The organism is Pseudomonas sp. L5B5 (assembly GCF_020520285.1).
In the GTDB taxonomy this organism is placed as follows: domain Bacteria; phylum Pseudomonadota; class Gammaproteobacteria; order Pseudomonadales; family Pseudomonadaceae; genus Aquipseudomonas.
Genome location: NZ_CP084742.1, coordinates 5,877,164 through 5,932,560, shown reverse-complemented (window position 1 = coordinate 5,932,560; position 55,397 = coordinate 5,877,164). Strand labels below are relative to the sequence as shown.

Genomic DNA, 55,397 nt, shown 5'->3' with positions numbered 1-55,397 from the left:
TTGAACGTAGACCATGTTGGTCTGCACCGGCTCGACGCTGTAGCCCTCCTGGCGCAGGCCATCGGCCAGCAACCGGGCATTGGCGTGATCGTCCGCCAGGCGCTGTACCTGGTGGTCCAGGGCATACAAGCCAGCCGCCGCCAAGCCACCGGCCTGGCGCATGCCGCCACCGACCATCTTGCGCAGGCGCCGGGCCTTGCCGATCAGTTCCTCGGAACCACACAACACCGAGCCCACCGGCGCCCCCAACCCCTTGGACAGGCACACCGACACCGAGTCGAAGTGTTCGGTGATCACCCGAGCCTCCACCCCTAGCTGCACGGCGGCGTTGTACAACCGCGCGCCATCCAGGTGCAGGGCCAGGCCCTGCGCATGACTGAAGGAGCGTGCCTGGGCCAGGTAGGAAAGCGGCAGGACCTTGCCCTGCATGGTGTTTTCCAGGGCCAGCAGGCGGGTGCGGGCGAAGTGGAAATCATCGGGTTTGATCGCTGCCGCCACCTGGGCCAGGTCCAGCGATCCATCGGCCTGGACTTCTAGCGGCTGGGGCTGGATCGAACCCAGTACTGCCGCCCCGCCCCCTTCATATTTGTAGGTGTGGGCTTGCTGCCCGACGATGTACTCATCACCTCGGCCACAATGAGCCATCAGTGCCAAGAGGTTGCTCATGGTGCCGGAAGGGACGAACAATGCCGCGGCGAACCCCAGGCGCTGCGCCATCTCGGCCTCCAGCTGATTGACCGTCGGATCTTCGCCGTACACATCGTCCCCGGTGCGGGCGTTGGCCATGGCATCGAGCATGCCCGGGGTCGGCTGGGTCACGGTGTCACTACGAAGATCGATCACGCTCATCACATCAGGCCTCGGCTGCTGGGCCCTTTCGGGCCCGGTTAAGACAGTAAATTCCTTTTCGGACGTGAATTACTGCCGCCTCGCCCCGGAATAATCAAGCAACAACTTTAGAAAAAACTGACCCCGAGCAGGAAAAATCCTTCAAGAACCAAAAGGTGCGATGTTTTCCTGAGCGGACTGTGTTAAAAATTCACCGCCCGCGGTGAACCCACGGGCAAACGTTCTCAGGGCGGGGTGCAATTCCCCACCGGCGGTAATTGCGCGCAATGCGCATAGCCCGCGAGCGCTTGACGCCATCTGCAGCCTGCCTGCCGGTGATGCCAAGGTCAGCAGACCCGGTGTGATCCCGGGGCCGACGGTCATAGTCCGGATGAAGAGAGAACGGGATTAGCGCCGAAGGGCCGCTGTCGGGCCGTCGTGGGAGAACCACGCGGGTCCTGCGCGCACCCTTGAATCCCATTCGATTCATGCATGCCCTGTTTTTCATACAAACAGGAGTCAGAACAGATGCAACTCTCTGCTATCGATAGCAAAAGCAAACACCATCCCAACGAGCGTGTCGCCTTTATCCAGGCCTGCTGGCACAAGGAAATCGTCGACCAGAGCCGCCTGGGCTTCATCACCGAAATGCTTGCCCAGGGTTACCAGGAAAGCGATATCGACTTCTTCGAAGTCGGCGGTGCGTTCGAGATCCCACTGCAAGCCAAACTGCTGGCAAAATCCGGCCGCTACACCGGAATCGTCGCTGCCGGCCTGGTGGTGGATGGCGGTATCTACCGCCACGACTTCGTCGGCCAATCGGTGATCAGCGGTTTGATGCAAGTGCAGCTGGAAACCGAAGTACCGGTGTTTTCAGTGGTGCTGACCCCGCACCACTTCCATGCGGGCGAGGAACACCAGAAGTTCTTCTTCGAACACTTCGTGCTCAAGGGTCGAGAAGCCGCGATCACCTGTGCCGATACCCTGAACAAGACCCGCGCTCTGCGTCGTAACGAACAACGCGCAGTCGCGGTCTAGGCCGTGAAACAGGGTTCCCTGCCAAGGCAGGGAACCCTGTCGGGTCGCAATATCAGCTCAGGCCGTCGGCCGTGGCCGGCACGATCAGGATCCCGGCACGCAGGCCATTCTTGACCTTGGGGTTGGGGAAAATGATCCGCGCACCCTTCTCCTCGATGATCCAACGGGTCTGGGCGATATCCTCGGCCAGCAGGTACCCCACCTCCAGTTCGGAAAAGTTCTCCACGTCGGCCGGCAAGTGCAGCAGAAAGCTGTCGCTGTGCTTGATGACTTCCCGCGCAACGCTGAACAGTTTCAACCCATCGAGGCTGTCCTGCTCCGCAGGCGGCTCGCTGCCTTCGATCAGTTGCTTGAGACGGGTTTCCAGGCGCTCGACATTGACCCCCTGGTTCTGCCCGAACGGCCGGGCCTTGCCCAGTTCCAGGGTGAAAGCCTCAGCCCCCAGTTGATCGTAGGTGTAGGCGCTGAAGACGATGGAAGACTTGTTCTGCAACAGCACCGCCTCCATGCCACAGGCCCGCAGGCGGCCCAGTTCACGGCGCGAATGGGCGCGCCCGTCCTTCCACGGATACAGGGCGAACTGCTCGATCTTCGAACCACGGATGGCCGTGTGCAGGTCGTAGTGCAAGCGCTCGCGCCCCGGCAGGCTGAAGAAGCTCGCCGCCAGGCGCTCCAGCTCACAGGCACGCAGGGCCTCGCTACCGCTGCTCAGTTCATGCCGGCCATTGAACAGGCGGTTGACGTCCTGCTCGACGAAGCGCTCGCCACGGCGCATGGCCTCGGGGTTGCCGAACAGGAACAGAATGCGCGCCCGGGGTTTCAGGTCGCCCCGGGCAATGTCATGCAACAGACGGTCGAGCAGCTCGATGGGAGCAGTCTCGTTGCCGTGGATGCCCGCCGACAGCAACAGGTCCAGCCCATTGTCACGAGCCTCGGGCGGGCGCACTTCCAGCGCCCCCTCGCTCAACCAGCGCATGCGCACGCCGTCGACAGTCAGTTGAGTCTTCTCTGCCGGTTCACGGCCGGCGAGGGTCAGTTCAAGCAGTTTGCCGAGGGCGAGCATAGCGCTGGCTTCCTTAATGAGCGTGGCCGCAGTCAGGGCCGTGCACGTGATCATCGTCACCGGCGTCGGCCGGTTCCATTTCCAGTTGCAGGCTGACCAGGTTGGTCGCCAATGGACGCAGCAGCAGGCTGGCGTATTCCGCGTCGTCTTCTTCCACATCCACGCCGATCAGCAACTGGCCACGGCCGTCCTGTTGAATCCACACTTCCTTGCCTTGCCACAGCACGGCGAAGCGGGTGCAGGAGGTTTCCAGTTGGGTGCCGTCGGTGTCTTCAAGGATCAGCTGCAGGGTATCGCTCATGGTTCAGTTCTCGTTGGGTGTGAAGCTCGCGCCCGGGATTGCCGGGCGCACGCGTTCAATTGATCTGGAAGGGATAAACCGCGCCCAGTTTAAGGATTTGCGTCAGTTCATCCAGTGCCGTCCGGCATTCGACCAGCAGTTGCGGGTCTGCCAGGTCGCTTTCGCCGAGACGGTCGCGGTAATGCTTGCCGACCCATTGGGTCAGGGTCTCGTACAGCGGCGCGGTCATGATGACCCCAGGGTTGACCGCCGCCAGCTCGGTTTCATTGAGCGCGACGCGCAAGCGCAGGCACGCCGGACCGCCACCATTCTGCATGCTCTGCTTGAGATCGAAGACCTTCACCTCGCGAATCAGCCCACCGGAGCTGGTGAGGCTTTGCAGGTACTGCCAGACCCGTTCGTTGCCACGGCACTCATCTGGCACGATCAGCAGCATGGAACCGTCGGCGCGAGACAGCAGCTGGCTGTTGAACAGGTAGGAACGCACCGCATCCTCGACCGTCACCTGCGAACGCGGCACACAGATCGACTGGAAGTGGCCGCCACGCTTGCCCAGCTTGGCCTGCAGCTCGGCGAGCATTTTCTCGGTCTCGAGGAAGGCGTCCTCGTGATAGAACAGCACCTCGCCATTGCCCACGGCGATCACATCGTTGTGGAACACGCCCTGATCGATCACCGAGGGGTTCTGCTGGGCATAGACCACGCCCTCCTCGCTCAGGCCATGCAACCGGGCCACGGCCTGGGACGCTTCCAGGGTCTGGCGCGCCGGGTACTTCTGCGGCGCCGGATAACGATTGTCGAAGGCGCTGCGACCGAAGACGAAAAACTCGACACCGGCCTGGCCGTAGTCATGACAGAAACGCGTGTGGTTGGCCGCACCTTCGTCACCGAACTGTGCGACTGCAGGCAGCGCGGCGTGGTGGGCGAAGTGTTTCGGGTCGGCGAACATCGCCCCCAGTACGCGGCTGGTGGTCGGATGCTCGATGCTGCGGTGGTACTTGCAGTTGAGGTTGGCGGCAGTGAAATGCACGCGGCCGTCGGCAGTGTCGGCGCTCGGGCTGACCGTGGCGGCGTTGGCCACCCACATGCTCGATGCCGAGCAACTGGCCACCAGCAATGGCATGGCCTGCCTGGCGGCCTGAGCAATGACTTGTGCGTCGCTACCGGCAAAACCCAGGCTGCGCAGCGCGGCCACGTCCGGGCGTTCTTGCGGGGCGAGCACGCCTTGCTGAAAGCCCATTTCCATCAGCGCTTTCATTTTCGCCAGGCCTTGCAGCGCCGCTTCCCTGGGGTTGGAGCCCTGCTGGCTGTTGCTCTGGGAGGCAACGTTGCCGTAGGACAGTCCGCCGTAGTTATGGGTCGGCCCCACTAGACCGTCAAAATTGACTTCATAGGATTTCATCAGCGAGGCTCCACGAATCTGTTTGTTATAGGCATCGGTATCTACACATGGCGAACGCAGTGCGCTCGTCCGCCGGCCAGCCGTCACCTACACGGTTCCATAGGTGCCGGTTTGCCGGCGAAGAGACCATGAAGGCCTCTCGAATCAGGACAACCGCACGCCCGGCGTCAGCGCGCTCGGCAGCACCAGGCTCGGGGTTTCCAGGGAAGCCACCGGGTACGCGCAATAATCCGCGGCGTAATAGGCACTGGCCCGATGGTTGCCCGAGGCGCCCACGCCACCGAATGGCGCGCTGCTGGCAGCGCCGGTCAACTGCTTGTTCCAGTTGACGATCCCGGCCCGGCTTTGCAGCCAGAACTGCTGGTAGCGCTCGGCGGAGTCCGACAGCAGACCGGCCGCCAGGCCATACTGGGTATTGTTGGCCTCGGCGATCGCGCCATCGAAATCAGCGTAGCGGATCACTTGCAACAGAGGCCCGAACAGCTCCTCGTCGGGACGCTCGGCCACCGCCGTGACATCCAGGATGCCCGGGGTCAGCAAGGCGGCCTGGGCCTGGGGCTGGGTCATTTCCAGCAGCGCCACGGCGCCGCTGGCCATCAACTGGTGCTGGGCCTCCAGCAGTGCCTGGGCGGCGCCCAGGGAAATCACCGACCCCATGAACGGCGCCGGTTGCTGATCGAAAGCCCCCACCTCGATGGTCGAGCTGACCTCAACCAGCCGCGCCAGCAGCGAATCACCCCAGGCGCCAGCCGGTACCAGCAGGCGACGGGCACAGGTGCAGCGCTGGCCGGCCGAGATGAAGGCCGACTGGATGATGGTGTACACCGCTGCGTCCAGGTCGGCGACCTGCTCCACCACTAGCGGGTTGTTGCCGCCCATCTCCAGGGCCAGGATCTTGTCCGGGCGTCCCGCGAACTGCTGGTGCAGATGGTTGCCGGTACGGCTGGAACCGGTGAAGAACAAGCCATCGAGCCCCGGATTGGCGGCCAGGGCGATACCGGTTTCCCGGGCGCCCTGCAGCAGGTTCAGCACACCTGCGGGCAGGCCGGCCTCGATCCAGCACTGCACCGTCAACTCGGCGACCTTGGGCGTCAGCTCGCTGGGCTTGAACAGCACACTGTTGCCAGCCAGCAGCGCCGGCACTATGTGGCCATTGGGCAGGTGGCCGGGGAAATTGTAGGGGCCGAACACCGCCACCACACCATGGGGCTTGTGCCTCAGCACAGCCGTGGCGTCGCCCAGCGGGCCACTCTTCTCGCCAGTGCGCTCACGATAGCTCTGCACAGAAATGGCGATCTTGTTGACCATGCTGGTCACTTCCGTGGTCGCTTCCCACAACGGCTTGCCGGTTTCCTCGCCAATGCACCGGGACAATTCGTCAGTACGGGCCTTGAGGCTGGCAGCGAAGGCTTCCAGCACGCGGATACGCTCTTCAAGGGAGCGCGTGGCCCAGGCCGGGAAAGCCTGGCGGGCGGCTTGCACCGCGCTGTCCACTTGCGCCGCAGTGGCGCCGTTGCCAGACCAGATGACCTGCTGGGTCACCGGATTGACCGAGGTGAAGGCTTCGCCCTGGCCAGCCAGCCATTGGCCGTCGATGTACAGCGTGCTCATTGTTTCGACTCCCGAGAAGCAGACAGCGGAACCGCGCGGACCTGGTCGCCGGCGTTGAGTTGCAGGCGCTTGGCGGTCAGCGGATCGACCACCAGGGTGCCTGAAGCGAAGCGCGCCGGCGCCGCGGTGATACGGCAGTCCTCGCGCTTGCGGTTGTGAATCAGGAATGGCGTGGCATCGTCGCCCGGGGTGCCGATGGCCAATACCAGCGCCTGGCTGTCGCGCACCGCACGGATCTTGCTGGTCTCGCATTCAACCGCCGGGCCGGCATCGAAGATGTCGACATAACCCTGGTAGCTGAAACCTTCGCTCTTGAGCATGGCCAGGGCCGGCTCGGTGTCGGTGTGGACCTTGGCGATGACGTTGCGGGCATCTTCGGAAAGGAAGCAGGTGTAGAGCGGAAACTTGGGCATCAGCTCGGCGATGAAGGCCTTGTTGCCGACGCCGGTCAGGTAGTCGGCCTGGCTGAATTCCATCTTGAAGAAGTGCCGGCCCAAGCTTTCCCAGAACGGCGAGCGGCCATTCTCGTCGGACATGCCGCGCATCTCGGCAATGATCTTGTTGCCGAACAGCTGCGGGAACTCGGCAATGAACAGCATCCGCGCCTTGGCCAGCATGCGGCCATTGAGGCCGTTGCGATAGTCGGCGTGCAGGAACAACGAACACAGCTCGGAGTTGCCAGTCAGGTCGTTGGCCAGGAACAGCGTGGGGATCTCACGGTAGATGTTCAGTTCCTGGGAGGCGCTGACCGTCAGGCCGACCCGAAAGTTGTACCAGGGCTCACGCAGGCCGACGGCCCCGGCGATGGCGGAAATCCCCACCACCCGGCCGTTGTCGTCTTCCAGCACGAAGAGGTAGTCAGCGTCGCCACGCTCGGCTTCACCGCGAAAGGTCTTCTCTGCCCAGCCGACCCGATGGGTCAGGCGCTCTTCGTTGGCCGGCAAGGTGGTGAGGCCGGTGCCGGTACTGCGGGCCAGGTCGATCAGCGCGGGTAAATCGCTGCTGCGTACGGGACGAACGATCATGCTATCTCCTCAGACGGGCGCCTTTGACGGCGCCCGCAAAACTCGCTGCTTTGCAGACAGGCCTTCCAGATGGTGGAAGCCGCCGTTAAACCGCCACCAGGCGCACGCTGGCACCCTCTCCGACGCCCAGGGCCTCGGCTGCTTGCAGGTCCAGGGTCACGGGCTTGCCCGGGGCGTAGTCCAGCTCCAGCAGCACCGCACGGTAGTCCTGCAACTGACCATTGGAGACCAGGTACTGGCGAACGCCCCCCTTGACCACCTCGCCGATCTTCACCGGCACCACGCGACTCTGGGCGATCGAACGGATCCCCGAGACTCGCGCATGCAGGGTCGGGCCACCGTCGAAAATATCGATGTAGTGATCGGTTTCGAAACCTTCGCGCATCAGGATGTCGAAGGTGATCTGCGCGCGGGGATGCACCTGGCCCATGGCTTCCTGGGCAGCATCGGGCAGCAGCGGCACGTAGATCGGGTAATGCGGCATCAACTCGGCCAGGAAGGTCCGGCTCTTGAGCCCGCACAGGCGTTCGGCCTCGGCATAGTTGAGGTCGAAGAAATTGCGCCCAATGGCATCCCAGAACGGCGAGTCGCCGTTTTCGTCGCTGTAGCCAACGATCTCGGTGACCACCGAGTCGGCAAAACGCTCCGGGTGGCCGGCCACGAACAGCAGGCGCCCACGTGAGTTGAGCTCGGCCCAGGGCGTACCCACCAGGTCCCGGACCACATAGAAACTGGTCAGCAGGCTGTTGCCCGTGAGGTCGTGGCACTGGGACAGGACGTGGATCTTGTTGTGGATCTTCAGCTCGCGGGAAGCATGGACAAAGGTTTCGTTGCGAAAGCTGTAGAACGGCTCGGAGTAGCCCGCCGAAGCGACGATGGCCGAACAGCCCACCAGCTTGCCGCTCTGGGTGTCCTCGAGCACAAAGAAATAGCTCTCTTCGCCGTTGAAACTCACCTCTGCGGCGAACGAAGTCTCGCTCGCGGCGATCTTGTCGCGCAGGCGATCCACATCATCCGGCAAGGAGGTGACACCAATCGGGCTGTCTGCAGCCAGACGCTGTACCTCGCCCAGATCGGCCATTTGCGCGGGGCGCATCACCAGCATGGTGTCACTCCTTACTCTAAAACAGGTCGGAAACCGTCCGACTCAGGGAAAAAAATGCCGGGATAACCCGGCACAGGAATGAGTGCTCGACGCCAGCGACAAGGGCCGGCGCCGAGGAATATCGCCGCCTGGATCAGGCTTGGGTCAGTTTCGCCACAGCGCGCTCGAAGCGGTCCAGGCCCTGGTCGATGTCAGCGTCCTCGACCACCAGGCTCGGCGCGAAACGCACCACGTCCGGACCGGCCTGCAGGATCATCAGGCCTTCTTTCTCGGCCGCGTTGAACACGTCCTTGGCCTTGCCTTTCCAGGCATCGCTGAGCACGCAGCCGAGCAGCAGGCCCAGGCCACGGATTTCCGTGAACAGGCCGTACTTGGCGCCGATCTGCGACAGGCGAGTCTTGAAGCGATCGTGCTTGGCCTTGACGCCATTGAGCACTTCGGGGGTGTTGATCACGTCCATGACCGCCCCGGCCACCGCACAAGCCAGCGGGTTGCCGCCGTAAGTGGTGCCGTGGGTACCGACCACCAGGTGCTTGGCCAGCTCTTCGGTGGTCAGCATCGCTGCGATCGGGAAGCCGCCGCCCAGGCTCTTGGCGCTGGTAAGGATGTCAGGGGTCACACCGTAGTACTGGTAGGCGAACAGCTCGCCACAACGGCCCATGCCGGTCTGCACTTCGTCGAACACCAGCAGTGCGTTGTGCTGGTCGCACAGCTCGCGAGCACCTTGCAGGTAGCTCAGCTCCGCCGGCATCACACCGCCCTCACCCTGGATCGGTTCCAGCACCACGGCGCAGGTCTTGTCGGAGATTGCGGCCTTCAACGCAGCCAGGTCGTTGTACGGCACATGGGTGATACCGGTGATCTTCGGACCGAAGCCATCGGAATACTTGGATTGGCCACCGACGTTCACGGTGAACAGGGTACGGCCATGGAAACTGTTGAGCGCAGCGATGATCTCGTACTTCTCGGCACCGAAACGATCGTGGGCCACGCGCCGGGCCAGCTTGAAGGCGGCTTCGTTGGCTTCTGCACCGGAGTTGCAGAAGAACGCGCGCTCGGCAAAGGTGGCGTCGATCAGCTTGTGGGCCAGGCGCAGGGCCGGTTCGTTGGTGAATACGTTGGAGACATGCCAGAGCTTGCCCGCCTGCTCGGTCAGGGCTTGCACCAGTGCCGGATGGGCATGGCCCAGTACGTTGACCGCGATGCCGCCGGCGAAATCGATCAGCTCCCGTCCCGACTGATCCCAGACTCGAGACCCCGCGCCGCGCACAGGAATGAAAGCCGCAGGCGCATAGTTGGGAACCATCACCTGGTCGAAATCGGCGCGTTGCACCGGAGCTTGCTCAACGGACATCGGAGTCTCCTGAAGAGGAACGCCCGCCTGGAACTGGCGAGCGATGGAGGGATTGTAAGGACAGTTTTGGGCCCGGCCTTGTCGCCAAGCGACAACTTCTTATAGCGCCAACCCCGGTTTTACGCGGGTTTATGGCAATGCGACAAATTGCGTCGCAAAGGCGCAGTTTAAACTGCGCAGCGCCCGAGCGGCAGGTTTGCCCGGCTAATTATCCGACTGGCCAGCAACGCCGCTGGCGCCTCCCAAAGAGAGCCTGCGGCAACGGCTACAAGGCACCGAGCTTGTGGACAGGGCTTGATCAGCCGCGCTCGGCAGGCACGGAGGAGAGTTCGAAGGGGCTGCTGCTGCGCCGCTGATTGCGATCTTCGCGCGGAGTGGCGCCAAAGAAATTGCGATACGCACTGGAGAAATGCGGACCTGAGGAGAAGCCGCAGGAAAGACCGATCTGGATGATCGACTTGCTGGTCTGCATCAGCATCTGTCGCGCCTTGTTCAGACGCAACTCCAGGTAATACTGGCTCGGCACCCGATTCAGGTACTGCTTGAAGATTCGCTCCAGCTGGCGCCGCGAGACACAGACATGCTGGGCGATCTCGTCGGTGGTCAACGGCTCCTCGATATTGGCCTCCATCAGCAACACCGCCTGGGTCAGCTTCGGATGACTGGAACCCAGGCGATTCTGCAGCGGAATGCGCTGGCGCTCGCCACCTTCGCGAATGCGCTCGACCACCAGCTCCTCGGATACCGCACCCGCCAGCTCCGCCCCGTGATCCCGGGCCAGCACCGCCAGCAACAGGTCCAGCACCGCCATGCCGCCACAAGCGGTCAGGCGATCACGATCCCAGTCGAACAAATGACTGGTGGCGATGACCTTGGGAAAACGCTCGGCGAAATCGTCCTGCCAGCGCCAGTGCACCGCGGCCCTGTAGCCATCCAGCAACCCCAGCTGGGCCAGCGGGTAGACCCCGGCCGACAACCCGCCCACCACACAGCCGGCACGCACCAGTTGCTTGAGCGCCGTACCCAGCGCCGAACCCACCGGTGCCGGAGGCTCATCAGCCAGCAGGAAGAGCTTCTGGCAACCTTCCAGCTTGCCCGCCCACGGCTCGCCCGGCAGTTGCCAGGTTCCTTGCGCCGCAGGCTCGGCCTGGAGAAAGGCCAACTCGTAGACCACTTCCGGATGAACCCGCTGGGCGACACGCAAGGCCTCCTCGGCCAGCGCCAGCGTCAAGGCCTTAGTGCTGGGCCAAATCAGGAAACCAATTCGATGGGCAGTCATGGCGGGCAATCCGAAACGAAAACAGTATGAGAAACCGAGGACGGCAGCACCAAGTTAGACCATCTGGCGCAGGGCGCTCAGCATGACCTAATTTGGTGCATAACAGCAGCTATTACTTGAGGCTGCCGGAGAGGAATTGTTGCAAACGTTCCGATTGCGGATTCACCAGCACTTCACGCGGGTTGCCGGTTTCTTCCACCAGGCCCTTGTGCAGGAACACCAACTGGTTGGAAACCTCGCGAGCAAAGCCCATTTCGTGGGTCACCACCACCATGGTCCGGCCTTCCTGGGCCAGGGACTGCATGACCTTCAGCACGTCACCCACCAGTTCCGGGTCAAGGGCCGAAGTCGGCTCATCGAACAGCATGACCTCAGGCTCCATGGCCAGGGCCCGGGCGATCGCCACGCGCTGCTGTTCGCCACCGGACATGTGCCCCGGATAGGCGTCCTTGCGATGCGCCACGCCCACCTTGGCCAGGTAGTGCTCGGCCTTCTCGCGAGCCTCGGACTTGGATACGCCCAGTACATGCACCGGCGCTTCCATGATGTTTTCCATGGCCGTCATGTGCGACCAGAGATTGAAGTGCTGGAACACCATCGACAGGCGCGAGCGCATGCGCTGCAACTGCTTGGGATCGGCGGCCTTGAGAGCACCGTCCTTGCTGGCCACCAGCTTCAGCTCTTCGTTGTTCAGCAGGATCTTCCCGGCATGGGGTTGCTCCAGCAGGTTGATACAGCGCAAGAAGGTACTCTTGCCCGAGCCACTGGAGCCGATGATGCTGATCACATCGCCAGCTGCGGCCTTCAGGGACACGCCCTTGAGCACTTCGTGACTGCCATAGCGCTTATGCAGGTCTTGGACTTCAAGTTTGTACATGCGGTCGGTTCTCACAAAAACAGTCAGTCGTTGAGCAAGCGCCCGTGACGCAGCGCTTCGCGCCCCGCCACCTTGGCCAGCCAGAAACCGGGTTGGGCATAACGTAGCCGCTCAACGGCGAACAGTACGCCGCTGGTGCCAGCACACACGGTGCTGACCCGATCGGATAAAGGATCAATCACTTCAAAAAGCGGCTCACCCACCTCCACCCAGCTACCGGCCGGACGCAGGAAGCTCACCACGCCGGGGTGCGGCGCATACAGCAATTGGGTGCCTTCGAAGGGCATGCCCTCACAGGCTTCACGCCCAGGCTCCGGCCACTGCCCGGCAATCAGTCCCTGCTCGGCAAGGAATGCCAGGATTCCCTCGGCATACGCCTCGGCCTGGGGCCGCCCAGTGTCGGCCTGACCACCCAACTCGAGAGTGGTCGCCAGGCAAGCCAGAGGAATCTGCGCCTCGGGAAACTGGCGCGACAAGCGCAACCAGGGCAGCGAGCAGGCCTCGTCGAACGAACTGCCGCCGGAGTCTTCCGCCAACAGGCCGACCCGCACATCCAGTCGGGCCGCCAGGGAGCGCCATTGCGGCCAGTGCTGCGGCAAGGCGTACATGTGCAGCGCAGCCTCGGCATCACAATGCAGGTCCAGCACCACGTCGGCCGTGCAGGCATGGGCCAGGAGCACCCGCTGCATCCCTTGCAACTGGCTGGCGGCCGGAGGCAGCTCGGCCAGTACGTCGCTCATGGCCTGGCGAATCAGTTGCACGTTGGCATGGGCATCGTCACCCAGCCGCCCTTCCAGGCGTTGGGCCACGGGTGCACTGAGTTCGACGAAATCGCGATTGAAGTTCTTGCCACTACCCGCCTCGAACCGCCCCTGGTGGTTGCCTTGCAGCAACTGTCCCAGACCCAGCGGGTTGGCCACCGGCACCAGCTCGATGACACCCTTGAGGGCGCCCTGGGCTTCCAGCTCGGCCAGGCGCTTTTTCAGTTCCCAGGCCGTACGCATGCCAGGCAACTCGTCGGCATGCAGGCTGGCCTGGATATAGGCCTTGCGCTCGCCGCTACCGAAACGGAACACCGAGATCTTGCGCTCGCTACCCAGGTGGTTCCATGGCAATACGTGATCGATGCGTTCCATATCAGTGCTTCCGCGGGGCCAGGTAGCTCAACCAGCGACGCTCAGCCATCTTGAACAGGCGCACTAGAATGAAGGTCAGGCACAGGTAGAACAGGCCAGCGGTGATATAGGCCTCGAACGGCAGGTAGTACTGCGCGTTGACAGTACGGGCCGCGCCAGTGATATCGATCAGGGTCACGATGGATGCCAGGCTGGTGGTCTGCAGCATCATGATCACTTCGTTGCTGTACTGCGGCAGCGCCCGGCGCAGGGCCGAGGGCAAGAGGATGCGGCCGTACATCTTGTAGCGCGACATGCCCATCGCCTTGGCCGCCTCGATCTCGCCATTGGGTGTGGCCTTGAGGCTGCCGGCGATGATTTCCGCGGTGTAGGCGCTGGTGTTGAGGGCAAAGGCCAGGCAGGCGCAGAAGGTCGCACTGGACAACCAGGGCCAGAGGAAGCTCTCGCGCACCGCCTCGAACTGGGCCAGGCCGTAGTAGATCAGGAACAGCTGCACCAGCATCGGGGTGCCACGGATCACGTAGGTGTACAGCCAGGCCGTCATGTTCACCAGCGGCTGCTTGGATACGCGCATCAACCCCAGGGGCAGCGCCACCAGCAAACCGAAGAACAGCGACAGCGCCAGTAGCTTCAGGGTGGTCAGCAGGCCGCTGAAATACAGCGGCAAGGCATCATAGATGACGTTGTAGTCGAAGATCATAGATCAGCCGCCCTTACGCCTACCGAGTAGCGCTTCTCAAGGTGACGCAATGCCAGCAACGAGACACTGGTGATCACCAGGTACATGGCCGCCACTGCGAGGAAGAAGGTGAAAGGCTCACGGGTGGCATCCGCCGCCTGCTTGGCCTTGAACATCATGTCTTGCAGCCCCACCACGGAAATCAGCGCGGTCGCCTTGGTCAGGACTAGCCAATTGTTGGTGAAGCCGGGAATCGCCAGGCGAATCATTTGCGGCACCATCACCCGGAAGAACACCTGCGTGCTGCTCATGCCATAGGCCATGCCGGCCTCCGCCTGCCCCTTGGGGATCGCCATGAAGGCGCCACGGAAGGTTTCCGACAGATAGGCACCAAAGATGAAACCCAGGGTGCCGATGCCGGCAGCCAGCGGATTGAGGTCGATGTAATCGTCGTAGCCCAGCAGCGGCGCCACGCGATTGAGCAGGTCCTGGCCCCCGTAGAAGATCAGCAGGATCAGCACCAGGTCGGGAATGCCACGGATCACGGTGGAGTACAGGTCGCCCAGCCAGGCCAGCCAACGTACCGGCGACAGGCGCAGCGCAACCCCGATCAGACCTAGAACAATGGCCAGGGCCATGGACGACAAGGCGAGCTGAAGCGTCAGCCAAGCGCCATCGAGGATGACAGCCCCGTAGCCTTTCAACATGATTCAGGTCCTCGAAAATTGGGATGAAAAAATGGCGCAAACTTCAGAGATTCTGCTGCTTGCGCCATCTCGGACTGACAGGTTCGACGACTTACTTGCCGTAGATGTCGAAGTCGAAGTACTTGTCCTGGATTTGCTTGTACTTGCCGTTCTCACGAATGGCAGCGATGGCGGCGTTGATCTTGTCCAGATTGGCCTTGTCGCCCTTGCGCACGGCAATCCCTACGCCGTCGCCGAAGTACTTGACGTCAGTGAAGGCCGGCCCGACGAAGGCGAAGCCCTTGCCGGCATCGGTCTTCAGGAAACCGTCATTGAGCAGGGTAGCGTCCGCCACGGTGCCGTCGAGGCGACCGGCCGCGACATCCAGGTAGATTTCGTTCTGCGAACCGTAAGGCTTGATCTGGGTACCGAGGGGCGCCAGGACTTCACGGGCGAAACGCTCATGGATCGAGCCGCGCTGCACGCCGATGTTCTTGTCCTTGAGCTCGGCCATGCCGTCGCTGACCTGGGTCCCGGCCTTCATCACCAGGCGCGCAGGGGTGTTGTAGTACTTGCCAGTGAAGTCCACGGACTTGCGACGATCATCGGTGATCGACATCGAAGACAGAATCGCGTCGATCTTGCGCACCTTCAACGCCGGGATCAGGCCGTCGAACTCCTGCTCGACCCAGACGCACTTGACCTTCATCTGTTCGCACAGAGCATTGCCGATATCGTAGTCGAAACCGACGATGCTGCCGTCCGGAGCCTTGGAGGCAAATGGAGGGTAAGCCGCTTCGATACCAATTTTCAGGGGTTTTTCATCGGCAATGGTCGGCAGGGAGAGCACGGACAGTGCCAGGGCGCCAAGAAGCACGAGTTTCTTCATTCTTAGAACTCCATCGGTAAAGGGCGAAAACGGCAGAGTGAGCAACAGCCCAATATGCGAATGGGTGAACCCTCAAAAGCGGCGCTGCGTCCTGAAAACCTCGAAAGGGGGCTTACACACAGGTAACGACGAGCGAGTGACCGGCATTCTAACGACAGGTCGGAAGCCGATATTTCCTCAATGCGACAACAAATTACACAAGCATCGAGAATGCCGGGCCGGCATATTGACAGCTCTTCAGGATTATGCAAGAGCAAAAGACAGGGAACCGATCTATGCTGCAAATTGCGGGCCTATTATTGGCAAAGCCTTCTATTCCGGCAAGCTCAGCGTGATGACTTATTTTTAATACGGATATAAAACCCCCTGAAGCAGAGCACGACGTTTCCCATCGCCCCGAAATCGAGCACAAGGTTACACCTGCAGCCGTCTCGGTAACATTCAGATACGCCTGTAGGGCAAATCGATATTTATTCAACGTTACTGCCGAGCGCCGCACCCTGCCAGCATGGCCTCGGCAGCCCGTCACGACCCATGAAAAAGCCCCGCCCGGCAAGGCCGGGCGGGGCTCGACGACTCACGTCTCGCTTCAGGCGACGTTCATGGTCTTGTGGGTGTCGATCAAGTGCTGCACTACGCTCGGGTCGGCCAGCGTGGAGATATCACCCAAGCCCTCGTACTCAGCGGTCGCGATCTTGCGCAAGATTCGCCGCATGATCTTCCCGGAGCGCGTCTTCGGCAGCCCTGGCGCCCACTGGATGACATCCGGCGAGGCGATCGGCCCGATCTCCTTGCGCACCCAGTTCTTCAACTCGGCCCTCAGGGCTTCGCTCGGCTCTTCATTGCCATTGAGGGTCACGTAGACATAGATGCCCTGCCCCTTGATGTCATGAGGCACACCCACCACTGCCGCCTCGGCGACCTTCGGATGGGCAACCATCGCGCTCTCGATCTCGGCGGTCCCCATGCGGTGGCCGGACACGTTGAGCACGTCGTCCACGCGACCGGTGATCCAGTAGTAACCATCCTCGTCGCGTCGTGCGCCGTCGCCCGTGAAGTACATGCCACGGAAGGTCTTGAAGTAGGTATCGACGAACCGATCATGGTCGCGGTACAGGGTTCGCGCCTGGCCCGGCCAGGAGTCGAGGATCACCAGGTTGCCCTCGGCAGCGCCCTCGATGATGTTGCCCAGATTGTCCACCAGGGCAGGCACCACACCGAAGAATGGCCGCGCCGCAGAGCCCGGCTTCAGCGCATGGGCGCCAGGCAGCGGGCTCATCAGGGTGGCACCGGTCTCGGTCTGCCACCAGGTGTCGACGATCGGGCAGCGAGATTGGCCGACGTTCTTGTAATACCAGTCCCAAGCCTCCGGATTGATCGGCTCGCCCACCGAACCCAGCAGGCGCAGGCTGCTGCCATCGGCGCCTTCGCAGGCCGCAGTACCCGAAGCCATCATGGCGCGAATGGCGGTCGGCGCGGTATAGAGGATGTTGACCTTGTGCTTGTCGACGATCTTCGCCACCCGGGTCACGTCCGGATAGTTGGGCACACCTTCGAACAACAGGGTGGTGGCGCCATTGGCCAACGGACCATAGACGATGTAGGTATGGCCGGTGACCCAGCCCACGTCGGCGGTGCACCAGTAGACCTCGCCCGGACGATAATCGAACACTCGCTCATGGGTCAGCGATGCATACAGCAGGTAACCGCCGGTAGTGTGCTGCACCCCCTTGGGCTTGCCGGTGGAGCCAGAGGTATAGAGGATGAACAGCGCCTCTTCGGCGCCCATTTCCTTCGGCGCGCAGACACTGCCGGCGACCTTCATCAGGTCTTCGTACCAGATGTCGCGATGCTGGTTCCACTTGATGTCGCCACCGGTGCGCTTGCACACGATGACTTTCTGGATGCTGCTGGTTTCCGGGTTGGTCAGGGCGTCGTCGACATTGGCCTTGAGCGAGATCTTCTTGCCGGCACGAATGCCTTCGTCGGCGGTGATCACCACCTTCGAACGGCAATCGATGATGCGCCCGGCCAGGGCTTCCGGCGAGAAGCCGCCAAATACCACCGAGTGGATCGCGCCAATACGGGTACAGGCCAGCATGGCCACCACCGCCTCGGGAATCATCGGCATATAGATAGTCACCACGTCGCCGCGGTGCACGTCCTGGCCACGCAGGGCGTTGGCGAACTTGCAGACTTGTTCATGCAGTTCGCGGTAGGTGATGTTGCGGCTTTCGGAAGGGTCATCGCCTTCCCAGATGATCGCGACCTGATCACCGCGCTCGGCAAGGTGGCGGTCCAGGCAATTGTAGGAGACGTTCAGGGTGCCATCGGCGAACCACTTGATATCGACATGATGGTCGTCGAAAGAGGTCTGCTTCACCGTGGTAAAAGGCTTGATCCAGTCGAGACGCTTACCCTGCTCACGCCAGAAACCGTCCGGGTTCACGACCGACTGCTGGTACATGGCCTTGTAGGTCGCCTCGTCAGTCAGCGTCTTGGCCAGAACCTCGGGACGAACGGGATACACAGAAGCCGCACTCATCTTTCTTACCTCGGTGACATAGTTGTTTTTGTATGACCCCGTTGTAGCCGGGGGAGGCCTATAGAACCATTCGACGATGGTAGTAACAACCCCCTGCCAAATACCCCGGGATTTACCAAGCCCCTTCAGGAACAGGCCCTGCAGCCAGATCTGCCCAATCAAAAAATGTTAACGAGGGCCTTTGGAGAGCGGTTTTTCGGCGATTGTTACAAAAACTGTCAAAGGTGTTTATCAAAAGTACGCCTATATGGCGGCACACCCCGCGCCTAAAATCTGCATCGCCCAACAGGCAAACTGATTAACCAAGTTGCAGCCCCCACGAAGGCAGTTAATCAAACTTCTACTCAAGTTCCACACGCAGCCCCAAAAAGGCTGCGTGACCCCACACGACCTTAGAAAGGTAAAACGCAAATGAAAGCTTTATTAGTTCTGGCCCTCAGCAGTCTGTGCGCTACAGCAATGGCTGATGAGATCCCGACTGATGTCGCAAACCAGCAAGTAGCAGTAGAGGAATACAGTTACTCCAGTGACCTGGATATCGCCAAGGTCATCTCCATGAGCGAAGTTCCAGAAGTATGCGAAGTTGTACCCGCACGCATGGAATACGAAGACTCCAAGGGACAGCGGCATATTCTTCAATACCGTGTGATGGGCAACGGTTGCTCCAACGGTTGATAACCGGACTCATGTCCAGGCTCCAATGACTGCCGGCCGCAGGAAATCCCTCTTGCGGCAACGATGCCCGCCTCCCCCTCCCCGGGAGCATCCAGAAGCATCGCCCCACGCCGTGCGATCGCGGCAATCGCACGCATCTTTTCCCGGGTTTCAGATGACCGCCCACAGCGTCGCTGAGCCCTGCTCGAAAGTCGCTGCCAATGACCAGGATTGATGGCGACTTGCCCTTGACTTGGAGATCCGCCAGGTGTTTCGAGACAGGGAAACGGCAGGTTTTGAGTTGTGTCAAAAACCTGGAAAAGGCCCTTTAAAACACAACATCTAGTAAATTTGGTTATTTTTTGAGCGATTCGAGGATTTTTTTACCAGGCTGAAAAAAAATCTTCTCCAGCCAAAGCCCTGTAAATCCGCGCTCTGCCTCAACTCCCCCACCTTCTCGAGCTCGCCTGCGCCCATCGGTCGCCCCACGCCCCTGAAAATATCCTTATAATGCGTCCTCAAAACGGGCCTGCAACATTCCCTTACCGGATGAAAACGACCTGCTGGATTGCGCACCGGAGCCGACACCCTCAGCCCTGCCCGACAGCAGCTTCGAGCACCCGCACACGAATTTCTGTTTATTGCCTGCGTCACTGCTGCAACAAACGATTTCTTTTGATTTAACGCGGCCAGTAGCGCCGTGTGAAAAGCCAAACTTTTTGTTTTCACACGGGCATCTGGCCCTCGAGCAGGAGACGACACGTCATGCTGAGCTGGGACGAATTCGATAAAGAAGAAAGCGAAACCACGGCCAAGGGCACCAACGCCGGCCAGGCTTCCGATGCCACCATGGACCGCCTCGACAGCGCCGGTGGCGCCGCCGCCCTCGAAGCCCGCGCCGTCACCTCCACCGACTCGGCTGCGGTAATCCGCGCCAAGGCCGCCCTCGACAAGCTGGATATCGCTGAAGGCCTGGCTGAACTGGAAGGTTCCGCTGCCCGTGTTGCGGTTGATGAAAAGCGCATGATCAACTGCCGCGCCGACCTCAACCAGCTGGTTCCTTTCAAATATGACTGGGCCTGGCAGAAGTACCTGGATGGCTGCGCCAACCACTGGATGCCGCAAGAGGTCAACATGACCGCGGACATCGCCCTGTGGAAGAGCCCGGAAGGCCTGACCGACGACGAGCGCCGCATCGTCATGCGCAACCTGGGTTTCTTCTCCACCGCCGACTCCCTGGTGGCCAACAACCTGGCCCTGGCCGTGTACCGCCTGATCACCAACCCCGAGTGCCGCCAGTACATCCTGCGCCAGGCCTTCGAGGAGGCGATCCACACCCACGCCTACCAGTACTGCATCGAATCGCTGGGCATGGATGAAGGCGAGATCTTCAACATGTACCACGAGATCCCGTCGGTGGCGAAAAAAGCCGCCTGGGGCCTGAGCTACACCCGCGCGATCTCCGACCCGGAATTCAACACCGGCACCGTCGAAACCGACAAGGAACTGCTGCGCAACCTGATCGCCTACTACTGCGTGCTGGAAGGCATCTTCTTCTACTGCGGCTTCACCCAGATCCTGTCCATGGGCCGGCGCAACAAGATGACCGGCGTCGCCGAGCAGTTCCAGTACATCCTGCGCGATGAATCCATGCACCTGAACTTCGGTATCGACGTGATCAACCAGATCAAGATCGAAAACCCGCACCTGTGGGATGCCGAAATGAAGGAAGAAGCCACCCAGATGATCCTCCAGGGCACCCAACTGGAGATCGAATACGCTCGCGACACCATGCCTCGCGGCGTGCTGGGCATGAACGCGGCCATGATGGAGGACTACCTCAAGTTCATCGCCAACCGTCGCCTGTCGCAGATCGGCCTGAAGGAAGAATACCCAGGCACCACCAACCCGTTCCCATGGATGAGCGAGATCATGGACTTGAAGAAAGAGAAGAACTTCTTCGAGACCCGCGTGATCGAGTACCAGACCGGCGGCGCACTGAGCTGGGATTGATACCCCGCTCGCTGCACCGGTGAATCGAAAAGCCCTGACCTGGTCAGGGCTTTTTTATGGGTCGCTTCCTTTATATGCCTCGACCTACCCCCTCAAGCCGTACCCCCTGCATCACCCAGCTGCCAACACGGTCTGAATCGCCCACCCAGCCCCTTTCAAGCGTTGCTACTCCCATAACCGCCACGGCTGCTGATGGCAGGGTCATGTAGAACAAGATTCACCCGCGCCATCTTCAGTACTGGGCCTATGCCTACTGCTATCTATCATCGAGTTGCCCACGACGACTTGACAGTCACATCCCAACTAACGAGTTCCGAATTAAACATCAGTTACGTCAAGCCAAGTTGAACCGTGATGATTCCATCACAAAATTGCATACAACTTTACCGACTTTTGAAACACCTCCGTCATTTACAACAAGGCACCTCTTTGGTGCATCGACTGCACCAATAACAAACATCCGAAGGCAAATTTAATACTCACTTAACAACTTGGCCGTATGTTTAGATATTCTTACATGAACACATTCATTACCTTAATAATAGACAAAACACTTTAGAAAAAATTTATTCTTTGGCTTTTTTTTCACTAGACATCGACTCTTTGGCTCGCCTATATTCGGTCTGCCCTACAGCCAAGGAAGTGCTTTAGATGAATGTTCGGCAATTGCATTCCTCCAACTCGAAGTGGGAAGCTGCATTCGGCTTCTCCCGCGCAATAGAAGTTGGCGATACATTATATGTATCAAAAACCGGCCCCCTGGATGCCAATGGAGAAATAACAGCCACAGGGGTTGCCGAACAGACGCGCATCGTTCTTGAAAACATCTCGCGAGTGCTCGAACAAGCCAACTTCAAACTTGAAGATGTTATCCAGAGTCGACTCTATCTGACCCAGATCGATAGCTGGCAAGAAGCCGCCACTGTGCATGGACAGTATTTTCATGACATCCGGCCGGCCTTCACGCTACTTCACGTGCTGCCATTCCCCGAGCGGAAGATGATCGTTGCCATGGAAGTCGTGGCACGCCGCCAACAGCCAGCCGAAGTTCCGGAGCCCACATGAACGCCCGTCTTTCACCCTTCTTCACGGTCTTTGCCACCGTTGCTGCGGGAACGGCCATGGCCAGCAACTATCTGTTGCAACCGGTGCTGCCGGCCGTGGCCACGACCCTGGGGATCGACCTCGCCAGCGCGGGCCTGATCGCCGCCAGCACCCAGATCGGCTACATGCTCGGCATATTGCTGATCGTGCCCCTGGGGGACGTGCTCGATAAACGCACGCAGATCACCTGGCAGTTCCTGATACTGGCTGCAGCGATCTGGTTCTGCGCGCTCTCTACCTCTCCCATACCGTTTTTCCTGGCCTGCATCGTGGTCGGCAGCATGGCCACCAATGCCATCCAGCTCAATGCACTGGGTTTCCAACTGAGCGAAAAAGGCAGCACGGTAGGCACCATAACGATGGGAATCAGTGCAGGCATCCTGCTGGCGAGGTTCGTCGGAGGAGCGATTGCCCAGGCCTGGGGCTGGCAACAGATGCTGATGAGCATCGCCGCCCTGATGCTCGTGCTGGCCCTGGCGGGACGTCGAGTGATACCCGCCTGCGCGCCTTCGAACCGTGCCTCCTACCGACAGGTGCTCGGCCGCTTGCCCGGTCTGCTGGGGCGCTACCCGCTCTTGAGAGAGTCGGTCATGGTGGGCGGGGCATGGTTTTTTGTCTTCAGCATGTTATGGGTCGCGCTGATGCTCCATCTGCAGGCTGCACCGCTCAACCTTGACCCCACCGCCACTGGCCTGTTCGGGCTGGCCGGACTGGCCGGGTTGCTGATGGCCCGCTATGCCGGCGCCCTCGCGGACCAGATCGGCAGTCGCACCGTCATTGCCCTGGGCCTGTCATTGGTACTGGGTGGCGTCGCGGTCCTGTACCTGTTCCCCCACTCGATCACCGGGCTGGTGATTGGCGTCGTACTGTTCGACCTGGGCTGCTTTTCCGCACAGGTCGCCAACCAGACTCGCGCGCTTCGCCTTGAACCCACTTTGCGCAGCAGCCTGTTCGCCGTCTACATGTTCTGTTACTACGGCGCGGGCGCCCTGGGCTCCCTGTCCGCCGGCTATATCTACCAACAATCAGGTTGGCGCGGCATATGTATAAGTGCATTCATCGTGACCGCCATTGGACTTGCAATAACCTGGATCAACAACAAGAACACCACCCTCGATATACAAGCCGCCAAATAGAGCCGGTGTAACAACGCAACAACTTTCTCTTATTTAGAACAACTTGGCTTACCCGACGGGAAGTTAGGCGTCTGGTCGTGCCCGCGTATTTGCACTAATGGAGATGACGGTTATGTTCACCATTCAACTATTGGCGATTCTTCTCCTCAGCCAGTTGCTAGGCAGCCTGGCGCAACGCATAGGCCAATGCCGAGTGGTCGGGGAAATCACCGCGGGCATCTTGCTTGGCCCCACGCTGCTGCAACCGTTGCAACGGTCCCTGGGCCTGGAGTCCTCGCTGTTTGCCCCCGAGCACATCGGCTGGATCAGTACCCTGGCCGAACTGGCCCTGGTCCTGTTGATGTTCGAAGTGGGCATGCACCTCGCCCCGGGCAATGGCCAGCACAAGCCCCAGGAAAACAAGTCGGCACTCAGAATCGCCATCGCCGGCCTCGTGCTGCCGTTCATCACGGGGATCGTCGTCGCCTGGTATGCGCATCCCGTACTGGCCCCCGGTTTCGACCCGCTGTCCTTCATCGTGTTCTGCGGCATTGCCCTGGCGGTGTCCGCGCTGCCGGTGATGATCCGCATCGTCGAGGACCTGGGCATCGGCGACCTGCCGGCAGTCGCCGTGACACTGCGGGCCGCGGTGCTGACCGACATTGCAGGCTGGCTGGCCCTGGGCGCGGTGATCGTGTTCTCTGCCTTTCACCACGACCTGAAGCTGGTAGCCCTGTTCGGCTTCTGCCTGCTGCTGGGGGGCGCCAGCTACGTGGCCCTGTCACTGCAGTGGATCGAACGGGTCCTGGCCAGGGCCGATGCCACCGAGTACCCGCGCCACCTGCCCTGGGTGCTGTGCTACCTGCTGGGCAGTGCCTGGGTCACCATGCACTTGCAACTGCATGCCGGAATCGGCGCCCTGCTGGCCGGCGCCATGATCAGCCGCGCCCCGGGGTTCGCCCGTTACTGGAACCAGCAGATCGGCGGCTTCCTGAGAGTTTTCCTGTTGCCGGTGTTCTTCGCCAGCGCCGGGCTCAAGACCTCGCTGACCACGGCCGGCAATGCCATGGAGCTCAAATGGCTGCTGATCTTCCTGGTCGCGGCTTTTGTCAGCAAGTTCCTCGGTGCCTACCTCGGCGCCCGCCGCAGCGGTTTCTCCTACCAGGACTCGACCCTGACGGGCGCACTGATGAATACCCGCGGCCTGATGGAACTGGTCGTGCTGTCCATCGGACTGGAACTGCAGCTGATATCCCCCACCGTCTACAGCCTGCTGGTGACCGTGGCACTGATTGTCACCGCCACCACTACGCCCCTGGTTCGTCGAGTGACGCAACGCGGCACTCGAGCATTCGCCCGACCCGCCATCGCGGAAAAAAACTTCAACTGATGCAATGACCCTTGTGGAGCTAAACATGACTCAGCTTAATGCCACTCTTGTAGCCAATAAGATCAAGGAAATCATTTCCGAGCGCCTGGACCTGGATATCCCGATGTCCGGAATCAACGAGACCGCGGGCCTGGCCTCGGAAGTGGGGGTCGATTCCATCGGCTTCATCGAGCTCAAGTTCCAGTGCGAAGAGGAGTTCAAGATCCAGATCGCCGAAGAAGAGTTCGTGCCTGAGCACTTCTTCAGCGTGCACACGCTGTCCAGCCTGGTCATCGAAAAGTCCGGGGCATTGCAACAATGAACAGCCTCGCCAAATTCGGGCAAAGGGAACACTACATTTTCCCCGGCCAACTGCAGAACATCTCCACCACCGCCAGCGTGGGCGAGCGTGCCGATGTATCCAGTCTCTACGAGGATTACCTGGCCTACTGGCAAGACCAGCCATTGCCGGCCGGACAGGTGGTACTGATCGCGCTCCCCAATAGCCCCGACCTGCTGGCCATGTTTGCCGCCGTGCTGAACAGCGGTTACGTCCCGGCACTGATCGCCCCCACCACCCCCGGGGAACGGGTCGCGCAGATGATCGTGGATTTTGCCGCTGGCGCACTGATCCGTTCCGCTGCCCAGCACACCACCTGGACAGGCTACGGGGTATCCCAGGCCGCGGAACTCGGCCGCTGGCAGGTCGGCCACGTGGCGAATGCACCGCTGCCGCTCACCCAGGCGGGCCAGGTCGTGATCGCCACCTCAGGCACTTCGCGAGCCTTCAGCAGCGGTTGCGTCCACTGGTTCAGCTCCCTGCAGACCAATGCGTTGCGCCATGCCCGCAGCATCGGCCTGACGCGCGCCGACCGCATCCTGGTCAACCTGCCGATGTACTACTCCACGGCGCTGGTCGCCCAGACCATCGCGGCCCTGGAACTGGGCGCACACCTGGTCATCAGCGGCCCGCCGTTCCTGGTACCGACCTACCTGGAAGACCTGCGCGAGCACCACATCACCGCCAGCTCGGTGACACCGGTGCTGTTGCGCCAGCTCAATGCCCACCCGCAACCCTTCGCGCCCTGCCTGCGCCTGCTCACCGTCGGTGGCGACCAGGCAGCGCCAGCGGAGGTAAGCCAGTGCCTGGCAAGCCATCCCGGCCTGGAGCTGTACCTGACCTATGGCATCAGCGAAGCCGGGCCGCGGGTCTCGACCTGCGCGGCGCACCGAGTGTCCCCCCAGCGCCTGGGCTCGGTAGGGCTGCCCCTGGACGGCACCCAGGTGATGCTCCTGCGGCCCGGCGAAGACAGCCTCGAAGGGGAGTTGCTGGTGAGTTCGGACACCTTGCTGACCCGGAAAATCGGCCAGGACAGCCACACCCCGATCATCGAACTGCAGGGCAAGCGCTGGCTCAAGACCGGCGACATCTTCAGCCAGGACCACGAAGGCTACCTGTACTTCAAGGGTCGCAACTCGGACTTCATCGTCATCCGCGATGAAAAGGTCAACCTGGGTGCGATCAAGCAGCTGTGCAAGCGCGTGCCCGGCGTCCTGGCGTGCCGGACCGAGGTGGTCAGGGAGGCCTCGACGCTGGCGGGTTTCCAACTGGAACTGACCGTCGACCGGGATGTGGTGCGCGAACACCAGGGCGACCATTTCAAGACCCGCCTGCTCAAGCAGCTCAAGCATTACGAGCGGCCCCTGGCGATAGCGCTGCTGCACCGCGATGCCCAGAGCATGACGAACCACAAGTAAGGAGCCCCCATGAACAGCCATACCCAATCACTGGCCCGGCAGGTCATTGCGCTGCACGGCTTGCGCTCGATCGAAGACATCATGGCCAAGGTGCCCCTGACCCTGTGCCATGTCCTGCAAGAGTCGGACGTGTTCCAGACCTACGCGCCGGAAATCGTGCGCCTCAAGTACCCGCAGGAGCAGTGGGCACAGCACATCCAGCGCTACCAACATTACCGGGACACGGTGATCGCCGCGCTGGGCGTCGACGATTATCTGCACGCCATGCTCGAGCCCGACACTCGCCTGCCCTGCTTCTGCTCGCAGATGGCGGATGTCGCCGGGACCCTGCTGCATGTCATGACCGGCGAGCGCGTCTATGCCGTGCGCAACATCTTCGTCAACTACCTGTACCTGCCCCAGCGCTGGCACTGCATCAATGCCGTGATCCAGGACAAGCGCATCCGCTACTTCGATGTTTCGGCCTACGCCCAGGTCCTGGACAAACCCAAGCGCAAGCTGGTCCACCCGGACGAGCTGGACGGATTCAACGCTGCCGACATCCACCCGCACTTCATCCATAGCGAGCGCTGGCTGCAGAAAGATCCGTTCATTCGCCAGATCCAGCTCAAGGGCAATCACATCGAAGACAACTTCTATCCATCGCCCGTGAGCGGCAAGCCGCTCGACGAATTTCAACGAACCTTCAATTGATAGCGGTTGCCCGGCCACCGGGCCGGCAACCCTTCACTCCTGTGCACTATGTATGAGGTGACGATCATGGACGTCAGATCAAATGTCGTCGTTGTTACAGGTCTGGGATGGAACACCGCACTGGGCGACGACGTGAATGCCGTCACGGCGCGCCTGCTCGACGGCCAGTCAGGCGTGCGGCCCCTGCCCAGTGAATTGCGGCTCAAGAATGACCGTGCCGCGTACCTCGAGGACATCGACAACCCCGACCACAAGGCGCGGCTGATCGAGCTCACCGCGAAGGCCGTCGAGTCGGCGTTGCGCGATGCCAGGGTCGATGGACAGGCGCCCAACCCCCACGCGCTGCTGATCATCGGCACGAGCCTGGGTTACCGGCTCGACAGCGAGCCGTTTCACCAAGATCCGCTGCACCACTGGACGGATGAAGTGGGCGCCAGGGTCGGGTTGTCCGCGCTGGCCCTGTCGACCGCCTGTTCGTCGGGTTCCGACGCCATCCTGCTGGGCGCCCACCTGATTCGCTCGGGACAGGCCGACCTGTGCGTTTGCGGCGGAGCCGACGTGCTGGGGGACGCCAAGCGGCTGGCCCACACAGCGCTGGGCACGCTCTCGGCGACCACCTTGAAATCCTTCGACCAGGGCCACGACGGCACCCTGCTGGGCGAGGGTGCGGGGTTTGTCGTGCTGCAACGCGAAGGGCTGGAGAAACACAAGCCCTATGCCTATCTGCTGGGTTGTGGCGCCGCCAACGATGCCGCCGGCTTGACCGCGCCGGATGAAACCGGAGCAGGCATCCGCCTGGCGCTGGATCGCGCACTGGCGCAGGCCGACCTGAGCCGCAACCAGGTCGGCCTGATCAATGCCCACGGCTCGGGCACCTACACCAACGACCGGGTCGAGAGCACTGCCTACAACGAGTACTTCGGCGACTACCACCCTCTGGTCTTCGCCACCAAGGGTGCCTTCGGACACACCCTTGGGGCCACCGGCGCCATCGAGGCCATTGCGCTGATCAAGGCCCTGCAGACCCAGGTCGTGCCAGCGGTGTTCGGCCTGCAGCAACCGCTGCCGAACCTGGAGTTCGACCTGCCGGTCGGGCAGCCGGCCAGCACCCGCAGCAAGGTAGGCCTGAGCCTGACCATAGGTTTCGGCGGTTTCAACACGGCCCTGGTGTTCCAGCGCTTCGACCAATAAGGCCGCCCGAGGATCTGAGATGAAAACACTCGATATCAGCAACGCCCATTCGCTGACCTATTCGGATCTCGACGAAAACCTGCGTCGGGGCCTCAAGAGTTCGGACCCGCTGGTCTTCAGCGTGCTGGAAAGCGTCAGTGCCTTGCATCAACAGCATGTCGGAGCGCTGGAGGAGCACCGTGCCAATGTCGGCATGATCCAGTACGGAAGTGCGTTCCCCAGCCAGCTGACCGGCAAGATCGTGAGCGACCTCCAGGCGCGCGGCCGCGTGTCGCCGGTCGACTTCATCAACGCCAATGCCGGCGCTCCGCTCTCCATCTGCTGCACCCGTTATGGCTTCCAGGGGCCGACCCTGGTGTTGACGATGCCCGAGGCCACGTCCCGGCCCATCGCCGACAGCCTGGCGCAACACTGGCTGCAAAGCGGCCAGGCCGAATACCTGTTCCTGTGCCGCGCCGACTTCGAGCCCGATCGTGGGATCGAGGTCCAGACGCGGCTCGTTTGCTTGTGACTGCCCCCTTCGCCCTCCACATTGAGAAATCGAAAAATGCACAACCAGACTTTTGATGTAGCAATCATCGGTAGCGGTATCGCAGGCACCATGCTGGGAGCGATTCTGGCCAGCCAAGGCGTCAAGACCGTCATCATCGATGCAGGCAGCCATCCACGCTTTGCCGTTGGCGAATCGATGGTGCCGGAAAGCGCCGTGCTGCTGAAAATCCTTGCCAAGCGCTACGGCATTGCGGAACTGGCGTACCCCGGCGAACTCAACTCGCTGATCAAGCATGTCGGCTCCTCCAGCGCCGGCATCAAGCTGGCCTTCAGCTTTGCCTGGAACGGCAAGAACTGCGAGCACAACCCGCTGGATGTCGTGTCCACCCCGGTCATCGCGCCAGAAGCCCACCTGTTTCGCCAGGACGTCGATGCCTACTACCTGGCACTGGCAGCCCGCCTGGGCGCCACGGTCCGCCAGCAAGTGCGCATTCAGGACATCGAAGAGACGCCAGACGGCATGCTGCTGAACCTGGGCAATGAACAGATCAAGGCCAGCTACGTGGTCGACGCCGCCGGTTATCGCTCGCCGATCGCCGACAAGTTCGAGCTGCGCAAAGGCGCACGCGAGATGCAGGCACGCACGCGCTCGCTCTTCACCCACATGACCGGAGTGAAGTTGTACGAAGAGGCAGTGGCCGGCACCGACGTCACGGGCTCGCCGACAGCCTTGGCACAAAGCACTCTGCACCACATGTTCGAAGGCGGTTGGCTGTGGATCATTCCGTTCGACAACCACCCGCATTCGACCAACACCCTGTGCAGCATCGGCCTGCAAGTGGACATCGACAAACACGGGCCTGCGGTCGATCCAGAACAAGAGTTCCAGCGCTTTCTCGATGAACACCCCACGGTGGCCCGTCACTTCGAAGGCGCCGCCCGCGTGCGCGAATGGACCGTGGCCCCACGGCTGAACTACACCAGCCGCGAAAGCGTGGGCGATCGCTACTGCCTGCTGGGACACGCGGTGGGGTTTGTCGATCCGCTGTTTTCCCGCGGCCTGGTCAACACCTTCGAGTCGATCGCTCGCGTGGCGCCCGCGCTCATCGACGCGGTCAGGACCAACACCTGGGACAAGACCGACTTCCTCGCCTACCAGGACTACAGCCTGGAGGTGGTCAGGATCAACGACCGCCTGGTGGCCAATTCCTTTACCGCCTTCGACAGCTTCACGCTGTGGAATGCCTGGTTCCGGGTGTGGATCAGCGGCAGCTATATCGGCGTGTTGCGCCTGCGCAAGATCTACGCGGACTACCTGGCCGACGGCGATGACGCAAAGCTGCGCCAGGCCTTTGAAAACGCAAGCTACGCCGGCCACCTGTCCATCGAAAGCCCTGCCTTCGAGGCGCTGTTCGAACACGCCTGCACGGCGATGGAGAGCTACGCAGCGGGTAGCCAGAGCGAAGCGCAGACCATCGAAGTACTGCAGCGCCTGTTCGAGGAAAACCGCGAGCATCTGCCGATCGATTTCGCTGACTTCTCCAACCGCTTCCTGTCCCGAGCCAGCCAGCCCTTCGCCGACTCACTGCTGTTGTGGGCCCACAATCCACCCGGCGGTATCAAGCCGCTGTTCGATCGCGGCATGACCCCGGTGAAATTCGACTTCCTCGACAGCTACCGCTACGGCGACCGCGAAGAGCTGAACCAGGCAGCCGACCTGGCCCTGGTCCAGTGGCGCCAGCGCTGACCCCAACCCTCAAGCTGCCCGGTACGCGTGAACAGCCCGTGCCGGGTGCGGTCTGGCCCAACAACCGGAGGTTCCCCATGCAGAGTGAATTCCCGTCCTTGGACGCCCGTCGGCAGTCCGCCGTGGCGCGTGGAATCAACCAGCTCCACCCCGTCTACGTGAAAAGCGCCAGCAACTCGCGACTCATCGATGCCAATGACCGGAGCTACATCGACTTCGCCGGCGGCATTGCCGCGCTCAACACCGGGCACTTGCATCCGCGCGTGGTGGAGGCCGTGCAAGCCCAGCTGGCGCTGTTCTCGCACACCTGCTTCGCAGCGCTGCCCTACGAGCACTACATCAGCGTGTGCGAGCGCATCAACGGCTATATGCCGGGGGCGTTCGACAAGCGCAGCCTGTTGCTGACGACCGGCTCGGAAGCGGTGGAAAGCGCCATCAAGGTGGCCCGGGCAGCCACCGGACGAACCGGCGTCATCGCCTTTACCGGAGCCTTCCACGGCCGCACGTTCCTGACGATGGCCATGACCGCCAAGGTCGCGCCTTACCGCAGCGCCATGGGACTGATGCCGGGCCATGTCTACCGTGCGCTGTTTCCCGACGGTGTCGAAGTCGATACGCAACAGGCCCTGGCCAGCCTCGAGCGGATCTTCCATTGCGATGCGGCACCGACCGATATCGCCGCGATCGTCATCGAGCCCGTGCAGGGCGAAGGCGGTTTCCATACCGCCCCGGCGGCCTTCATGACCGCGCTGCGGGCCCTGTGCGACCAGCACGGCATCCTGTTGATCGCCGACGAAGTGCAATGCGGCGCAGGTCGCACGGGGACGTTCTTCGCCATGGAACAGATGGGCGTTGATGCCGACTTGATCGTGTTCGGCAAATCGGTGGCCGGCGGCCTGCCGCTCTCGGGCGTGGTCGGACGCGCCGACCTGATGGACAGCATCGGTCCCGGTGGCCTGGGCGGCACCTACGCGGGCAATCCCCTGGCCTGCGCCGCGGCCCTGGCGGTGCTGGATGTCATCGAGCAGGAACAATTGCTGGACAAGGCCATTGCCCTGGGCAGCGAGCTGACTCACGCGCTGGACGAAATCACCCGAGGCCTGGGCGTCCATTGCCGAATCCGCGGCCTCGGGGCCATGGTGGCGCTGGAGCTGTTCGACGATGCCCGGCAGAGCGTGCCGGCCACCGACCTCACCCGCTTGCTGGTCAGGCTGGCCCAGCAACGTGGGTTGCTGCTGCTGGCCTGCGGTCCGCGCCACAACGTCATTCGTTTCCTGATGCCATTGACCATCGACACCCAGACCCTGGCCGACGGCTTGTCGATCCTGGGCCAATGCCTGGGAGACATCACGAGCGTTTCATCATTCGTTTGAGAAGGAAGCAACGATGAACAGCATCGCTACGGACAAACGCGCCCTGCGCAACGCCTACGGTCAGTTCGCCACGGGCATCTGCATCGTGACGACCCTGGACCCCCAGGGCCAGCCGACCGGCCTGACGGTCAACAGCTTCAATTCGGTGTCCCTGGAGCCGGCGCTGGTGCTGTGGAGCCTGCGCAAGGAGTCCTGGAGCGCGGAGGCCTTCCAGGTCGCCGACAGCTTCGCCATCAATGTGCTTTCAGAGGGGCAGCGGGAGGTCAGCGATCGTTTTGCCAAGCCGATGCCCGACAAGTTCCACAGCGTCGGCTTTGCCCTGGGCAAGCACAACATGCCGCTGATTCACGGGGCGATCGCCCAGTTCGAATGCCTGAAGTACCGTCAGCTCGACGGTGGCGACCACTGGATATTCCTTGGCGAGGTGCTCGATTTCAGCCACGCCCAGGGCGATCCGCTGATTTTCCACGGTGGTCGCTATGCCACGGCTCAACCGGCTGCCATACCCGCCTGAACCTGCACCGGGGGTGGCGCTGCCAGCGCCGCTCCCTTGGCATAGGCCGCCAGGACTTCGGCGCGGGCCGCCATGCGCTGCAGGTAGCCAGTCACATTGGGCAGCGCCCGGATATCCACCTGCAATTGCCCATGGATGCGCAGCCAGGGATAGATGGCCATGTCGGCAATCGAATAGGCCCCGGCAACGTAGTCGCACCCGGTCAAGGCCTTCTCCACGGTGTTGAACAGATGAAGGGTCTGGTCCTGGTAGCGCGATCTGGCGTACTGGTTGCCCTCGAGCCCCTGGTGAATGAAGTGATAATGCTGCCCGGCCATCGGTCCCAGGCTGCTGACCTGCCAGGCCAGCCAGTGCAGTACCCCATAGCGCTCGGCACCGGCTGACGGCAGGAAGCGTGAGTGAGTTTCCGCCAGGTACTGGAGGATGGCTGCGGACTCGGGCAGGTTCAACGCCTGCTCGTGGTCGACCAGCAGCGGGATCTTGCCGTGGGGCGTCAAGCGGGCGAAGTCCGGCTGGTGTTGCTCGCCCAGCGCCAGGTTGATCCGGTGAATCCGGTAAGGCACGCCCAGCGCCTCCAGCATGATCAGGATCTTGTGACCATTGGCCGTCGGCGCGAAATAAAGTGTGTACATGGCAACGGCTCGCAAAAGCCAGGGGATGGCGGCAGGGGAAATCGGCGCGGTCGAGCCAGGCTCGAACCGCGCCCGGGTTCAGGCGATGGGGTAGCGCTTGAACAGTTCGGTCTGTTCCAGGCGAGCCGCATGGGACTTGAGGGCCGGGAAGTCATCGGCCTTGACCACGTCGGGCAGCATCAGCTGCATGAACGACCAGGCCACGGCACTGGTGACGCCAGCCTGGTCAGGCCGCTCGCCTTGCGCCGGTTGCGCCGCCAGTTGTTTGTCCAGCTCGCCACAAGCGGCCAGCAATTGCCGGGTGACACGCTCGATCCAGGGTTGGTGGAGTTTTTCTGCCGGACGAAGATTGTGTTCATAGACGATCTGCACGGTTTTCTCGCAGGCCGCCAGCGCCAGCCCCAGCGTACGCAAGGCCTGGGCCAAGGCTTGCGGTTGCTGCGGCAGCAGCTTGCTGGCGGGTGCGCTCAAGGTCTCGAAATAATCGATGATCAGCGTCGAATCCAGCAGGACGGAACCATCATCGAGCACCAGGGTTGGCGCCTTGACCACGGGGTTGATCCGGGAAAACGCCTCGAAGGTGCTGAACACCGACAACGGGTCATGTTCGAACTTGATTCCCAGCAGATCCAGGGAAATGGCCACCCGGCGCACATAAGGTGAATCCAGCATGCCAATGAGTTTCATCCATCACTCTCCTTAGTTGATATTGATCTCTAGCGCCGCCGTGCGACGCTTGAACAGCTGGGCCAGCCGCCATGAACGCACAGACGAAGAACGTGGCTCGTCGACCTCGGCCGACGCCAGTTGCAGCTCGCCCTCTCCGTCGATCAAGGCCAGCCCGGCCGACAGTTTCACCCGTTCGCCGGGGCCAATCGAGAAGTCGATGCCCTCGGTGCTGATCCAATGCCGGCCGCTCACTGCTCGAGTGTAGATATCGTGGGCGAAACGTACCGAAAGCAGCTGCGCCCTGGCCAATGAAACGTGCAGCCACTGCTGATCATCGCCGTCGGGGCTGTCCGTCGGGGTGTGTCGCCCCCTCCATGCATTGTCCATGGCACTAGTCCTCTTGCCGTCCAAGACTTTACTAGTCCTTACACTAGTGAGAACCTCCACAGTTATATATCGATATTTTTTACCATAACGCGTAAGAATAAATTACATGTCGAGTATTCCCCCTATCACCTGCCTGCGCAGTTTCGAGTCGGTTGCAAGGCTGGGCAGCGTCACCGCCGCCGCCAAGGAACTGCATGTCACCCATTCGGCCATCAGCCAGCAGATCAAAGTGCTGGAAGAGATGATCGGCGTCACCCTGTTCGTGCGAGAGGGACGGGGCCTGCGGGTCAGCGAGGACGGGCGGTTGTACGCCTTGCAGATCCGTGAATCATTGAGCGGAATCGCCGAAGCCACTCGGCTGATCAAGACCCAGCCCAAATCCACGGAGCTGGTGGTGGCCGTCCTGCCTTCGTTCGGCTTCAGCTGGCTGCTGCCACGCTTGCCGCGTTTCCAGCAATTGCAACCACACATCAGCATCCGGCTGCAGGCTAGCCTCGCAGTCTCGAACCTGACCCGGGAATCGGTGGACGTCGGGATTCGCATGGGCAAGGGCGACTGGGACGGGCTGGAGCAGCAGCTGCTCTTTCATGACGAGACCCTGGTGGTCGCCGCTCCGCACTTCAATGGCGGGGTCATGCCCCAGACCCCTGAAGAAATCATCAGCAGCAACATCATCTTCAACATGGAGTCATGGCAACCCTGGTGCCAGGCCGCCGGGCTGGACCTGGATGTCCCGCGCATCGGCCTCTGCAGCAATGATTCCAACCTGGTGCTGCAGGCCGTTCGCCTGGGTCAGGGCATCGCGCTGGAGCGCCGCAGCCTGGTGCACGACGCAATCAAGCGCGGCGAACTGGTCCAGCTTTCGAAGGTCACGGCTCCCTACCCCTACCCGTACTGGCTGGTGCTGCCCAACCGGGAGCGCTCGGAGATCAAGCAGCGGGTTTTCTCCAGCTGGCTGGCCAATGAAGTCGATGAATACCTGAACGAACTGGAACACGGCAAACAGCAAACGGAGTGAGCAATGGACCTGCATCTGCATGGCAAGCGCGTGATCGTCACCGGTGGCAGCAAGGGCATAGGGCTGGCATGCGCCATCGCCTTCGCGGCAGAGGGTGCACAAGTCGCGATCATCTCCCGCGACCCTGCCAACCTCACGGCCGCCCAGGCCGAATTCGCCCAACGTGGCTTACCGGTGATCGTGCATGCCCAGGACCTGGGATCGACCACAGGGTGCGAGCAGGCCATGGCCAGCCTTGAAGGTGAATTCGGACCGCTGGATATCCTGGTCAACTGCGCAGGCGCGGCGAAAAAATACCCCCTCGAGACACTGGAGCCGGCCAACTTCCACGAAGCCCTGCAGGCCAAGTTCGATCCTTACCTGAACATGCAGCACCAGGCTTTGCAGTCCTTTACCCACCAGCGCACCCACGGGTCGCGGGACGACAAGGCGATCGTCAACATCATCGGCATCGGCGGCCGCCACGTCATGGCGAACCACCTGGCCGGCGGCCTGGCCAACGCAGCCCTGCTGTTCCTCAATGCCGGCCTGGCCAACGCCCATGCGGCACATGCCATCCGCATCAACGCCATCAACCCCGGCCTGACCCTGACCACCCGCACGGAACAGACCCTGGCCTTCGAGGCGGAACGCAACCACACGAGCCTCCAGGCGGTGCTCGAGGCCAAGGAAGCGGCGCTGCCCATCGGACGGCTGGCAACACCTGCGGAGATCGCCGATGTCGCCCTGTTCCTGGCCAGCTCCCGAGCCAGCTACGTAACCGGTGCCGTCATCGACATGGATGGCGGCCTGCACCCTTCCCTCTAGTCACCAAAGGCCTGTGCGAGGAATCAGCGATGGCTGCCGGACACGGGGGAAGACGCTGTCGCGGCCCCTCCCATTGGCAGGGCCCTGGCCTGCAAAGAACAGGTGCAGGCTTGCGGAGCTAACGCTATAAAGTCTCCTCCCCCGCCCAAGGATCCAGGCTCCCATGAAATTCGCCACCGCCTACTGCATCAGCCTCGACGACAAGCTGTCGATCTATGACGTGCGGGACCTGAACTTCGATGAAACCATGGATTTCGACTCGGCCAGGGAACGCTTCCAATGCCCCAACGACGAATGCCGCACTGCGTTCGAGGCCAGCAACCAGTTGGGCACCTTCAATGCCAAGAACCTCAACTACATCCGCACGCCGCACTTCAAGAACCTGCCCGGCACCCGGCATGCAGAAGGCTGCCCCTACGCGGCCAGCAGGACGGTGGGCAACCCCGACAACGCGGCGACCGACAACGATCGCGAGGAACATTTCCCTTCGGAGTTGCTGCTGACCCGTCGTGAATACGTGCGCCAGCCAGTGGCTCCGGTCACTTCGCCGGACAACCCCGCAACCCTGCAGCCAGCCAGCGCCGTCAAGACCGTTCAGCCCCGCGCCGAGCACGACGGCGTTCCGGACAAGACCAGTGTCTTCGCCCATCCGGTGGAATGCTTCGTGTCGAATATCGACGATCAGGACCTGCTCAAGCGCATGCCGTTGAAGATTGGTGAACACACGGCGTCCTATGCCTCGTTCTTCAAGAAGATCGAGTACCTGCAGGACAACAACGGGTTGATCTACTGGGGCAAGATCAAGCAGATCAAGGACTACACCCAGAGTTTTCGCATCGATTTCGCCCAGAAGGTCTGGTTCAAGGAAGGAGATGAGGGCAAGAAGAAACCCTATTCAGTCAACGTCTACCTGAGCAAGAAACTGGTCGACAACTACCGCAAGCGCAAAGCCTTTCTGGAAGAGATCAAGCTCGCCATCGACAGCCAGCGCGAGCTGTACTGTTTTTTCTACGGCGTGACGCCTGTCTTCAAGCAGGTGCCGAGCAAGAAACACCCCGACGCGAGCTTCGGGGTGTTCAGCGCCAATATCGAGAACCTGGATCATTTCGTGATCCGCGAGGCCCCGGGGCTGGAGGCAAAGTAACCCCAGGACGGACTGCAGCTTTCAGCGCTGGGGCAGTTCCAGGACCATGGCGCCAGGGTGTTTCCTGATCACCGAGTACGGCAGCACGGCCCACTCCGGTCCGTCGCACGCGCGCTGTACCCGCGGAAAGAGGGCCTTGATGAACAAGCCCTTGGGCGTGAAATACCAGGCGTTATCGCCCCACACGCTGGGGTCACTGTAGTTGCAGCCTTCATCCTCGCTGATCGGCCGCATTTCACGCGGGTGCAGGGCCGTGAACTGCTTGACCAGCCATGGCCCCAACCGCCCCGTGTTGTACTCATACAGGGCGCTGTAGTCGGCCGGCTTCAGGGGCTGCCCCTTACCTACCCACAACACATCCGTCAGGAGCAGGCTGCGGCCACTGTTCACATCGATGTTCAGGGGCGAGTCGCCATTGTCCGGATGAGCACCGCCGCAGGTGTAGCTGGTGCCTATGTTGACGCTGAGCAACGTCCGGGAGAAAAACTGCGGCTTGACGGTCTGCGTGAACTCGCCGCTCTCGCCGGCCTCCAGCAGGCATTCGTGATAAGCCTGCACCTCGCGCCACAGACGCTCCATCAGCAACTGGTTGAGCAGGTCTTGCCGGTCTTGCGGGTAACCGGCAATCACCTTGAACATCGACAGTTGCGACGATGGCTCGCTCCACCATTGCAGCGTGTAGCCCATGAAGTTCTGCTGCTTGCCCTGCTTGAGCGGCAGGCCCTGAAAACGCAAGTACTCGTACAGGTCTTTCTGGTACAGCTGAGCCAGGTAGGGCAAAGCCTCCGGCGTTGGCGCCTCGGCGCTGGCGGGTGCCAGCCGGACCTCCAGGACCTTGCCCTTGGCCCCCTGCCACTGGCCCTGCCAGCCATCGGCAGTGCGCTGCAACTGCAAGGTGGCCTGGGGCGGTGAGTCCTGCTCGTAGCCCTGCCGACCTTCGCGCAACTGCAACGACTGCCCTTCGAGCGTGCCTGCCAGAGCCAGGTCACGGTGGTACTTCTGATAGAAATAACGCCCCGTGACCTTCTGCGGATCGCTGATGCTGAGCTCCATCACGATCGGCATCCTGCCCAAGGTGCCGACAAGAACCTGTTCGGAAGACGAAGCCTGCGCAGTCGACCCCAGGATCGACAACCACAGGACACAGAGCAGCCGGCGCATCATTCCATTAACCATTGTGAGTCCCTTGCATTGGACGCCGGAGCCTCCCCGAGGGAGGTCTCGGCCAGAGTGGCGGTAGGCAATTATGAACCGCCCTTCCAAGACAATCGAGCCACCGAGCGTGATGTGCCCATCACTTCAGGCACATGCTCAGCAGCACCAGTACCAGCAGCCCGATGTACACCCGCGCATGCACCCGATCCGGGATCCGGCCGATCCAGGGCGTGGCCAGGCGAATGCCCAAGAGCGACCCCAGGGTCAGCACCAGGAACGCCATCAGGTCGACATAACCGACGAACCAGGGCCCCAGGTCGAAGCGGCTGAACCCGGCAAGCAACAGGTAGGTGGCCGTACCCGCCAGCGCCACCGGCACGCTCAAGGGGTTGGCCATCGAGGTGGCCTGGGTCATGGTCAGGCCGCAACGGCGCAACAGCGGAACCGTCATCACGCTGCCGCCGACCCCCAGGAAGGTGGCAATCACACCGATGCCTACGCCGCCGAAGAGGGTTTCTGCGGTGCCCAGACGACGCGCCTCCAGCCCTTTGGCCTGTTCGAGAAAGCCGCGCCGCAGCAAGCAATCGGCGATGGTCACAGCCAGATAGGCAATGAAGGCATAGCGAATCATCTCGCCACTGACCCACATGGCCGCTGCCGCGCCGAAGATGGCCCCCAGGCCGATGTAGGCTCCCAGAGGCCACAGGTAGTGACGGATCAGATTGCCTGCACGCTGATGCCGACGGCTGGCGACCAGGGCATTGACGATCATCACGCAGGTGGAAGTGGCCACCGCGATGTGCATCGCCGATTGCCCCGCTGCCGAGCCTGCCCCATGAGTGCCCAGGAGCATCCAGTACAACAGGGGCACCACCACGAAGCCGCCGCCGAAACCGAACAGCACCGCACTGATGCCTGTCATGCAACCAAAGATTGCCAGCAGTAGATAGAACATCGAACAGCATCCGTCAGCCAAGGAGCTGCACGATAGAACGAGGGGGCTTGGCCGGCTTCAGCAAGTCAGCCAATAATGTTGGTGTTTACGCCAGGCACGAGACTTGTTTGCATGCGCAATATCTCCATTGACCAACTGGACCAGACCCCACGCCCGGTGCTCGCCATCGGCACCGACTACGCCGATGGGCAACGCCTGCCACGCCATCGTCATCGGCGGGCGCAACTCTTGTACGGCGCCACTGGCGTCATGCAAGTGGGCACCGACCTGGGAAACTGGGTGGTTCCTCCCCAGCGAGCGGTGTGGATCCCCCCGGGAGTGGAGCATGAAGTGCTGATGCTTGGAGTCAGCACCCGCAGCCTGTACATCGAGCCTGCCGCGGCCCCGCTGGACAGCAGTAGCTGCCGGGTCATCGGCGTTTCGCCACTGCTGCGCCAATTGCTGCTGGAGGCGGTGGAGATTCCTCTTGAATACGATCAACGAGGACGTGATGGATTACTGGTCGAACTGTTGCTGCAGGAATTGCAGCGCTGCCGCCCCCTGCCCTTGCACATCCCCTTGCCTGCCGCGGGAGCTCTGCTGGAGCTGTGCCAGGCCTTTCTCGCCTGTCCCGATATCCACCAGTCCCCTCAACGCTGGGCCGATCACTTGCATGTCAGCCTGCGAACTTTCAATCGCAGCTTCCGCCAGCAGACGGGCATGAGCTTCATTCAATGGCGCCAACAGGCCTGCGTAGTCCAGGCCCTGGCACGCCTGGCAGAGGCGCAGAGCGTGACACGAATCGCTCTGGACTTCGGCTACGACAGCCCCGGTGCATTCTCGACCATGTTTCGCCGGGTGCTGGGACAGCCCCCAACCCTCTATCTGAACCGCCTGGAGCCGGCGCTGGGAAAGACCCTGTGACCAAAGGGCTCCACAGCAACAACAATCGGGTTTGATCTGGAAGCCAAACAACTGTACAAATATACAGTACAAATCAACGCATCGACCTTCCGGAGAAACCATGGCCTCTCTAGCGATGAAAATCACCCTGGAACGTATCGCTCTCTACCAGTTCACCCCAACGCACTGTACCCAGGCCCGCGACATGCTGGGCTGGGACATGGAGCAGCTATCCCGCGAATCGACGGTCTCGGTACAAGCCATACAGCGTTTCGAAGCCGGCTTCGATATTCGAGACGTGACGCGCCTGGCCCTGGCGTTCTGTCTTGAAGCCCAGGGCCTTGTGTTCTTTCCGGGTTTCGCCCCTGGCCGGGGCATGAACATCAAGGGGGCAACCCCCAATCCGATGGAGCGCCCGGACTACGCCATGATCGAATGATCCCGTTCCGGGGTCGAAGCTGCCGTCGTCCGGGCGCACGGACCGGGACCGGACTCAGGCAGACTCGACACCCACCTGTTCCAGGGCTCCATCCACCTCCAGCCACCAGGCCGCTCCCCGCTCGGGCTGGCCAAGGCTGAAGGCCTGCCCCATCTGCGGCGTTGTGATGTTGATACTGCGCTCCCAGGCCAGGGCCAGGATACGGTCAAAAGGCTCATGCCAGGCGTGCATGGCCAGGTCGAAGGTGCCGTTATGGATCGGCAGCAACCAGCGCCCCTGAAGGTCGAGATGAGCCTGCAGGGTCTGCTCCGGCTGCATGTGCACATGGGGCCATTCGACGTTGTAGGCGCCGGTTTCCATCAGCGTCAGGTCGAATGGACCGTATTGCTGGCCAATACGCTTGAAACCTTCGAAATAACCGGTGTCGCCGCTGAAGAAAATTCGCGTCAGCCCATCGATCATCACCCAGGAGGCCCACAAGGTACGGTTGCCATCGAACAGGCCACGCCCGGAAAAATGCTGCGATGGCGTGGCGATGAAACAGACCCCTTCGATTTCACATCCCTGCCACCAGTCCAGCTGCCGCACCTTGGCTGCGGGCACTCCCCACTTGATCAGCGTGTCACCCACGCCCAGGGGAGTGAGAAAATGCCGGGTCTTGCTCGCCAGGGCCAGCACCGTCTGGTGATCCAGATGATCGTAATGATCGTGGGAGAGGATGACCGCCTCGATTTCCGGCAATGCCGCAAGGCTGATGGGCGGTTGATGAAAGCGTTTTGGCCCGGCCCATTGCACCGGTGAAGCACGCTCGGCAAATACGGGATCGGTGATCCAGAACTTGCCACGCATCTTCAGCAACACCGTGGAATGCCCAAGCCGGAAGACACTCTGGTCAGGCGCGGCCAGCAATTGTTCGCGGGTCAGCGGGGACACCGGAATGGCGCCGGCCGGACGAGTATTGCGGGGTTTGTGGAACAGCATGTTCCAGAAGATCTGCAAGGTCTTGCCGAAACCTGCACGGCTCACCGGTACGTGATTGCGGAAAGCACCCTGCTCCTGGCGCGAGGTTTCCTGACGAGGAACATGGGTGACGCTGGACGAGACAATGGCCATGACTTGAGTGACTCCATGGAACGCAGCGAGGTTCAGACGTTGTTCTGCAGGATGATCTGCTGGCCGGGGCGCGAAAGTGGCAAGGCAGATCATCGTCTTGAAGAGCAACTACACTACACAGTGTAGTTTCTGGATTGCAACAGGATTAAGACAAAGTAGACTGCCGGATGCTCTCCTCGCCCACCCCGACCGAACCCGACTTATGACAGCTCCGAAGCGCCTTACCGACCTCAAGCGCAATGCCATCGTTCAGGCTGCGATCAGGGAGTTTCGTACCAGTGGTTTCGACATCACCAGCATGGACAAGATCGCTGCCACGGCCGGGGTGTCCAAGCGTACGGTGTACAACCACTTCCCCAGCAAGGAAGAGCTGTTCGCCGAGATCCTCAACAAGCTCTGGGTCAGCATCAGCACACAGACGGAAATCACCTACCACGGCGACCAGCCTCTGCGCGAACAGCTGGCCGGTTTGCTGCGAGCCAAGCTGCTGCTGCTTGCCGATGACAATTTCCTCGACCTGGCCCGAGTGGCCATTGCCGCCGCCATTCACTCACCGGAACGCGCGCAGAACATGGTGGCGCGCCTGGGCGAACGGGAAGAAGGCCTGGCTCGCTGGATTCGCGGCGCTCAGGCCGACGGCCGGCTCAAGCCGGTGGACCCGGAATTCGCTGCCCAGCAGTTGCACGGACTGCTCAAGAGCTTTGCCTTGTGGCCCCAGATCACCCTGGGCCAGCCGCCCCTGGCAGCGGACGTGCAATCGCGGGTCGTCGAGTCGGCCCTGGACATGTTCCTCGGTCACTATCAAGCCTGAACACGCTGCCGCTGCTGGCCCCTTTGCCCGCCCCAACCCGCTCCCGGCCACCGAGAAATGGCTTCGAAGGACACTAATTATTCCCTCTGGAATAAATGACAATATTCACCGGATTGATCCGGCAAGCGGCCACGCCGCAGGAGCACCTGCAAGGTGCTTCAGTACAGAACCTGGTGCAGGAATACATGGAAAATCAACGCGGCAAAGGGCTGTCATTTGCCCGGCGCATCTATCGACCAAGGATCATAGGTCTGGGCATCGGCGGCATCAGTGTCTGCGCCGCAATCTACCCCCTGGCGCCACCGGACTGGGTCTGGGCCCTGCTCCTGTTCCATGGCCTGGTCTGGCCCCACCTGGCTTTCCAGCTCTCCACCCGCTCGGCCTTCCCCTACCAGGCAGAGCGACGCAACATGCTGTACGACTCACTGCTCGGCGGATTCTGGGCAGCCACCATGCAATTCAATCCGCTACCCACGGTGACCATCCTGTCGATGATGGCCATGAACAATGTGGCCGCGGGTGGGCTGCGCTTTTTCATCCGCGGCAGCCTGGCCCAATGTGGCGGGATACTGCTGTCATGGATGCTGTTTTCAGCCACCTTCACGACCCGGATCAGCGCACTGCAGATCTACGCCTGCCTGCCCATGCTGACCCTCTATCCGCTGGCGGTGGGCACGGTTTGCTATCGCCTGGCGATCAAGCTGTCCGAGCACAAGCGGGCCCTGAGTGCCCTGAGCCGCACCGACAGTCTCACCGGCTTGCTCAACCATGGGTCCTGGAAGGACCTGCTGCACATCAAGTTCCACAAATGCCAGCAGCGGCAGATCGAAGCCAGCATCGCGCTGATCGACATCGATCATTTCAAGGCGATCAACGATACCTACGGCCACATCATCGGCGACACGGTACTGCGCCACCTGAGCAACGAGCTGCGACGCAACCTGCGCCATGATGACCTGGCCGGGCGCTATGGCGGTGACGAGTTCTGCGTGATCCTGCCCCGCATGACCCGTCAGCAGGCCGTGGATGTCATGGAGCGCCTGCGCCAGGTGTTCAGCCAATATCGGCACCCACAGGTAGAAGGCCTGAAGGTCAGCCTGAGCATTGGCCTCGCCGCCTTCGACCCGAACTTCCAGGATCCGTCCCGCTGGCTCCACGCCGCAGACCAGGCGCTGTACCAGGCCAAGAACAATGGCCGCAACCGGATCGCCAGCAGCGATGGAGGACAACAGGTGTCACAGAAACAAATGGCATAAGAGCCAGCAAAACTTATACAAAAAGGAAGTAAAAAACATTTTTGTACAAGTTAATTTAGCTTTTTCAGGGTAAATGCCATCATAATGCCGCCACTTCGCGACAGCGACGGCCTTTCTTGTGCAGCACTGCAACGACAGCCGTGGCCACGCAAGCCCATTAAATCGACTCGCAGCCATTACGTATCCTCTTGATTCGGCCACCGGTGTTCGCCCCAGATGGCGGCCGAAGCATCACTGCGAGTTTTTCTGCCAGTCATGGAACGCTGGCATTGAGCAGATAATGCCGGGTGTCAGGGAGCATTCGGCATACCGGCGCACTCATAGGGATCGACGCAACGTTTCTCCCACAGAGCACCAGCCAACATGCTATTCAACCGCCACAACAAGACCATCGATTCCCTGAACCGGACCATCGCCGAACAATCCCGCATGCTGGACGCCATCGACCGCTCCATGGCGGTGATCGAGTTCGACCTCAATGGCACCGTACTGCGGGCCAACGACAACTTCCTCAAGACCCTGGGCTATCGCGAAGACCAGGTGCTCGGCCAGCCCCACCGACTGTTCTGCACCCCGGAGTTTGCCCGTAGCAGCGACTATCAGAAGCTGTGGACACGCCTGAAGGACGGCCACTTCGAATCCGGCACCTTCGAGCGTATCGCCAGCGATGGCCGCAGCCTATGGCTGGAAGCCAGCTACAACCCCATCCGCGATGAGGCCGGCAAGGTCTACAAGGTGATCAAGTATGCCCTCGACGTCACGGCCAGAATCCAGGAAGAGGTCGAGGCACGCAGCAAGCTGGATGCCATAGACCGGGCCATGGCGGTGATCGAGTTCGATCTCGACGGCACCATCCTCGGCGCCAACTCCAATTTTCTCAGCCGCCTGGGCTACAGCCTGGCCGACATCAAGGGCAAGCATCACCGGATGTTCTGCAAGCCGGAGCTGGCCAACAGCAGCGGTTACCAGGACTTCTGGAACCGCCTGAACAAGGGACAATTCTTCAATGGCCGTTTCGAGCGCCTCGACAAGCATGGCCGCACCCTGTGGCTGGAGGCCAACTACAACCCGGTCTACGATGCCGCCGGGCGCCTGTGCAAGGTGGTCAAGTACGCCGCCGACGTCACCGAGCAGGTGGAGAAGCACGAGCATGACGCCCAGAGCGCTGCCCAGGCCTACCACATCTCGGTACAGACCCGAAAAGTCGCCGAGCAAGGCACCGAGGTGATCCAGCAGGCCGCCAGCGAGATGCGTCAGATCGCCAGCAACATCGAGGACTCCTCGTCGCAGATCGCCCGGCTCGGCGAGCGCTCGGAACAGATCACCGCCATCGTCAACACCATTCGTGCCATCGCCGACCAGACCAACCTGCTGGCGCTCAATGCCGCCATCGAGGCCGCCCGCGCCGGCGAACAAGGCCGCGGCTTCGCCGTGGTGGCCGACGAAGTGCGCCAGCTGGCGGCCCGAACCAGTGGTTCGACAGCGGAAATCTCCAGCATGATCGACATGATCCAGAACGAGACCCAGCAAGCCATCAAGAGCATGGACGGCACCCGGGAGCGGGCGGCCAAGGGCGTACAACTGGCGGACCAGGCCGGTTCCGCGATCCTGCAGATTCGCGACGGCGCCAGTGAGGCGGTAGAGGCGGTGAGCGTCTTCGCCGGGGACCGCGGCGCGCTCTGAGAGAAACCTTTCCCGACGTCGATAGCAGCGTCGGGAAAGGCCTGGAGGACTATAGTGGGCCGACGTTCCAGCGCCTGGCGGAGGCCACCATGAGTTCCAGCGACACCCCGGAAAAAACCACCCCGAGCATCGATCACCTGCGCTTTCACCGGGCCCATGCCCACCTGGCGCCCACCTTCGGTACCGACGGTTTTGCCTTGAAGGCGGAAGCCTTCGCCCGATTCTTCGGCACCCCGACCTTCCTCGGCGCCCAGACCCTGGTGGTGGTGATCTGGGTGGCCCTGAATCTCAGCGGCCTGACCCACTTCGATGTCTACCCCTTCATTCTCCTGAACCTGGCGTTCAGCCTGCAATCGGCCTATGCCGCGCCCCTGATCCTCCTGGCCCAGACCCGCCAGGCCGCGCGGGACAAGGCCCAGGCCGACGCCGATGCACAACACCGGGAAGCCCTGGCCATCGCCAACACCGAACGCCAGGCCCAGGCCGCCCACACCACCGCTCAACTGCTGGAGTTGCTGGAACAGAACACCCGCCTGACGGAGATGACCAAACAGCTGACCGAACGCATCGAGAACCTCACCAGCGACATGCACCAGCACTTCGTGGGCAAGGAACAGCCCCGGGCCTGATCGCGTCAGCTCCAGCGCAGGTGGCGCGCCAGCTCGTCGAACAACGTCACCACCGAACGCAGGGCCCGGCAATCCGGTCGGGTCAGCAACCACAGGGCCGTTTCAGGACCCAGGGGCTCGCTCAACGGCTCCAGCATCCCATCAGCCACGAGAAAGTCCGGCAGCGCCGCGATCCCAAGCCCCGCTCGCACCAGTTCGACCACCGACTGCATGCTGTTGCAGCGATAGGCAGGTTGCACGGCGGGCCACTGCTGGCGCCGCCAGGCCACCGTCGGGTGGTCGGGCAGGAAATCATCCGGGGCGATCCACGCCAGCTGTGACAGATCGCTGCAATCCACCTGCTGCCGGTACGCCTCGCTGGCATACACGCGATAGGACACAGCCCCCAGGCAGCGTCCCACCAGGTGCTCCGGTGGTGTGCTGGTCAGGCGCACGGCAATGTCCGCATCGCGCCGGCTGAGGTTGGCAAAGTCATTGGAAGTGCACAGTTCGATGACCAATGCCGGGTAGTTCGGCATGAACAGCGCCAGGGCCGGTAGCAACAGACTGTGCAACACCGCGTCGGTGCACGTCAGGCGCACGGTGCCGCTGATCACCTCACCGCCCCGGGCCACGCCGATCCGCGCCGCTTCCAGAGCCTGTTCCGCTTGCTCGGCCTGCTGCGCCAGGGCCTGGGCCAGGCTGGTGGGCAGGTAGCCGGCGCGACTCTTGGCGAACAGCTGCTGGCCGAGCCCGGCCTCCAGTCGGCGCACCGCGCGAAACACCGTCGAGACATCGACCTTGAGCAGCGCCGCGGCGCGGGCCAGGGAGCCGCCACGGACCAGGGCCAGGACCAGAGCCAGGTCGGGATAGTCCAGCTGATAGTGCGTCACTGCATTGATCACTTGGATAAACGCCAATATTGATTGCGCAGACGCCAATCTATAGTGGCCACCAACTGGCGACAAGCCGGGATGACCACAGGAGAAGCCCATGTCCCCACGCCCCATCCGCATCGCCCTGGTGGGCGATCACGACCCCCTGATCACCGCGCACCAGGCGCTGCCCCTGGCCCTGCAACGAGCGGCGGACGAAATTGGCACCCAGGTGGAGTATCAGTGGCTGGCGACCGAACACCTGCACGATGCCGAGCAACTGGAGGGTTTCGATGGCCTCTGGTGCGTGCCCGGCAGCCCCTATCGCAACGCGACCGGGGCGCTACTGGCGATCCGCCTGGCCCGGGAACAGCAGCGCCCCTTTCTCGGCACCTGTGGCGGTTTCCAGCACGCGGTCCTGGAATATGCCCGCAACGTGCTGGGCTGGACCAATGCCGAACATGGGGAAACCGCTCCACAGGCCGAGCGAGCGGTACTCAGCCTGCTGAGCTGCGCCCTGGTGGAAACCCGCGATCGCATCCAGCTGCGGCCAGGCAGCCTGATCGCCAGGGCCTACGCCAGCCTGAGCATCGAAGAAGGCTACCGCTGCCGCTACGGAGTCAATCCGGACTTCGCCGGCCCCTTGCTCAGTAGCACCTTGCGCCCCAGCGGCCACGACCAGGCCGGGCAATTGCGCGCCGTGGAACTGGACGACCATCCGTTCTTCGTCGCCACCCTGTTCCAACCCGAGCGCGCTGCCCTCGCGGGTCACACCCCGCCCCTGGCCCGGGCCCTGCTCCAGGCCTGCCAGGAGCTGCGGCGATGATCGGTAGCACCCCGGTCCCGCCCTACTACGCGGTGATCTTCAGCTCCCTGCGCAATGCCGCCGACCTCGCCTATGACCAGGCAGCCGCACGCATGGTCGAGCTGGCACGCCAGCAACCTGGATTTCTAGGAGTCGAATCGGCACGGGGTGTCGATGGTTTCGGTATCACCGTGTCCTACTGGACTGACGAGTCGGCGATCCTGGCCTGGAAGCGGCAGGCCGAGCACAGCGTCGCCCGCGAACACGGCCGCACCCAGTGGTACCGGCACTTTCAAGTCCGGGTGAGCAAGGTCGAGCGAGCCTACGGTTTCGGCGAATGAGGGGACTCCCGGATCGCCCGCGAGGGCGCCCCGGGCAGTCGTGCCGGATCAACTCCGGGCGCTTGACAGCAGGCTGCGCACGGCCTGGATTTCCGGCAGGTCGCGGCGACGCATGTACACCCGCAACGGCTCGCTGATGTTGATCCGATCGTCGATGTTCTGGTCCAGCAGCAACTGGATCTGCTTGCGCCGCAGGCTCATGGCCTCGCCGTCACCTGAGGCCCAGACAAATTCGCTGGCCGGGACAATGGCGTCGTCGGCCACGTCCATGCCAAAGGAGTCCTCGCTGAAACGCACGATGTAGTGGCCGGTCTTGCGATTGAAACCGACAAAACCCTTGAGCTGGTCGGCGGCCTGGCAGATGAGTTCGGAAGTGATGCTCATGGTAAACCTCGTTATGGGTCCCGCAGGAGGGGAAATCGATGGTCTACACGCGAGGCAAGGAACAGCGGTGTTTTGTCTGGCTTCCCTCTGCTGGGGAAACTGTGGCGTCCAAGAGTACTGCAAAGTGCCGGAAAAAATCCGGATCATGCGCAAGAGCTTGATATGTGTCGCTTTGGCGATAGCACAAGCGTCATCGAGTTGCTAAAAGATAGCGACGTGTACCCGCCCCCACGAAAGGATTCCGCCCATGCCTGCCACCCTCCACCCCAGCGCCCTGATGCTGGGCCTGATGCTCGGTTGTGGCCTGGCCCAGGCCGCCGAACAGCTCGCCCCCGAGGCCCTGGCCGCTCGCCTGGACATCCCCCGGCCGGCGGTCATCGCCCATCGCGGAGCCTCCTTCGATGCCCCGGAGTCCACTGCGGCCTCCTACACACTGGCCCGGGACCTGGGGGCCGACTACCTGGAGATGGACCTGCAGCGCAGCAAGGATGGCGTGCTGTTCGCCCTGCATGACAACAACCTGCAGCGCACCACCGACGTGGCGCACAAGTTCCCCGAGCGCAAGGACAGCCCCGCCAATGCCTTCACCATGGCCGAGCTGAAGACCCTGGATGCCGGCAGCTGGTTCAACCAGGCCCACCCCGATCGCGCCCGCCCAGGCTTCGTCGGCCTGAAGATCCTCACCCTGGACGAGATCATCGATATTGCCCAGGGCAGCTCGCAGCACAAGCCCGGGCTCTATATCGAGACCAAGGAGCCACAGCTCTTCCCCGGGATCGAGCACGACCTCAAGGAACAGCTCCAGCACCGTGGCTGGTTGAGCCCGTCCGGCTCTACCCTGGCCAAAGGCGATCTGGCGGTGGGCCAGGGCCAGGGCAAGGTGGTGTTGCAGACCTTCGACAAGCACAGCCTCGAACTGCTGTACCAGGAAATGCCCAGGGTGCCGAAAATCCTGCTGTTGTGGCTGGCGCCCGGCAGTATCGAACCGGCCTCGGGGCAGAGCTTCGCCAGCAGCGGTGAAACCGACAAGGCCGCCTTCTATGCCCGCCAGCAACCCCGCGACCAGGCTGAATTCAAGCGCTGGGTAGACTTCGCCAAGGCCCGGGGAGCCATTGGCACCGGCCCTTCGGCGGCCCTCTCGGGCGGTGGCGAACAGAGCTACGCCGACCTGGTGCAACCCTGGATGAACCAGTACACCCATGAACAGGGGCTGCTGGTGCATGTCTATACGGTGGACGAGCCAGTGGACTTGCAGAAGGTCATGAGTGCCGGAGTCGATGGCATCTTCACCAACCGCAGCGACGAGTTGCTCAAGTACTTCCAGCGTCCGGCCGGCACCAGTGTCAGCCGATTGCTGGACGCCAGCGGCTACTGAGTGTCCTCCTCGCACTGGAATGGCGAACTCTGGCTGGGCCGTGACTTCGGCCTGGTCCATGGCCTCATGGGGCCTACCGCGCCCCACGCCCACTACGCCCATCAATTAATCATCGCTCCCGGGCTGCCGGTCACCGTGGAACTGGACGGTGTCCGGCAGTGCGGTCACTACCTGATGATCCAGGCCTTGTCCCGCCATGCCATCGTCGAGGCTCCCGAAGCAGCGTTCACGGTCTACGCCGAGCCGCTGTCGATCGACGCCCTAGACCTGCAGCAGAGCATCAGCGGCGTCACACCCACGTTGCCCGGCCTGGAGGCGGCGTTGCGCACCTGTCGACGCCAACCGATTGCCGATCGTCGCGTAGGCCGGGCGCTGCAGATGCTGGACACAGCCCTGGACGGCAAGGTGGCGGCCGCCCAATTGGCGGCCCAGGCCCACATTTCCCTGAGCCAGCTGGAGCGCCTCTTCGCCCGGGATGTAGGCCTGCCGGTGCGCCGCCTGGTGTTGTGGCGGCGCTTGCGCCTGGCCATGGCCCTGATGCTGCAGGGCCAGGCCATGACCCAAGCGGCTCACGAGGCCGGGTTCGCCGACGCTGCGCACTTTTCCCGGACCTTGAAGGCACTGTTCGGCGTCACCGCCGGCCAGACCCTCAAGACCCTCAGGCCTCGCCTGCTGGCCTGACCCGACGGCGCAGGGCCGGCGGCACCTTGGGTTCGGTGCTGTAACGCTGGACCTTGAACGGCTCCAGCAATTGCTGCCCGTAGGCCACGGGGTAGTCCGGGCGACTGCCGATCCCCAGGTCCCCCGGGCGCATCCGATAGTCATGCCGGTAGAAGGCGGTGCCCAGCAGCCAGTCCCACAGATTGAAGAACAGCCCGAAGTTCACGTCCCCGGCACGCCCGTACTTCATGTGATGAAAGCGGTGCACCGGGGCCCAGGCGAAGACCAGGCGCAGTACCCCGAGGCGCATGTCGACATTGGAGTGCTGCAACAGCAACTGGATGGCAATGGCCAGGGCCAACAGCTGCGCCACCGGCAACGGAATACCCAGCACCAGCAGCGGCAACAGCCCGGCCGAGGCTTCGAGCAACTGGTGCAAGGGGTGCTTGAGCAGGCCATTGAAGCCATACATGCGCTGCACACTGTGGTGCACGGCATGCAGGCGCCAGAGCCAGGCCCAGCGATGACTGGCGTAATGAGCCAGGGTGATCCCGCAATCCGCGAGGGTGATGGCCAGCAGTACCTGCCCCCAGAGCGGCCATTGCCCGGGCCACAAGCCGTCATGGGCCAACAGCGCCACCAGTCCCGGCAAGGCCAGCAAGCCGAGCGCATTCAAGCCTTCGTTGACCACCGCATGCAGGCAATCGCGCAAGCGGTCGCCCTGGGAGCGATTCCAGGCCGGTTCGTAGGGCAGGAGCCACTCCGCCACGAACGACACGCCAAGGGCCGCCAGGAACAACCAGAGCAGGCCCGTCGCCGAACCGCCAGCGCTGCCCATCCACCCGATACCGGCGCCGATGAAGCCACTGAAGAACAACGGCCCATACAACCACGCAAGCATTCGTTTCATCCGTTTTGTCTCCGTCGTTAAGGAGACGCCAGCTTGCCGATGCAGGGGAACCGCAAGCTTGAACAAATGGCGCAACCGCCAGCGGGAATTAAGGGTGAATTAAGTTGTGCCGGTTAACCTGTGCCCATCGAAACCCATCACCTCCGAGGAAACATCCATGAGCAAACTCTCCGCACTGCTGGCCGCCACCGCCCTGACCCTGACCGCCGGCCTGGCCCAGGCCGATGTCCGCCCAGACCTGATCCCGGGCCTGCTCAAGTCGGGCGCGATCATGGACCTGGAAAAGCTCAACCAGGCCGCCCTCGCCCAGCATCCTGGCACCAGCGCCGCCAACATCACCGATACCGAGCTGGAACAGACAGCCGCTGGCGCCTACGTCTACCAGGTGGAATTGCGCGACAGCAAAGGCATCGAGTGGGACGTGGACCTGGATGCCAAGACCGGCAAGGTCCTGGGCAACAAGCAAGACCAGTAACCCCCATGCAGCACCAGGCCGCGCCCCGATTCGGGAGCGCGGCCTCGTGTTTTACGGCCTGGTCGATCAGGCGCTCAGGCGCGCCGTGACCTCGTTCAGCTGACCTGACAGGGCATGCAGGTTGCGGCTTGCCGCCTCGGTGCGCTGGACATTGTCCAGGTTGGTGCTGGCAATGCTGGTGATCTCGGTGAGGTTGCGCGAGATGTCCTCGGCCACCGAGGTCTGTTCCTCGGCCGCCGTGGCGATCTGCCGGTTCATGTCGCGGATCGCTTCCACCGCCTGGGTGATGCGCTCCAGCATGGCCCCGGCCTCGGTCACCTGCTGCACACTCTGCTCACTGCGCGACTGACCGCTCTCGATGGCGTGGGCAGCATCCACCGCACCGGTCTGCACGGTCTGGATGATCTGGTTGATTTCGGTGATCGACGCCGCTGTGCGTTGGGCCAGGCTGCGCACTTCATCGGCGACCACGGCGAAACCACGCCCGGCCTCGCCGGCCCGGGCCGCCTCGATGGCCGCGTTGAGGGCCAGCAGGTTGGTCTGCTCGGCGATGCCCTGGATCACTTCCAGCACCTTGCCGATCCGTCCGCTGTCGGCTTCCAGGCGACGAATCACCGTGGCGGTGTTGGCGATCTCGCCACGCATCCGGGTGATGCTGTCGATGGTGCTCTGCATCACCTGCTCGCCCTGCTGCGCCGACTGATCGGCATCATCTGCGGCACGGGCAGCATCGGCGGCATGACGCGCCACCTCCTGGGCAGTGGCGGACATCTCGTTCATTGCCGTGGCCACCTGATCGGTGCGGCTGAACTGCTCATTGGTGCCCTGGGACATCAGGGTAGCGATGGCGTTGAGTTCACCGCTGGAGGTATCCAGGTCCGAAGCACTGCGCTGCAGGCTGGTGAAGGTCTGGGCGAGGAAATCGCGCAGGGTATTGGCGGCCATTGCCAGCTTGCCCAGTTCATCCTGGCGCGTGCTGTCCACTCGCTGGGAGAACTGGCCACGGCTGAGCTGGGCCACGTAGTCGATCAACTGGCGGATCGGCTCCACCAGGCTGCGGTTGACCAGCCACAAGCTGAGCAGGCCGATCAGCAGGGCGGAGATGAGCATCACCAGGATGCCCAGCCACACCGTACGATCGGCCGCGCTGCTGATCTGCTGCGACTGCCGCTCGCCCTGCTTGCGCAACTCGGTCACCAGCTCGCTCATCTGGTCGCTGGCGGCACGGTCCAGGCCCTTGACCGCGGCATCACCGGCACTCGGATCGGCACCACCGGCCACATAGGCGTCACGGGCTCTCTGATAGGCCTGGCCCAGGGCCAGATGCTCCTGGGCCAGGCGCTGTACCCGGCTCTTGAGCGAAGGTTCCAGCTCCGGCGTCTGCACCAGTTGCCCCAGAATAGTCTGGACATCGCGCTGACGGTCCTCGAACTGCTGCCAGTACTTGTTCAGTTCCTGAGGCTGCTTGCCCCGCAGCAGCACGTTCTTCCATTCCTGCACCTGGATCTTGAACTGCAGGTTGGCCTCATCGATCAGTTGCGAACTGTGCAGCGGCCCCTCGATCAGCTGGCGATAGTTCTGCACACCGTTGGACAGCAATTGAAAGCACGCCAGGGCGATCAACAACACCGCCAGCAGGCTGCCGCTCAGCAGGGCGAGAATTTGCGCCCTCAGGGATTTTTGCAAAAACATCGAGAAGATCTCATGGCAGGGAGGAAACAGGCCCGATAAGGCCATGCGTAAGTCCGAACTTCCCTGTCAGGTGCATTCGAGCCGGGCCGAATGCGTACTGCATGTGAGCAGTGATCGGCCTCGCCCGGACAATCTTGAGGGCCTCCGACCACTGGTAGAACGGGGCGAATCATGGACTTGCAACTGTCACAAAAACGTCAAGAGACCTTGCCATGATCGAGCCCAAGTGAACCTGTGAAATCCGCGCCAGGCACTGTTCCTCCTGCGAGCCTCCATGAACCACAGCCTCGACCAGAGTCACCGCGATTCCGACCTGTTCGGCCTGCTCTACGGTTACCGCTTTCGCCCCGGCGAACGTGGTTGCGAACTGGACTCGGCCAAGGCGCTGCAAGCCCTGCAGGCTCCCGAACACCACGACCAGTTCCTCTGGCTGCACCTGAACCTGGCCCATGCCGCCTGCGAACGCTGGATGAAGGCCCACCTGCAACTGCCCGAGGAATTCTTCGAGGCCCTGCACGAAGGCTCGCGCTCGACCCGCATCGAGCACGTGGACTCGGCCCTGCTGGCAGTGGTCAACGATGTGGTGTTCAACTTCGGCAACATGGTCTCCTCGGACATCTCCACCCTGTGGGTCTGCGTACGCAGCAACCTGATCATCAGCGCCCGCCTGCAGCCCCTGCACTCGGTGGACAAGCTGCGCTCCTCGGTGAAGGCCGGCGAGCACTTCCGCTCGCCCCTGGAACTGCTGGTGCACTTGTTGCGCGACCAGGGCGAAGTGCTGACCCAGATCGTGCGCAAGACCAGCCTCAGCGTCGACCAGATCGAAGACCAGTTGCTGGCCGCCCGGGCCTCGACCAATCGTGCCGAACTGGGGGCCATGCGCCGAGTGCTGGTGCGCCTGCAGCGGCTGCTGGCCCTGGAGCCGGGCTCGCTGCTGCGCCTGCTCAACCGCCCGCCGCCATGGTTGCAGAAGGAAGACGTCAAGGAGCTGCGCAAGTCCACCGAGGAGTTCGCCCTGATCATCAATGACCTCACGGCCCTGGGGGAGCGGATCAAGCTGCTGCAGGAGGAAATCGCCGCCAACCTCAACGAGCAGAGCAACCGTACGCTGTTCACCCTGACCGTCGTCACGGTGCTGGCGCTGCCGATCAATATCATCGCCGGCTTCTTCGGCATGAACGTCGGCGGCATTCCCCTCTCCGCCGACCCCGAGGGTTTCTGGATCCTGGTGGCGCTGGTGGCCACCTTCACCGTGATCGCCGGACGCTGGGCCTTTCGCAAGCGCCAGGATTACTGAACCCTGCGGCCGCTACGCGCCCGTGCGCAGCCTCGCTGGCGCTCGACAGCGGCTACAGGGCGCCGTGGATCAGTGATGCACGCAGACCTCGCCTCGTGTGGCCGCTGCCGCAGGCTGCGCACGAGCCGCCAGGGTGGGCAAACGGATCAACGGGCTGGCCAATTGCACAAACCATGACCTGAGGCAGTCTGCTTGTAACATTTGGCAACGATCATGGACTGCACTCCTTCCAGCCACAGGATTGTCCAGCAATGGCCACCCCTTCTCTGAGCGCCGCGCCCCCCAGCCTCGACGCCAAACCACAACTGGACAAGAAACCCAGCCCCTTCACCCTGGTGGTGTTCTTCGCGGTGTTGGCCATGGGCCTGCTGTTCACCGCCTACAGCCTGATGCACGACATGCACGAACTGGGTACCACGGTCACCACCTGGACCCCGTTCCTGCTGCTGGGCGTCGCGTTGCTGATCGCCCTGGGCTTCGAATTCGTCAACGGCTTCCACGACACCGCCAACGCCGTGGCCACGGTGATCTATACCCACTCCCTGCCACCCCAGTTCGCGGTGGTCTGGTCGGGCCTGTTCAACTTCCTCGGGGTGCTGCTGTCCAGCGGCGCGGTGGCCTTCGGCATCATTGCCCTGCTGCCGGTGGAGCTGATCCTGCAGGTGGGCTCTTCCGCCGGCTTCGCCATGATCTTCGCCCTGCTGATCGCCGCCATCCTGTGGAACCTCGGCACCTGGTGGCTGGGTTTGCCTGCCTCCTCGTCCCATACCCTGATCGGCTCGATCATCGGGGTCGGCGTGGCCAACGCCCTAATGCACGGTCGCGATGGCACCAGCGGCGTGGACTGGAGCCAGGCCACCAAGGTCGGTTACGCCCTGCTGTTCTCGCCGCTGATCGGCTTCGTATTCGCCGCCCTGCTGCTAGTGGCCCTGCGCCTGTTCGTCAAGAATCGCGCTTTGTACAAGGCACCCAAGGGCGACACCCCACCGCCGTGGTGGATCCGCGGCCTGCTGATCCTGACCTGCACCGGAGTGTCCTTCGCCCACGGCTCCAACGATGGCCAGAAAGGCATGGGCCTGATCATGCTGATCCTGGTGGGCACGTTGCCCATGGCCTACGCCTTGAACCGCACCATGCCCGCCGACCAGTCGCTGCAGTTTGCCGCGGTGGCCGAGGTCACCCA

The 55,397-nt window shown here is 62.2% G+C and carries 55 protein-coding genes and 1 riboswitch (2 of these 56 running past the window's edge); of the genes, 30 read left to right on the top strand and 25 right to left on the bottom strand.

Annotation, left to right across the window (positions count from 1 at the left end; all coding sequences use genetic code 11):
• Positions 1 to 849: the 5' portion of a low-specificity L-threonine aldolase gene (gene ltaE, locus LGQ10_RS27335; RefSeq protein WP_226523759.1), read on the bottom strand. The gene continues 156 nt to the left of window position 1, outside the view; the window shows 849 of its 1,005 coding nt (coding positions 1–849); the start codon lies at positions 847 to 849; the stop codon falls past the left edge of the window.
• A gap of 216 nt (positions 850 to 1,065) precedes the next feature.
• Positions 1,066 to 1,236, top strand: a riboswitch (FMN riboswitch).
• A gap of 120 nt (positions 1,237 to 1,356) precedes the next feature.
• Here ltaE and LGQ10_RS27330 point away from each other — a divergent pair.
• Entirely contained in the window at positions 1,357 to 1,866 is a 510-nt protein-coding gene (locus LGQ10_RS27330; RefSeq protein WP_058438087.1) for a 6,7-dimethyl-8-ribityllumazine synthase, read from the top strand.
• A 52-nt stretch (positions 1,867 to 1,918) separates the two neighbouring features.
• Here the strand turns inward: LGQ10_RS27330 and astE are convergent, their stop codons facing one another.
• From astE to acs, 14 genes are all read right to left on the bottom strand, one after another.
• Positions 1,919 to 2,929, bottom strand: a complete 1,011-nt coding sequence (gene astE, locus LGQ10_RS27325) for a succinylglutamate desuccinylase (RefSeq protein ID WP_058438089.1) — start codon at positions 2,927 to 2,929, stop codon at positions 1,919 to 1,921.
• A gap of 13 nt (positions 2,930 to 2,942) precedes the next feature.
• Positions 2,943 to 3,230, bottom strand: a complete 288-nt coding sequence (locus tag LGQ10_RS27320; RefSeq protein ID WP_058438091.1) for a hypothetical protein — start codon at positions 3,228 to 3,230, stop codon at positions 2,943 to 2,945.
• A gap of 55 nt (positions 3,231 to 3,285) precedes the next feature.
• Positions 3,286 to 4,632 (bottom strand): N-succinylarginine dihydrolase, encoded by a 1,347-nt coding sequence (gene astB, locus LGQ10_RS27315; RefSeq protein ID WP_226523758.1) that lies wholly within the window; start codon positions 4,630 to 4,632, stop codon positions 3,286 to 3,288.
• 144 nt (positions 4,633 to 4,776) lie between these two features.
• Entirely contained in the window at positions 4,777 to 6,243 is a 1,467-nt protein-coding gene (gene astD, locus LGQ10_RS27310; protein ID WP_226523757.1) for a succinylglutamate-semialdehyde dehydrogenase, read from the bottom strand.
• Positions 6,240 to 7,268 (bottom strand): arginine N-succinyltransferase, encoded by a 1,029-nt coding sequence (gene astA / locus LGQ10_RS27305; RefSeq protein ID WP_226523756.1) that lies wholly within the window; start codon positions 7,266 to 7,268, stop codon positions 6,240 to 6,242. The genes astD and astA overlap by 4 nt, the downstream gene beginning before the upstream one ends.
• A gap of 85 nt (positions 7,269 to 7,353) precedes the next feature.
• A complete protein-coding gene (gene aruF, locus LGQ10_RS27300) occupies positions 7,354 to 8,373 on the bottom strand; it encodes an arginine/ornithine succinyltransferase subunit alpha (RefSeq protein WP_226523755.1) in 1,020 nt (339 codons plus the stop codon).
• A 133-nt stretch (positions 8,374 to 8,506) separates the two neighbouring features.
• Positions 8,507 to 9,727, bottom strand: a complete 1,221-nt coding sequence (locus LGQ10_RS27295) for an aspartate aminotransferase family protein (RefSeq protein WP_058434465.1) — start codon at positions 9,725 to 9,727, stop codon at positions 8,507 to 8,509.
• Positions 9,728 to 10,025: 298 nt separating this feature from the next.
• A complete protein-coding gene (gene argR / locus LGQ10_RS27290; protein WP_058434466.1) occupies positions 10,026 to 11,006 on the bottom strand; it encodes a transcriptional regulator ArgR in 981 nt (326 codons plus the stop codon).
• A 112-nt stretch (positions 11,007 to 11,118) separates the two neighbouring features.
• The gene (locus tag LGQ10_RS27285) at positions 11,119 to 11,883 is read right to left on the bottom strand and encodes an ABC transporter ATP-binding protein (protein WP_226523754.1); all 765 of its coding nucleotides are present in this window, start codon (positions 11,881 to 11,883) and stop codon (positions 11,119 to 11,121) included.
• A gap of 23 nt (positions 11,884 to 11,906) precedes the next feature.
• On the bottom strand, positions 11,907 to 13,019 hold the full coding sequence (locus LGQ10_RS27280; RefSeq protein WP_058434468.1) for a succinylglutamate desuccinylase/aspartoacylase family protein: 1,113 nt from the start codon (positions 13,017 to 13,019) through the stop codon (positions 11,907 to 11,909).
• Between the two features lies 1 nt (position 13,020).
• Positions 13,021 to 13,719 (bottom strand): ABC transporter permease, encoded by a 699-nt coding sequence (locus LGQ10_RS27275; protein WP_058434469.1) that lies wholly within the window; start codon positions 13,717 to 13,719, stop codon positions 13,021 to 13,023.
• Positions 13,716 to 14,405, bottom strand: coding sequence for an ABC transporter permease (locus tag LGQ10_RS27270; protein WP_058434470.1), 690 nt, complete (start codon positions 14,403 to 14,405; stop codon positions 13,716 to 13,718). Before LGQ10_RS27270 ends, LGQ10_RS27275 begins: the two co-directional genes overlap by 4 nt.
• 91 nt (positions 14,406 to 14,496) lie before the next feature.
• Positions 14,497 to 15,273 carry an ABC transporter substrate-binding protein gene (locus LGQ10_RS27265; RefSeq protein ID WP_226523753.1) on the bottom strand — a complete coding sequence of 259 codons (777 nt, stop codon included), beginning with the start codon at positions 15,271 to 15,273 and terminating at the stop codon, positions 14,497 to 14,499.
• Between the two features lie 589 nt (positions 15,274 to 15,862).
• Positions 15,863 to 17,818 (bottom strand): acetate--CoA ligase, encoded by a 1,956-nt coding sequence (acs, locus tag LGQ10_RS27260; RefSeq protein ID WP_226523752.1) that lies wholly within the window; start codon positions 17,816 to 17,818, stop codon positions 15,863 to 15,865.
• Positions 17,819 to 18,229: 411 nt separating this feature from the next.
• On the opposite strand from acs, the gene LGQ10_RS27255 reads away from it, so the two are divergent.
• The 13 genes from LGQ10_RS27255 (at position 18,230) to LGQ10_RS27195 (ending at position 31,841) form a co-directional block, all read left to right on the top strand.
• Entirely contained in the window at positions 18,230 to 18,493 is a 264-nt protein-coding gene (locus LGQ10_RS27255; protein WP_226523751.1) for a DUF2790 domain-containing protein, read from the top strand.
• A 744-nt stretch (positions 18,494 to 19,237) separates the two neighbouring features.
• The gene (locus LGQ10_RS27250; protein ID WP_058434473.1) at positions 19,238 to 20,485 is read left to right on the top strand and encodes a ribonucleotide-diphosphate reductase subunit beta; all 1,248 of its coding nucleotides are present in this window, start codon (positions 19,238 to 19,240) and stop codon (positions 20,483 to 20,485) included.
• Positions 20,486 to 21,136: 651 nt separating this feature from the next.
• Positions 21,137 to 21,550: a RidA family protein gene (locus LGQ10_RS27245; protein ID WP_226523750.1), complete on the top strand. Its 414-nt coding sequence runs from the start codon at positions 21,137 to 21,139 to the stop codon at positions 21,548 to 21,550.
• Positions 21,547 to 22,725 (top strand): MFS transporter, encoded by a 1,179-nt coding sequence (locus LGQ10_RS27240; protein WP_226523749.1) that lies wholly within the window; start codon positions 21,547 to 21,549, stop codon positions 22,723 to 22,725. Before LGQ10_RS27245 ends, LGQ10_RS27240 begins: the two co-directional genes overlap by 4 nt.
• 112 nt (positions 22,726 to 22,837) lie before the next feature.
• Positions 22,838 to 24,094 (top strand): cation:proton antiporter, encoded by a 1,257-nt coding sequence (locus LGQ10_RS27235; protein WP_226523748.1) that lies wholly within the window; start codon positions 22,838 to 22,840, stop codon positions 24,092 to 24,094.
• 25 nt (positions 24,095 to 24,119) lie between these two features.
• On the top strand, positions 24,120 to 24,395 hold the full coding sequence (locus LGQ10_RS27230) for an acyl carrier protein (RefSeq protein WP_058434478.1): 276 nt from the start codon (positions 24,120 to 24,122) through the stop codon (positions 24,393 to 24,395).
• The gene (locus LGQ10_RS27225; protein WP_226523747.1) at positions 24,392 to 25,831 is read left to right on the top strand and encodes a class I adenylate-forming enzyme family protein; all 1,440 of its coding nucleotides are present in this window, start codon (positions 24,392 to 24,394) and stop codon (positions 25,829 to 25,831) included. Before LGQ10_RS27230 ends, LGQ10_RS27225 begins: the two co-directional genes overlap by 4 nt.
• 9 nt (positions 25,832 to 25,840) lie before the next feature.
• Entirely contained in the window at positions 25,841 to 26,524 is a 684-nt protein-coding gene (locus tag LGQ10_RS27220) for a hypothetical protein (protein ID WP_226523746.1), read from the top strand.
• Positions 26,525 to 26,590: 66 nt separating this feature from the next.
• Positions 26,591 to 27,715: a beta-ketoacyl-[acyl-carrier-protein] synthase family protein gene (locus LGQ10_RS27215; protein ID WP_058434481.1), complete on the top strand. Its 1,125-nt coding sequence runs from the start codon at positions 26,591 to 26,593 to the stop codon at positions 27,713 to 27,715.
• 19 nt (positions 27,716 to 27,734) lie between these two features.
• Positions 27,735 to 28,226 carry a hypothetical protein gene (locus tag LGQ10_RS27210; RefSeq protein WP_058434482.1) on the top strand — a complete coding sequence of 164 codons (492 nt, stop codon included), beginning with the start codon at positions 27,735 to 27,737 and terminating at the stop codon, positions 28,224 to 28,226.
• A 36-nt stretch (positions 28,227 to 28,262) separates the two neighbouring features.
• Positions 28,263 to 29,954, top strand: a complete 1,692-nt coding sequence (locus tag LGQ10_RS27205; RefSeq protein WP_226523745.1) for an NAD(P)/FAD-dependent oxidoreductase — start codon at positions 28,263 to 28,265, stop codon at positions 29,952 to 29,954.
• A 77-nt stretch (positions 29,955 to 30,031) separates the two neighbouring features.
• Complete coding sequence (locus LGQ10_RS27200) at positions 30,032 to 31,327, top strand: aminotransferase class III-fold pyridoxal phosphate-dependent enzyme (RefSeq protein WP_226523744.1); 1,296 nt, start codon at positions 30,032 to 30,034, stop codon at positions 31,325 to 31,327.
• Positions 31,328 to 31,340: 13 nt separating this feature from the next.
• A complete protein-coding gene (locus LGQ10_RS27195; protein WP_226523743.1) occupies positions 31,341 to 31,841 on the top strand; it encodes a flavin reductase family protein in 501 nt (166 codons plus the stop codon).
• Here LGQ10_RS27195 and LGQ10_RS27190 read toward each other — a convergent pair.
• From LGQ10_RS27190 to LGQ10_RS27180, 3 genes are all read right to left on the bottom strand, one after another.
• Positions 31,817 to 32,473, bottom strand: a complete 657-nt coding sequence (locus tag LGQ10_RS27190; RefSeq protein WP_226523742.1) for a glutathione S-transferase family protein — start codon at positions 32,471 to 32,473, stop codon at positions 31,817 to 31,819. The genes LGQ10_RS27195 and LGQ10_RS27190 overlap by 25 nt on opposite strands.
• A 78-nt stretch (positions 32,474 to 32,551) precedes the next feature.
• The gene (locus LGQ10_RS27185) at positions 32,552 to 33,160 is read right to left on the bottom strand and encodes a glutathione S-transferase (protein ID WP_058434487.1); all 609 of its coding nucleotides are present in this window, start codon (positions 33,158 to 33,160) and stop codon (positions 32,552 to 32,554) included.
• A 12-nt stretch (positions 33,161 to 33,172) separates the two neighbouring features.
• Positions 33,173 to 33,529, bottom strand: coding sequence for a hypothetical protein (locus LGQ10_RS27180; protein ID WP_226523741.1), 357 nt, complete (start codon positions 33,527 to 33,529; stop codon positions 33,173 to 33,175).
• Between the two features lie 106 nt (positions 33,530 to 33,635).
• Between LGQ10_RS27180 and LGQ10_RS27175 the strand changes: the two genes are divergently transcribed.
• The 3 genes from LGQ10_RS27175 (at position 33,636) to LGQ10_RS27165 (ending at position 36,498) form a co-directional block, all read left to right on the top strand.
• The gene (locus tag LGQ10_RS27175; protein ID WP_226523740.1) at positions 33,636 to 34,547 is read left to right on the top strand and encodes a LysR substrate-binding domain-containing protein; all 912 of its coding nucleotides are present in this window, start codon (positions 33,636 to 33,638) and stop codon (positions 34,545 to 34,547) included.
• 3 nt (positions 34,548 to 34,550) lie between these two features.
• On the top strand, positions 34,551 to 35,354 hold the full coding sequence (locus LGQ10_RS27170; protein WP_058434490.1) for an SDR family NAD(P)-dependent oxidoreductase: 804 nt from the start codon (positions 34,551 to 34,553) through the stop codon (positions 35,352 to 35,354).
• Positions 35,355 to 35,517: 163 nt separating this feature from the next.
• The gene (locus LGQ10_RS27165) at positions 35,518 to 36,498 is read left to right on the top strand and encodes a hypothetical protein (protein WP_058434491.1); all 981 of its coding nucleotides are present in this window, start codon (positions 35,518 to 35,520) and stop codon (positions 36,496 to 36,498) included.
• 21 nt (positions 36,499 to 36,519) lie between these two features.
• Here LGQ10_RS27165 and LGQ10_RS27160 read toward each other — a convergent pair whose 3' ends face one another.
• Positions 36,520 to 37,674 (bottom strand): hypothetical protein, encoded by a 1,155-nt coding sequence (locus LGQ10_RS27160; RefSeq protein WP_226523739.1) that lies wholly within the window; start codon positions 37,672 to 37,674, stop codon positions 36,520 to 36,522.
• 118 nt (positions 37,675 to 37,792) lie between these two features.
• Entirely contained in the window at positions 37,793 to 38,608 is an 816-nt protein-coding gene (locus LGQ10_RS27155; protein ID WP_226523738.1) for a sulfite exporter TauE/SafE family protein, read from the bottom strand.
• A 111-nt stretch (positions 38,609 to 38,719) separates the two neighbouring features.
• Here LGQ10_RS27155 and LGQ10_RS27150 point away from each other — a divergent pair, with 111 nt between their 5' ends.
• Both LGQ10_RS27150 and LGQ10_RS27145 read left to right on the top strand, forming a co-directional pair.
• The gene (locus tag LGQ10_RS27150) at positions 38,720 to 39,511 is read left to right on the top strand and encodes an AraC family transcriptional regulator (RefSeq protein WP_226523737.1); all 792 of its coding nucleotides are present in this window, start codon (positions 38,720 to 38,722) and stop codon (positions 39,509 to 39,511) included.
• 100 nt (positions 39,512 to 39,611) lie between these two features.
• Positions 39,612 to 39,929, top strand: a complete 318-nt coding sequence (locus LGQ10_RS27145; RefSeq protein WP_058436767.1) for a helix-turn-helix domain-containing protein — start codon at positions 39,612 to 39,614, stop codon at positions 39,927 to 39,929.
• A gap of 54 nt (positions 39,930 to 39,983) precedes the next feature.
• Here the strand turns inward: LGQ10_RS27145 and LGQ10_RS27140 are convergent, their stop codons facing one another.
• A complete protein-coding gene (locus LGQ10_RS27140) occupies positions 39,984 to 41,042 on the bottom strand; it encodes an MBL fold metallo-hydrolase (RefSeq protein WP_058436768.1) in 1,059 nt (352 codons plus the stop codon).
• A 202-nt stretch (positions 41,043 to 41,244) separates the two neighbouring features.
• Between LGQ10_RS27140 and LGQ10_RS27135 the strand changes: the two genes are divergently transcribed.
• The 4 genes from LGQ10_RS27135 (at position 41,245) to LGQ10_RS27120 (ending at position 45,421) form a co-directional block, all read left to right on the top strand.
• Entirely contained in the window at positions 41,245 to 41,853 is a 609-nt protein-coding gene (locus LGQ10_RS27135; protein ID WP_226523736.1) for a TetR/AcrR family transcriptional regulator, read from the top strand.
• Positions 41,854 to 42,038: 185 nt separating this feature from the next.
• Positions 42,039 to 43,109 (top strand): diguanylate cyclase, encoded by a 1,071-nt coding sequence (locus tag LGQ10_RS27130; protein WP_226526209.1) that lies wholly within the window; start codon positions 42,039 to 42,041, stop codon positions 43,107 to 43,109.
• Positions 43,110 to 43,472: 363 nt separating this feature from the next.
• On the top strand, positions 43,473 to 44,792 hold the full coding sequence (locus LGQ10_RS27125; RefSeq protein ID WP_226523735.1) for a methyl-accepting chemotaxis protein: 1,320 nt from the start codon (positions 43,473 to 43,475) through the stop codon (positions 44,790 to 44,792).
• A gap of 89 nt (positions 44,793 to 44,881) precedes the next feature.
• Positions 44,882 to 45,421 carry a DUF1003 domain-containing protein gene (locus tag LGQ10_RS27120; RefSeq protein ID WP_058436928.1) on the top strand — a complete coding sequence of 180 codons (540 nt, stop codon included), beginning with the start codon at positions 44,882 to 44,884 and terminating at the stop codon, positions 45,419 to 45,421.
• 5 nt (positions 45,422 to 45,426) lie between these two features.
• Here LGQ10_RS27120 and LGQ10_RS27115 read toward each other — a convergent pair whose 3' ends face one another.
• On the bottom strand, positions 45,427 to 46,395 hold the full coding sequence (locus LGQ10_RS27115) for a LysR family transcriptional regulator (protein ID WP_413247572.1): 969 nt from the start codon (positions 46,393 to 46,395) through the stop codon (positions 45,427 to 45,429).
• Here LGQ10_RS27115 and LGQ10_RS27110 point away from each other — a divergent pair.
• Both LGQ10_RS27110 and LGQ10_RS27105 read left to right on the top strand, forming a co-directional pair.
• On the top strand, positions 46,394 to 47,101 hold the full coding sequence (locus tag LGQ10_RS27110; protein WP_226523734.1) for a CTP synthase: 708 nt from the start codon (positions 46,394 to 46,396) through the stop codon (positions 47,099 to 47,101). The genes LGQ10_RS27115 and LGQ10_RS27110 overlap by 2 nt on opposite strands.
• Positions 47,098 to 47,421 carry an antibiotic biosynthesis monooxygenase family protein gene (locus LGQ10_RS27105; RefSeq protein ID WP_226523733.1) on the top strand — a complete coding sequence of 108 codons (324 nt, stop codon included), beginning with the start codon at positions 47,098 to 47,100 and terminating at the stop codon, positions 47,419 to 47,421. Before LGQ10_RS27110 ends, LGQ10_RS27105 begins: the two co-directional genes overlap by 4 nt.
• Positions 47,422 to 47,469: 48 nt before the next feature.
• Here the strand turns inward: LGQ10_RS27105 and LGQ10_RS27100 are convergent, their stop codons facing one another.
• Entirely contained in the window at positions 47,470 to 47,805 is a 336-nt protein-coding gene (locus tag LGQ10_RS27100) for a DUF2025 family protein (RefSeq protein ID WP_226523732.1), read from the bottom strand.
• Between the two features lie 247 nt (positions 47,806 to 48,052).
• On the opposite strand from LGQ10_RS27100, the gene LGQ10_RS27095 reads away from it, so the two are divergent.
• Positions 48,053 to 49,180, top strand: coding sequence for a glycerophosphodiester phosphodiesterase (locus LGQ10_RS27095; RefSeq protein WP_226523731.1), 1,128 nt, complete (start codon positions 48,053 to 48,055; stop codon positions 49,178 to 49,180).
• The gene (locus LGQ10_RS27090) at positions 49,181 to 49,861 is read left to right on the top strand and encodes an AraC family transcriptional regulator (protein WP_226523730.1); all 681 of its coding nucleotides are present in this window, start codon (positions 49,181 to 49,183) and stop codon (positions 49,859 to 49,861) included.
• Here LGQ10_RS27090 and LGQ10_RS27085 read toward each other — a convergent pair.
• Positions 49,839 to 50,750: a sterol desaturase family protein gene (locus LGQ10_RS27085; RefSeq protein WP_058436497.1), complete on the bottom strand. Its 912-nt coding sequence runs from the start codon at positions 50,748 to 50,750 to the stop codon at positions 49,839 to 49,841. The two genes, LGQ10_RS27090 and LGQ10_RS27085, sit on opposite strands and share 23 nt — an antisense overlap.
• Positions 50,751 to 50,907: 157 nt before the next feature.
• On the opposite strand from LGQ10_RS27085, the gene LGQ10_RS27080 reads away from it, so the two are divergent.
• The gene (locus LGQ10_RS27080) at positions 50,908 to 51,225 is read left to right on the top strand and encodes a PepSY domain-containing protein (RefSeq protein ID WP_058436498.1); all 318 of its coding nucleotides are present in this window, start codon (positions 50,908 to 50,910) and stop codon (positions 51,223 to 51,225) included.
• A gap of 66 nt (positions 51,226 to 51,291) precedes the next feature.
• Here the strand turns inward: LGQ10_RS27080 and LGQ10_RS27075 are convergent, their stop codons facing one another.
• Complete coding sequence (locus tag LGQ10_RS27075) at positions 51,292 to 52,917, bottom strand: methyl-accepting chemotaxis protein (RefSeq protein ID WP_058436499.1); 1,626 nt, start codon at positions 52,915 to 52,917, stop codon at positions 51,292 to 51,294.
• A 274-nt stretch (positions 52,918 to 53,191) separates the two neighbouring features.
• On the opposite strand from LGQ10_RS27075, the gene LGQ10_RS27070 reads away from it, so the two are divergent.
• Both LGQ10_RS27070 and LGQ10_RS27065 read left to right on the top strand, forming a co-directional pair.
• Positions 53,192 to 54,214, top strand: a complete 1,023-nt coding sequence (locus LGQ10_RS27070) for a transporter (RefSeq protein ID WP_058436500.1) — start codon at positions 53,192 to 53,194, stop codon at positions 54,212 to 54,214.
• Positions 54,215 to 54,465: 251 nt separating this feature from the next.
• A protein-coding gene (locus LGQ10_RS27065; RefSeq protein WP_226523729.1) for an inorganic phosphate transporter crosses the window boundary here: on the top strand, positions 54,466 to 55,397 show its 5' portion. 679 nt of this gene lie beyond the right edge of the window; 932 of the gene's 1,611 nt are visible here — the first part of the coding sequence; its start codon is at positions 54,466 to 54,468; its stop codon lies off the right edge, out of view.

What these genes read in the sequence shown, in the direction of transcription:
- LGQ10_RS27155 (WP_226523738.1), bottom strand. Translation starts at nt 38,608, where the DNA reads ATGTTCTATCTACTGCTGGCAATCTTTGGTTGCATGACAGGCATCAGT.
- LGQ10_RS27175 (WP_226523740.1), top strand. Translation starts at nt 33,636, where the DNA reads ATGTCGAGTATTCCCCCTATCACCTGCCTGCGCAGTTTCGAGTCGGTT.
- LGQ10_RS27165 (WP_058434491.1), top strand. Translation starts at nt 35,518, where the DNA reads ATGAAATTCGCCACCGCCTACTGCATCAGCCTCGACGACAAGCTGTCG.
- acs (WP_226523752.1), bottom strand. Translation starts at nt 17,818, where the DNA reads ATGAGTGCGGCTTCTGTGTATCCCGTTCGTCCCGAGGTTCTGGCCAAG.
- LGQ10_RS27215 (WP_058434481.1), top strand. Translation starts at nt 26,591, where the DNA reads ATGGACGTCAGATCAAATGTCGTCGTTGTTACAGGTCTGGGATGGAAC.
- LGQ10_RS27265 (WP_226523753.1), bottom strand. Translation starts at nt 15,273, where the DNA reads ATGAAGAAACTCGTGCTTCTTGGCGCCCTGGCACTGTCCGTGCTCTCC.
- LGQ10_RS27150 (WP_226523737.1), top strand. Translation starts at nt 38,720, where the DNA reads ATGCGCAATATCTCCATTGACCAACTGGACCAGACCCCACGCCCGGTG.
- LGQ10_RS27205 (WP_226523745.1), top strand. Translation starts at nt 28,263, where the DNA reads ATGCACAACCAGACTTTTGATGTAGCAATCATCGGTAGCGGTATCGCA.
- LGQ10_RS27095 (WP_226523731.1), top strand. Translation starts at nt 48,053, where the DNA reads ATGCCTGCCACCCTCCACCCCAGCGCCCTGATGCTGGGCCTGATGCTC.
- LGQ10_RS27145 (WP_058436767.1), top strand. Translation starts at nt 39,612, where the DNA reads ATGGCCTCTCTAGCGATGAAAATCACCCTGGAACGTATCGCTCTCTAC.
- LGQ10_RS27250 (WP_058434473.1), top strand. Translation starts at nt 19,238, where the DNA reads ATGCTGAGCTGGGACGAATTCGATAAAGAAGAAAGCGAAACCACGGCC.
- LGQ10_RS27275 (WP_058434469.1), bottom strand. Translation starts at nt 13,719, where the DNA reads ATGATCTTCGACTACAACGTCATCTATGATGCCTTGCCGCTGTATTTC.
- LGQ10_RS27200 (WP_226523744.1), top strand. Translation starts at nt 30,032, where the DNA reads ATGCAGAGTGAATTCCCGTCCTTGGACGCCCGTCGGCAGTCCGCCGTG.
- LGQ10_RS27255 (WP_226523751.1), top strand. Translation starts at nt 18,230, where the DNA reads ATGAAAGCTTTATTAGTTCTGGCCCTCAGCAGTCTGTGCGCTACAGCA.
- astE (WP_058438089.1), bottom strand. Translation starts at nt 2,929, where the DNA reads ATGCTCGCCCTCGGCAAACTGCTTGAACTGACCCTCGCCGGCCGTGAA.
- LGQ10_RS27185 (WP_058434487.1), bottom strand. Translation starts at nt 33,160, where the DNA reads ATGAAACTCATTGGCATGCTGGATTCACCTTATGTGCGCCGGGTGGCC.
- LGQ10_RS27280 (WP_058434468.1), bottom strand. Translation starts at nt 13,019, where the DNA reads ATGGAACGCATCGATCACGTATTGCCATGGAACCACCTGGGTAGCGAG.
- LGQ10_RS27190 (WP_226523742.1), bottom strand. Translation starts at nt 32,473, where the DNA reads ATGTACACACTTTATTTCGCGCCGACGGCCAATGGTCACAAGATCCTG.
- LGQ10_RS27220 (WP_226523746.1), top strand. Translation starts at nt 25,841, where the DNA reads ATGAACAGCCATACCCAATCACTGGCCCGGCAGGTCATTGCGCTGCAC.
- LGQ10_RS27225 (WP_226523747.1), top strand. Translation starts at nt 24,392, where the DNA reads ATGAACAGCCTCGCCAAATTCGGGCAAAGGGAACACTACATTTTCCCC.
- LGQ10_RS27115 (WP_413247572.1), bottom strand. Translation starts at nt 46,395, where the DNA reads ATGGGCTTCTCCTGTGGTCATCCCGGCTTGTCGCCAGTTGGTGGCCAC.
- LGQ10_RS27245 (WP_226523750.1), top strand. Translation starts at nt 21,137, where the DNA reads ATGAATGTTCGGCAATTGCATTCCTCCAACTCGAAGTGGGAAGCTGCA.
- LGQ10_RS27075 (WP_058436499.1), bottom strand. Translation starts at nt 52,917, where the DNA reads ATGTTTTTGCAAAAATCCCTGAGGGCGCAAATTCTCGCCCTGCTGAGC.
- LGQ10_RS27195 (WP_226523743.1), top strand. Translation starts at nt 31,341, where the DNA reads ATGAACAGCATCGCTACGGACAAACGCGCCCTGCGCAACGCCTACGGT.
- LGQ10_RS27285 (WP_226523754.1), bottom strand. Translation starts at nt 11,883, where the DNA reads ATGTACAAACTTGAAGTCCAAGACCTGCATAAGCGCTATGGCAGTCAC.
- LGQ10_RS27270 (WP_058434470.1), bottom strand. Translation starts at nt 14,405, where the DNA reads ATGTTGAAAGGCTACGGGGCTGTCATCCTCGATGGCGCTTGGCTGACG.
- LGQ10_RS27130 (WP_226526209.1), top strand. Translation starts at nt 42,039, where the DNA reads ATGGAAAATCAACGCGGCAAAGGGCTGTCATTTGCCCGGCGCATCTAT.
- astD (WP_226523757.1), bottom strand. Translation starts at nt 6,243, where the DNA reads ATGAGCACGCTGTACATCGACGGCCAATGGCTGGCTGGCCAGGGCGAA.
- LGQ10_RS27160 (WP_226523739.1), bottom strand. Translation starts at nt 37,674, where the DNA reads ATGGTTAATGGAATGATGCGCCGGCTGCTCTGTGTCCTGTGGTTGTCG.
- LGQ10_RS27120 (WP_058436928.1), top strand. Translation starts at nt 44,882, where the DNA reads ATGAGTTCCAGCGACACCCCGGAAAAAACCACCCCGAGCATCGATCAC.
- LGQ10_RS27105 (WP_226523733.1), top strand. Translation starts at nt 47,098, where the DNA reads ATGATCGGTAGCACCCCGGTCCCGCCCTACTACGCGGTGATCTTCAGC.
- LGQ10_RS27140 (WP_058436768.1), bottom strand. Translation starts at nt 41,042, where the DNA reads ATGGCCATTGTCTCGTCCAGCGTCACCCATGTTCCTCGTCAGGAAACC.
- LGQ10_RS27100 (WP_226523732.1), bottom strand. Translation starts at nt 47,805, where the DNA reads ATGAGCATCACTTCCGAACTCATCTGCCAGGCCGCCGACCAGCTCAAG.
- LGQ10_RS27110 (WP_226523734.1), top strand. Translation starts at nt 46,394, where the DNA reads ATGTCCCCACGCCCCATCCGCATCGCCCTGGTGGGCGATCACGACCCC.
- LGQ10_RS27080 (WP_058436498.1), top strand. Translation starts at nt 50,908, where the DNA reads ATGAGCAAACTCTCCGCACTGCTGGCCGCCACCGCCCTGACCCTGACC.
- LGQ10_RS27085 (WP_058436497.1), bottom strand. Translation starts at nt 50,750, where the DNA reads ATGAAACGAATGCTTGCGTGGTTGTATGGGCCGTTGTTCTTCAGTGGC.
- astB (WP_226523758.1), bottom strand. Translation starts at nt 4,632, where the DNA reads ATGAAATCCTATGAAGTCAATTTTGACGGTCTAGTGGGGCCGACCCAT.
- LGQ10_RS27180 (WP_226523741.1), bottom strand. Translation starts at nt 33,529, where the DNA reads ATGGACAATGCATGGAGGGGGCGACACACCCCGACGGACAGCCCCGAC.
- LGQ10_RS27230 (WP_058434478.1), top strand. Translation starts at nt 24,120, where the DNA reads ATGACTCAGCTTAATGCCACTCTTGTAGCCAATAAGATCAAGGAAATC.
- LGQ10_RS27210 (WP_058434482.1), top strand. Translation starts at nt 27,735, where the DNA reads ATGAAAACACTCGATATCAGCAACGCCCATTCGCTGACCTATTCGGAT.
- LGQ10_RS27170 (WP_058434490.1), top strand. Translation starts at nt 34,551, where the DNA reads ATGGACCTGCATCTGCATGGCAAGCGCGTGATCGTCACCGGTGGCAGC.
- LGQ10_RS27135 (WP_226523736.1), top strand. Translation starts at nt 41,245, where the DNA reads ATGACAGCTCCGAAGCGCCTTACCGACCTCAAGCGCAATGCCATCGTT.
- argR (WP_058434466.1), bottom strand. Translation starts at nt 11,006, where the DNA reads ATGACTGCCCATCGAATTGGTTTCCTGATTTGGCCCAGCACTAAGGCC.
- LGQ10_RS27235 (WP_226523748.1), top strand. Translation starts at nt 22,838, where the DNA reads ATGTTCACCATTCAACTATTGGCGATTCTTCTCCTCAGCCAGTTGCTA.
- LGQ10_RS27240 (WP_226523749.1), top strand. Translation starts at nt 21,547, where the DNA reads ATGAACGCCCGTCTTTCACCCTTCTTCACGGTCTTTGCCACCGTTGCT.
- LGQ10_RS27125 (WP_226523735.1), top strand. Translation starts at nt 43,473, where the DNA reads ATGCTATTCAACCGCCACAACAAGACCATCGATTCCCTGAACCGGACC.
- astA (WP_226523756.1), bottom strand. Translation starts at nt 7,268, where the DNA reads ATGATCGTTCGTCCCGTACGCAGCAGCGATTTACCCGCGCTGATCGAC.
- aruF (WP_226523755.1), bottom strand. Translation starts at nt 8,373, where the DNA reads ATGCTGGTGATGCGCCCCGCGCAAATGGCCGATCTGGGCGAGGTACAG.
- LGQ10_RS27330 (WP_058438087.1), top strand. Translation starts at nt 1,357, where the DNA reads ATGCAACTCTCTGCTATCGATAGCAAAAGCAAACACCATCCCAACGAG.
- LGQ10_RS27320 (WP_058438091.1), bottom strand. Translation starts at nt 3,230, where the DNA reads ATGAGCGATACCCTGCAGCTGATCCTTGAAGACACCGACGGCACCCAA.
- LGQ10_RS27070 (WP_058436500.1), top strand. Translation starts at nt 53,192, where the DNA reads ATGAACCACAGCCTCGACCAGAGTCACCGCGATTCCGACCTGTTCGGC.
- LGQ10_RS27295 (WP_058434465.1), bottom strand. Translation starts at nt 9,727, where the DNA reads ATGTCCGTTGAGCAAGCTCCGGTGCAACGCGCCGATTTCGACCAGGTG.